Source organism: Pseudomonas versuta (genome assembly GCF_001294575.1).
GTDB lineage: Bacteria > Pseudomonadota > Gammaproteobacteria > Pseudomonadales > Pseudomonadaceae > Aquipseudomonas > Aquipseudomonas versuta.
The window spans coordinates 1,432,951-1,489,887 of record NZ_CP012676.1; the positions used below are offsets into that span (position 1 = coordinate 1,432,951).

Sequence of the window (56,937 nt, forward strand, 5' to 3'; positions counted from 1 at the left end):
GGGCATTACCGGAGTTTGATTTTGCAGGGGGCCGAGGCGCAGACGGCGTAATGCCGGATAGCCCGGTTCGCAGGGGTTGCGATCGCTGCGCAATCGATCGCAGCCTCGCGTAGCTCGTCAGCGACTACGAAGGCTGCGATCGGCGACGCAGTCGTCGTTAAGCCGAGCCTAACCCTGTAGTCGTGCGTATCCTGCCTTCCAGGCGTCGTTTCAGACCCCGCGGTTCGATCATCAGTCTGGAGCCCTTGGCCGCATTGGCCCGGCCCCATTCTTCAAAGAGTTCCAGGCATGAGTGGTCGATATAGCTCAGGTTGTTGAGCGGTACATGCACGGTGCTACCCGCAGGCACCCGCGACAGGATCTGGGTCAGGGCCGGAACTTTGAGGAAGGTTGCCGCGCCAATCAGGCGCAATTCCATTTCGTCTGCTCCGGGCAGGTCAATCAGGCTGATCTTTAACCTCGATGCCTTCCACGCCAGTTTCGCCAGGGTCAAACCAAAACCCACCAGTACTCCGGTCAGCAAGTCGGTAAAAATGATCGCCAGCGCAGTGGCGCCATAGGTAAACATCGGCATACGTCCATAGCGCCCAAGGCCGCGAAACGCCTTGAGATCCACCAGTTTGATCCCGGTATAGACCAGTACGCCGGCCAGGCTCGCGACCGGAATGCTCTGCAGCACACTGGACAGCAGCAGCACAAATGCCAGCAGCCAGACACCATGGAATATCGCCGAAAGCCGCGTGGTGGCGCCGGCCTGTACATTGGCCGAACTGCGTACGATGACGCCGGTCATCGGCAGGGCACCGACCAGGCCGCACAGCATGTTGCCAACACCCTGTGCCGACAGTTCCTTGTCAAAATCCGAGCGCTGGCCATTGTGCATGCGGTCAACCGCTGCCGCCGACAGCAGGGTTTCAGCGCTGGCGATAAATGCGACGGCAAATGCCGCAATCAGCAGGTTGGGGTCGGCCAGGTTCAACAGGTCGGCAGGGCGCAACCAGTCGATGGCATCTGCCAGGTTTTCGGGGACTTGCACACGTTTGACCTGCAAGGCCAGCAGCAGGCTGGCGCCTGTGGTCAGACCCACGCCCAGCAAGGCGCCGGGTATAAAGCGCAATTTGTGCGGGCGTAATTTGTCCCAGGACCACATCACCAGCATTGTGGCCAGGCCCAACAGGCCAGCTTGCCAGCCAAGACCTGGAATGGCCTTGGCTACGGCGGCGGGGAAGCCTGTGAGGTTGTCCAGCCCCGAAGGCTGGGGCGCGCCATCCAGCATTACATGCACTTGGGACAGTACGATCAGCACCCCGATCCCGGCGAGCATGCCGTAGACCACTGCCGGGGCCGTCACGCGAAACCAGCACCCCAGGCGCAGGCGACCGGCCAGCAGCTGTAAAAAACCCGCCAATAGCAGGATAGGGCCCAGCATGGCTATGCCGTGCTGGCGCACCAGTTCGAAGACCAGAACGGCCAGCCCGGCAGCCGGGCCACTGACTTGCAGCGGTGAACCGGCCATCCAGCCCACGACCAGACCACCGATGATGCCGGTGATCAAGCCTTTGGCCGGCGGCATTCCGGAGGCAATGGCGATACCCATGCACAAGGGCAGGGCGACTAGGAACACAACCACCGAGGCCAGCAGCTCCCGTGGCAATACAGCTTTTAATTGCGCAGCACGCATGATGATTCTCCCTGAGTTTTGTTGAGGCGCATCCAGGCCTGGCTGCACCGGGTTATCCGGTGACAAGCTTTCAGAAGCGCGCTCTGGGAGTCGCGCAGGGGATTGACTGCAGGTTATCCAGCGGCAGGAAGCATCCGCGTTCTGCATCGTAGGCTTTGATTTGGCTGGTTTCGATGTTGTAGACCCAGCCATGGATAAACAATTGTCCGTTGGCCATGCGCGAGGCCACGGACGGGTGAGTGCGCAGGTGCTGCAACTGGGCAATCACGTTTTCTTCGGTGAGGACGTGCATGCCTTCGGCTTCATTGGCGCAGGCACAGTTCTCCTGAACCATGGTTTTGGCCACTTCGGCATGGCGCAACCAGGCCTTGACCGTCGGCATTTTGTCCAGGCTGCGGGGGTTTAGAACCGCACGCATGGCGCCACAGTCGGAGTGTCCGCAAACGATGATGTGTTGCACGCCCAGCGCCAGGTTCGCGTATTCGATGGCTGTTGAAACGCCGCCATTCATCTCGCCGTAAGGGGGCACGACATTGCCGACGTTGCGGGTCACAAATAAATCCCCGGGGGCACTCTGGGTGATGAGTTCGGGGACGATACGGGAGTCGGCGCAGGCAATGAACATCGCCCTTGGGCGTTGGGCCGTGGCCAGTTTTTTGAACAGGTCTTTCTGTTGCGGAAAGACCTCACGATGGAAATGTAAAAAACCTTCAACGATTAGCTGCAATGCTGCGTCGGCATGTTCCGATTCGGGCGGGGTACATGCTGCAGCCAACGACTTTGTGAGTTTATGATCCATCATTCAACCTCTGTGGCGTAGCAGTTTATGCGAGCCATTTGTGACTCGCCGGTCACACTAGCGTGCGAAACTTAACTAAACCTTAATGGACCGCTCTAGCACAGGGGTTTGGTGATGTTAAAAGGCAACTACCGAGGCTGTTTTTTGTAGGAGCGAGCTTGCTCGCGAGCTGTTTAAAGAGCTCGCGAGCAAGCTCGCTCCTACAGGGGGGGACAGGTGTTAGAGCAACCACATTCCCGCCAGGCCACTGATCACACCGACCAGCATGGTCATCAATGCCACGCTGACCAGGACCCGGGTGTCGAAGTCTTTGCGCAGCATTAACAACGACGGCAGGCTCACGCTCGGCAAGGTCATCAGCAGCGCGACTGCTGGGGCTGTGCCCATACCCAGGGCCATCATGGTTTGCACAATCGGAATTTCAGCGGCTGTCGGGATGACGAACAGGGTGCCGACGATGGCCAGCGGTACCAGCCACATCAGGCTGTCGCCCATGGCGCCGTCTACATGAGGGAACAGCCACACACGTGCCGCCCCCAGCAACAGTACCGCCAGCAGATAGACCGGGATGGTGTTCCAGAACAGTTGCCACAGGGTGCGGCCCCAACGGCTGAAGAAGTTTTGCTGATCGACCGTGCTGGCTTCGGACACGGCGTCCAGTGCTGCGTCAGGGATGCTTTGCGGGCGAGAGATGCGTTGCGCTATCAGTGATACGCCGATCACCAGTACCAGCCCCGCCACCAGACGCAGCGCGGTGAAGCCCCAGCCCAGGACAAAGCCCATGAACACCAGGGTGGCCGGGTTGAGGACCGGGTTGGCGATCCAGAAGGCCAGCGCCGCACCCACCGAGACGTTTTGGCGACGCATGCCTGCCGCTACGGGGGCCGCGCAGCAGGTACACATCATGCCGGGCAGAGCGAACAGACCGCCGCGCAGGGTCGAACCCAGACCGGCCTTGCCAAACAGGCGCAGCAACCAGTCGCGGGGGATCAGTACTTGAATCAGTGAGCCGAGAATGACCGCCAGGACCGCAGCTTTCCAGATCGCCAGGAAGTACACCTTGGCGTAGGCCAGTGCAGCAGCGAGGGGTTCTCCCTGATTGTCATTAAGGATCGACGCACCGATGCTGTGGTTGTCGGCAGCGACAAATGCCTTTAAGTAGTAGGGCGACCACTTGACGTAGTACAGACCGATCCCTGCGACAAGCAGAAACAGTAGAGGCTTCCACCAGAATGACCAGCCTCGGGTGGGCCTGGCTGAGGAAATACTGGACATAAAGAGTTACCGAACGCTGGGAAATAGCGCGGCATCATACCTGAGCGCACCGCCCGCAGGTTGGATGCTTGCTGAGCCCCCCGGACCGTTACAGGGTGCAGATCGAGCGGCTGATGGAGCGGGCGCACTGGACCACGGCCGGGGCAAGTTTCAGTTCCGCGTCGGCCATGGTCCAGCGGCTGGCGGGTACCACTGCATGCACGGCGGCAACGGGGAGGCCGTTGTTGTTGAGAATGGGCGCGGCAATGCTCAAGTCTCCGAGGACCATTTCTTCATGACTGGTTGCATAGCCCTGTGTACGACAGGCCTGGATGCGCTCAAAAATGGCGGCAACTTCGGTCAGGGTGTATTGCGTGAGTGCTGTGGGTTCGCTGTTTTGCAGCATGCTGTGAATCTCTTCGTCCGGCAAACCGCTCAGGTATGCCCGGCCGGCCCCCGTGCAGTACATGGGGATACGACTGCCAATGGGCATATGGATCGGGATGAAATGGGGGGCGACGAAGCGTGCGACACAAATCATGTCCGGGCCATCAGGCTCCGTCAGATTGATGGTCTCACCGGTGATTTGATTGAGTTCGGCCAGATAGGGCGTTGCTAGACCGACCAGGATGTCGGCAGCCAAATAGCCGTAGCCGATTTCCATGACTTTTGGGGTTAGCTGAAAGCGTCGGCTCTGTGCCTGCTTGCGCACGTAGCCGAGCGCTTCAAGGGTATGAATCATTCGTTGCGCAGAACTTTTGGCGATGCCTGCCGCCTGGGCAACTTCAGCCAGGTTCATGCTGCTTCGGGACGGCCCGAAGCTGCGTAATACAGCAAGGCCCTTTTCAAGTGACTGGTTGAAAAGAGGATTGTTGCTATCGCTCATGGCCCTTCCTTGGCATTAATAAGTGAATAAATATCGATATTCGATAGCCATGAAACTCTCTTCGATTTGATTAAATCGGCTATAGCACATAGTTGGTTTTTTGCACCCCATGGCCTGATGGGTGGCTAAGTGATGTCACCATAAAGACAGATTAAAAGCGACCGGGAACACGCCTTTTGTTCAAAATTTTGCACGCGCGGGTGCCCGCGTTTACTACAGGTGATCATTGATTGGGGGAGGGGTTATCGAGTATTGCGCTGTCGGACGAGCAAGGATGAACCCGTTCGCGCTGCAGCATGAGCCAGAGCGGGATGGTTGACTGCGTCGGGTTGGCGCGCCATGGACATGTCGTCCATGGCGGTGAGGTCTATTGCGCGGTCATTTGGGCGGGGCGTTGAAGTGATGAGTGGTTCTAATGTGCTTTAGCAGCAAAAACAGTAGCGCTCGCTTCAGTCCGCTTTAACGGTTGCGACGTCATCGGCCTTGACCTTGATGTGCTTGCCGGCAATGTCCACGAATTCGTAAAAGCCGTCCTTGTTGGTGGTTTTTGGCAGGTCTTTGGTCAGGTATTGCGTGCCGTTTTGCAGGGTCACGACTGTAGGTGATGCACAGCCCGCCAGGCCCAGAAGGGCGGCCAGGACTAAAGGCAAACCGATAACGTTGATCTTCATGCAAATACCTTGGTTTTTTCGCAAATAAGTTGTTGAGCGTGCCGGGTTGAATCAATGTCCAGCGCTGAAAGTGGTTGCATCATGTGACTGCATTTTGCGCCGAGAGTGCGTCTGGCGCAGTGATAAATTTTTTATCGGCGGCCACATCGTTCCGGGCGTGGAGTGCGCATTTGCCGGGGATGTAGCGGGTTGAAGCGACCGGGCGATTGCATCCTGGGGCGCATTAAACGCCAGCCGCCGCAGGAAAAGCCAGAGGCTGCGCTGCGCCAGCGGGCCCGGTCACGGCTTGATCAGGGGCAGCCGATCAGCTCGGGCAGCCTTTTTCGCCGTTGTTCAGCCCTTGTTTGTCGATGCGGCTCAGGAGGGTGGCTTTGCCGTCTTTCCAGGTCAGTGTCAGTACATAGAGGGAGTCAAAGTCACTGCCGGACCAATCTTCAGTCAGCGTGGTCTTTTCCCCCAAGGCCTTGCTTGCGACGCTGTTGATCAACTCGGGCAGGTAGCCATGGGACCACGCGGTGTAAATGGTTGAGCTGTGATACTTGTCGTCGGTCAGCTCATTGGCCAAGGCGCGCGTGTCGTTGGCCGAGTATTCCAGATTGATCGGCAACCCCAGTTTGATAGCGCTGGGATTAATGGTCATCAGCGGCCGGACATAGCTGTAGGCGTCATCGTCGGCGCCTTCTTCAACCTGGCGCGACGGGTCGGCAGCAAACACGTAGTCGGCCTTGCCATAGCGCTGTGGCAGCAGGGTGGCCAGATCTATGGCGCGGTTCAGTCCCTGGCAGTTGAGTTGCCCGAGACCGTCGGCAGGTTTTTCGGCATGGCGCATGAAGACCAGTGTTTGCACACCGTCTATGGGCCGGGCAAAGACTTTGTCGGCGTGGACTGCCAGACTGATGGCGCCGGCGATTAGCAGCGCAGAGATTGTGCCGAGCAGGTAAGGCTTGAGATGAGGTTTATTGCTGACAGCGTTGGTCATGGGGCTCTTCTGGTTAGATCCATTAAGGCTGACCTGCCTGGACGCAGCGAGTGGGGGGCTCGAGCGTTGATCCGTGTCGTGTGTAAACGTCCTGTGATTCTCCTCCATGAGTCAAAGTGTCTATTAGACGCCTTTTTCGATATTGGTTCGGTTTTACATGGGCTATATGGGAATTTTCTTACAATTTAAGCCGAGGGCTCGATCAATGCTTCCTGTGCCACTTAGAAGGTCCGGCAACCCCCTTCACCTGCGTGTGCGTGTGTGGCGCGGCCGGGTGGGGCTGGGGCTGGTTGCCAGTTTGTCAGTGCTGGCGGGCATGACCGACGCCATCGGTTTTCTGGCTACCGGCGATTTTGTCTCGTTCATGAGCGGCAACACGACCCGAATGGCGGTAGCGATAGGCGAGGGTGATATGTCCATGGCGATACGCCTGGTCTTCGCCGTGCTGGCGTTTATTGCGGGCAACGCATTGGGTGTTTTACTGGGGCGTTTGAGCGGGCGGCGAGCGTTGCCTTTATTGCTGGTGATTGCAGGATTGTTGTGCACGGCGGCGCTGCTGCCGTTTGATACCCGGGTCCCGGCGTTGCTGGCGGCGATTCTGGCAATGGGCATGCTTAATGCGGCCGTGGAGCAGGTTAACGGTTTGCCGGTGGGGCTGACCTATGTGACCGGGGCGTTGTCGCGTTTTGGCCGCGGGCTGGGGCGCTGGATGCTAGGTGAGCGGCACAGTGGCTGGCGGGTGCAGCTGGTGCCCTGGACGGGAATGTTGCTGGGCGCGGTGATGGGGGCTCTGCTGGAGGCGCACTTCGGGCTCAAAGCCATGCTGTTCAGCGCGGGTTTTGCCACCGTTCTGGGGCTGCTGTCGTTGAAGATACCCCGGCGCTGGCAGCGCGACTACATGCCGCGCTAGGCACCATGGTCTAACCCGAATGGTCGATACGCGCGCTCATGCCTGCACGGTAAGCTGGCGTACCAATACCCATCGGGGGAGAAATAATGAAGGTGCTGGCCTGTATCAAACGAGTGGTCGATTACAACGTCAAGGTTCGCGTCAAAGCGGACAACTCCGGCGTTGATCTGGCCAACGTCAAGATGTCGATGAACCCCTTCTGCGAAATCGCTGTGGAAGAAGCCGTACGCCTGAAAGAAAAAGGTGTTGCGACTGAAATCGTCGTCGTCTCCATCGGCCCGACCACGGCTCAGGAACAGCTGCGTACCGCGCTGGCTCTGGGTGCCGATCGCGCCATCCTCGTCGAATCCGCCGAAGACCTGACCTCGCTGGCCGTGGCCAAGCTGCTCAAGGCCGTGGTCGACAAGGAACAGCCGCAACTGGTGATCCTGGGCAAACAGGCCATCGACAGCGACAACAACCAGACTGGCCAGATGCTGGCTGCGCTGACCGGTTACGGTCAGGGCACCTTCGCTTCGAAAGTTATCGTTGCGGGCGACAAGGTTGCCGTGACCCGTGAAGTCGACGGCGGCGCGCAAACTGTTTCGCTGCGCTTGCCGGCCATCATCACCACCGACCTGCGTTTGAACGAGCCGCGTTATGCGTCCCTGCCAAACATCATGAAGGCCAAGAAGAAGCCGCTTGAAGTGCTGACGCCAGACGCGTTGGGTATTTCGACCGCTTCGACCAACAAGACCCTGAAAGTTGAAGCGCCGGCTGCACGCAGCGCCGGCATCAAGGTCAAGTCGGTGGCTGAACTGGTCGAGAAACTGAAAAACGAAGCGAAGGTGCTCTGAATTGGAGAGCTTAAAGATGACTATCTTGGTAATCGCCGACTTCTTAGAAGGAAAGGACGGCAAGACGCTGGCAGCGGCTACGCTGAACACCGTAGCCGCTGCCGCAAAAATCGGTGGCGAGATCAACGTTCTGGTTGCAGGCCAGGGCATTGGTGCTGTGGCTGAAGCGGCCGCGCAAATCGCCGGTGTGGCTAAAGTACTGGTTGCTGACAACGCGGCTTACGCCCACCAGTTGCCGGAAAACGTTGCGCCGCTGGTGGCAGAGTTGGGCAAGGGCTATAGCCACATCCTGGCTGCCGCCACCTCCAACGGTAAAAACATCCTGCCGCGTGTTGCTGCGCAGTTGGACGTCGACCAGATCTCCGAGATCATCTCGGTTGAAAGCGCTGACACCTTCACGCGTCCGATCTATGCCGGTAACGCCATTGCTACCGTACAGTCCACTGCGCCAGTCAAAGTGATCACCGTTCGCGCCACCGGTTTCGACCCGGTTGCCGCACAAGGTGGTTCGGCAGCGGTTGAAGCGGTTGCAGCGGTTCACGATGCAGGCACTTCGTCGTTCGTTGGCGAAGAACTGGCCAAGTCGGACCGTCCCGAGCTGACCGCTGCCAAAATCGTCGTATCCGGCGGTCGCGGCATGCAGAACGGTGACAATTTCAAATACCTGTACGCCCTGGCCGACAAGTTGGGTGCAGGTGTCGGCGCCTCTCGTGCGGCGGTTGACGCAGGTTTTGTGGCGAACGACATGCAGGTCGGCCAGACCGGCAAAATCGTTGCGCCACAGTTGTACATCGCGGTGGGTATTTCCGGCGCGATCCAGCATCTGGCCGGCATGAAAGACTCCAAAGTGATCGTTGCAATCAACAAGGACGAAGAAGCACCGATTTTTCAGGTGGCCGATTACGGTCTGGTGGCGGACTTGTTCGAAGCAGTGCCCGAGCTGGAAGCCGCGGTCTAAACATCGACAATAAAAAAGCCCCGGAGATTATCCGGGGCTTTTTACATTACCGAAGGTTATCAGCTGTAGCTGTTAACCTTGACCAGTGCAGGGGCTGTTTGAGCCTTCTCCCAGGTCAGGGTCAGGGTTTGCAGAACGCGCGCCATGTAGTCGGTATCGGCGGCGGCCTTTTTGCCCACGTAGCCCTGGCCACGGCGGTACATTTTGAGATGGGCACGCATTTGTGGGCGGTCCTTCTCGAATTCGGTTTCTTCCTTGCAGGCAGCGACAGGGTCGATGCGTACATCACCGGCTTCGCTGATCCACAGAATGTGGTCGTTCAGCGTGTCTTTCTGGGCGGCGAACAGTCGAGCCAGCTCATTAACAGTCGGTTGATTATTCAGGTTCATAGCTAACTCCTTGACCACTTGTTGATCTGTCTAATTGATTCGCGCAACTGCACCTGCAGCGCTACGTAGTGTCCATCTAAAGCAGATCCGGTCTTGAGTTCGTCCTGTGTAGTCGTAATTCAAAGCACTACACAAACAGCGTACAGCGAGGGAGAGCAGCGTTAACCAGGATGCAAGGGTGATATGACACATCATCCACAAGCGCCTTGAAGTCGTTTCGCTAGCAACTCACGCCCTGAACATGGACGATCAAGCCAGGTCAGCTTCATCAATTCTGCCTTGTGGGCAGTACCTATCCCGGAACAGCTCGACAGCTCGTCGAACATGCTTACAACAACCCTTTCCAGCGCTTCCGGTGGGGAAGACGTCTGCATCATGCTGGGGGAAAACCGCGTCGTCAATACATATGTAGTGTTTATTTTAAGGCACTACATATGTGACTCGCCGGTCTGTTTTCAGCATGCCGGTCATCAGTACTGACCTGAAAACAGGCAGGCGCGAGCGGGCCCCGCGATGCCGTTAACCGGCTGAAAGTGCCCTGGTCCGCGAGCCCGTCGGGCATTGTGAACACCTGCCGGTGCCCGCTCTGCTAGTATCTGGCGCTTTGACATTGACCAGAGGTACCCATGAGCGAGCCGATTCGTCTGACCCAGTACAGCCACGGTGCGGGCTGTGGCTGCAAGATTTCGCCTCAGGTACTGGAAGTAATCCTTGCCGGCAGCGGAGCGCAAAATCTTGACCCCAAGCTCTGGGTAGGCAATGCCTCCCGCGACGATGCAGCGGTCTATGCACTGGATGATGAGCGCGGCGTGGTTTCGACCACCGACTTTTTTATGCCCATCGTTGATGACCCTTATGATTTCGGGCGGATTGCAGCCACCAATGCCATCAGTGACATCTACGCGATGGGCGGCGATCCCTTAATGGCGATTGCGATTTTAGGCTGGCCGGTTCATTTGTTGCCGCCAGAAGTGGCCCGCGAAGTGATTCGCGGTGGCCGCGCGGTATGCGATGAAGCGGGTATTCCGCTGGCTGGCGGTCACTCCATTGACACCCCGGAACCGATTTTCGGGCTGGCGGTGACCGGTGTGGTCAACAAGCGCCACATGAAGCGCAACGACACGGCCGTCGCCGGTTGCCTGTTGTACCTCACCAAGCCCCTGGGGATCGGCATCCTTACCACTGCCGAGAAAAAGGGCAAGCTGCGCAGCGAAGACGTCGGCGTGGCACGGGACTGGATGTGCACCCTTAACAGGATCGGCAGCCAGTTCGCCAAACTCGAAGGGGTCAAGGCGATGACCGATGTCACCGGTTTCGGCCTGCTCGGGCATTTGGTGGAAATGGCCGATGGCAGCAACCTGACAGCGAAAATCCAGTACGCCAAAGTGCCGCAACTGGCCTCGGTCGAGTACTACCTGGAACAAGGCTGTGTGCCCGGCGGCACCTTGCGCAATTTCGACAGTTACGCGAGCAAGCTTGCGCCGCTGCAACAACTGCACAAGCTGGTACTGTGTGATCCGCAAACCAGCGGTGGACTGCTGGTGGCCGTCAGCCCGCAGGGCGATCAGGCGTTCCTGGAGATGGCTCGCGAGCACGGGCTGGAGCTGGAGTCCATCGGCCAACTGGTTGAGCGACAGACGTACGCGGTTGAGGTGTCATGATGGCTCATGACGTAACCGACTTCCGCGATCTGTTCCTTAATGACCGGCCGATGATGGACACCCGCGCGCCGATCGAATTCAACAAAGGCGCCTTCCCTGGCGTGGTCAACCTGCCATTGATGACCGATCACGAGCGTGAGCGCGTTGGCACCTGCTACAAGCAGCAGGGTCAGCAGGCCGCCGTGCTGTTGGGCCACCAACTGGTGTCGGGCCAGACCAAAGCCGAGCGTCTTCAGGCCTGGGCCGACTTTGCCCGCGCCAATCCCGACGGTTGCCTGTATTGCTTTCGCGGCGGCATGCGCTCGCAAATCGTCCAGCAATGGCTCAAACAGGATGCAGGGATCGACTATCCGCGCGTTACCGGCGGCTACAAGGCATTGCGTGCGTTCCTGATCCAGACCGTCGACGACGCTGTGCAGCAGTGCGACCTGATCGTGCTGGGCGGGATGACCGGCACCGGTAAAACCGACGTGCTGGTGCAGCTCGACAATGCCCTGGATCTGGAAGGGCACGCCAATCACCGTGGTTCAAGCTTCGGCAAGCGTGCTACTGGCCAGCCCTCCAATATCGACTTCGAAAACCGTCTGGCAATCGATGTGTTGAAAAAACGCGCCAGCGGACACGAGTGCTTCGTGCTGGAAGACGAAAGCCGCACGGTGGGCAGTTGCGCGTTGCCCTTGCCCTTGTATCAGCGCATGCAAGATGCCCCGATGGTCTGGCTTGAAGACAGCCTTGAAAGCCGCGTCGAGCGCATTTTGCGTGATTACGTGGTGGAACTGAGCGCCGAATTCACTGCGAAAAACGGTGACCACGGCTTCACCCTGTTTTCGCAACGCCTGCTCGAAAGCCTGGCCAATATTCAGCGCCGTCTGGGCGGTGAGCGGCATCAGCGTTTGCGGGCAGTGATGGAGGCTGCGCTGCAAGAGCAGGCGAGTTGCGGGGCGGTGGACCTGCACCGGGTCTGGATCGAAGCGTTGCTGCGCGAATATTACGACCCGATGTATGCCTTTCAGCGCGAGAAAAAAGGTTCGCGCATTGTCTTCGCCGGCGATCAGGCGGCAGTGCAGGAGTACCTGCGAACCCGGTAACGCATTGGCCAAAGCAGTCACTCAGCTTGAGCGGTTTGACTATTGTTGCGCAGCCCTCGCAAGGCGATGATCAGCAGGATTTTTCACGGTTCCCATCCTAAAAATAAAGACCGAGGGATTCTGCTGATGCGCGACTATCAGACCACGATGGCTGATTTTGATTACCAGCGTACGGTGACGCACGCACTGGCCGGCCATTTAACGGCACTCAATGCATGTGTCGAGTGCTGCGACCGCCATGCCTTGGCGGGTCGTATTGCCCTGTTCTGGGAGGGTCGCGACGCCACCGACGCGACCTATACCTTCAGCCGGTTACAGGAGCAGGCAGCACGCTTTGCCAACTTTTTGCTGGCTCAGGGCGTCAAGCGCGGCGACAAAATAGCGGGCTTGCTGCCACGTAATGTCGAACTTCTGGTCGTGGCCTTCGCCGCCTGGCGAATCGGCGCCATCTACCAGCCCCTGTTTACTGCGTTCGGCCCCAAGGCCATCGAACACCGCCTCAACAGTTCGGGGGCGGCGCTGGTGGTGACCGATGCGGTGAACCGTCCCAAACTCAACGAAGTCAATGCTTGCCCGCCGATTGTCACGGTGGCCGGGGCCAAAGGGCAGGGCCTGGTTCGCGGTGATTTCAGTTTCTGGGCCGAGCTGGATAACTACCCGCCGGTTTGTGAACCGCTAATGCTGACTGGCGAAGACCCGTTTTTGCTGATGTTCACCTCGGGTACAACCGGGCCGGCGAAACCGCTTCTGGTACCGCTCAAGGCGATCGTCGCGTTCCAGAGCTATACCCGCGACGCGGTGGATCTGCGCCCTGAAGATTCGTTCTGGAACCTGGCCGATCCGGGGTGGGCCTACGGCATTTACTTCGGGATTGCCGGGCCCCTGTCGATGGGCCATCCCATCACTTTCTACGATGGCCCGTTCACGGTTGAAAGCACCTGTCGGGTGATCAAAAAATACGGCATCACCAACCTCACCGGCTCGCCCACGGCATATCGCATGCTGATTGCCGCCGGCAGTGCATTCTCGAGCAAGGTCAAAGGCCAGTTGCGTGCCGTCAGCAGCGCCGGTGAACCGCTGAACCCGGAAGTGATTCGCTGGTTTGCCGATGAGCTCAACGTCACCATCCATGATCACTACGGCCAGACCGAAGTCGGCATGGTGCTGTGCAATCACCACGGCCTGGATCATCCGGTACACCTGGGCGCCGCCGGCTTCGCTTCGCCGGGTCACCGGATTGTGGTGCTCGATGACAACCATCAGGAGCTACCGGTCGGCCAGCCTGGAATTCTGGCCGTGGACCGCAGCCAGTCGCCAATGTGCTGGTTCGCCGGGTACCAGGGGTTCAGTACCAAGGCGTTTGTCGGCAACTACTACTTGAGCGGCGACACCGTGGAGCTGAACCCGGATGGCAGCATCAGTTTTGTCGGCCGCAGCGACGATGTGATCACCACTTCCGGTTATCGGGTCGGGCCTTTCGATGTCGAAAGCGCCCTGATCGAACACCCTGCGGTGGTCGAAGCCGCCGTGGTGGGCAAACCGGACCCGGAGCGTACCGAACTGGTTAAAGCCTTCGTGGTGCTCAACCCGCAATATCTGGGCGACGCCCAACTGGCTGAGACCCTGCGCCTGCATGTACGCCAGCGTCTGGCGGCGCATGCCTATCCCCGTGAAATCGAATTTGTCAGCGAGTTACCGAAAACCCCGAGCGGCAAACTGCAGCGCTTTATTTTGCGCAATCAGGAAATCGCCAAGGCTGAACTGGCCGCAAGCGCCAGGGTCACGGCTTAATCGTCAGGCTTGAATTTCAGGACATATCATGCAAATCGAGAACAAGGTTTTTATCGTCACCGGTGGTGCATCGGGGCTGGGCGCGGCAACGGCCGAGATGCTGGTCAAGGCCGGTGCCCGGGTGATGCTGGTGGACATGAACGCCGATGCCGTGGCCGCCCAGGCGACCAGGCTGGGCAGCCAGGCGCGTAGCGCAGTAGCCGATATCAGCCAGGAAGGCGCAGCACAGGCGGCGGTTGAGGCCACGGTTGCGGCCTTCGGCGCAGTTAACGGGCTGATCAATTGTGCGGGCATTGTGCGCGGCGAAAAGATCCTCGGCAAAAATGGCCCCCATGCCCTGGAAAGCTTCAGCCAGGTCATCAACGTCAACCTGATCGGCAGTTTCAATATGTTGCGCCTGGCAGCCGAGGCGATTGCTCAAGCCACTGCCGATGCACAGGGTGAACGCGGCGTGATCATCAATACTGCGTCAGTAGCGGCCTTTGATGGCCAGATTGGCCAGGCAGCCTATGCCGCTTCCAAAGGTGCAATCGCCAGTTTGACCTTGCCTGCCGCCCGCGAATTGGCGCGTTTCGGCATTCGGGTGATGACCATCGCCCCGGGCATTTTTGAAACCCCGATGATGGCTGGCCTGACACCCGAAGTGCGTGCATCGCTCGCGGCTGGCGTGCCGTTCCCGCCGCGGTTGGGCAAACCGGACGAATACGCCTCGCTGGTGCGCCACATCATTGAAAACAGCATGCTCAATGGCGAGGTGATCCGTCTCGACGGTGCCTTGCGCATGGCCGCCAAATAAGAGGTATGAAATGACAATTACCAACGATCCAGTCGTCATTGTGAGTGTCGCGCGTACGCCCATGGGCGGCTTTCAGGGCGACTTTAAAGGTCTGACGGCACCGCAACTGGGTGCCGCCGCCATACGGGCAGCGGTCGAACGCGCAGGTGTGGCGCCCGATGGCGTGGAAGAAGTGTTGTTCGGTTGCGTGCTGTCGGCCGGTCTCGGTCAGGCGCCTGCCCGCCAGGCCGCCCTGGGGGCAGGCCTGGACAAGGGCACGCGTTGCACCACCCTGAACAAGATGTGTGGCTCGGGTATGGAGGCCGCCATTCTGGGGCACGACCGGCTGCTGGCCGGCAGCGTCGATGTGGTGGTGGCGGGCGGCATGGAGAGCATGTCCAACGCGCCTTATTTGCTCGACCGTGCCCGCAGCGGTTACCGCATGGGTCACGGCCGGGTGCTGGACCACATGTTTCTCGATGGACTGGAAGACGCTTACGATCGTGGTCGCCTGATGGGCACTTTTGCCGAAGATTGCGCCCAGGCTCATGGCTTCACCCGTGAAGCCCAGGACGCATTTGCCGTGGCTTCGCTGACCCGCGCGCAGCAAGCGATCAAGGATGGCCGTTTTAGTGCCGAGATCGTGCCGGTGGCGGTGACTGTCGCCAAAGAGCAGCGCCTGATCAGTGATGACGAGCAGCCGCCCAAAGCCAATCCGGCAAAAATCCCGACCTTGAAGCCGGCCTTCCGTGACGGCGGAACGGTGACTGCGGCCAACTCCAGTTCTATTTCCGACGGTGCGGCGGCCCTGGTATTGATGCGCAGCTCGCAAGCGCAAAAACGCGGTCTCAAACCATTGGCGGTCATCCACGGCCATGCGGCCTTTGCCGACGAGCCCGGACTATTCCCCACGGCACCTGTGGGCGCGATCAAACGGCTGATGACCAAGACCGGCTGGAACCTGGGTGATGTCGACCTGTTTGAAATCAACGAAGCCTTTGCGGTGGTCAGTCTGGTGACCATGAGTGAGCTGCAGATCCCCCACAGCAAGGTCAATATCTACGGCGGCGCCTGTGCCCTGGGCCACCCGATTGGTGCTTCAGGGGCGCGGATTCTGGTGACTCTGATTTCTGCCCTGCGCCAGCAGCACCTCAAGTGTGGCGTCGCAGCGATCTGCATTGGCGGCGGTGAAGCGACGGCCATTGCCGTTGAATGTGTGTACTAAGGAATTCCTATGCTTGCCACATCAGAACAATTACAGATTCGCGACGCGGCGCAGCAGTTTGCCCAAGAGCGTTTGAAACCGTTCGCGGCCGAGTGGGACAAGCAGCATCGCTTCCCGCGCGAGGCCATTAACGAGATGGCCGAGCTGGGTTTCTTCGGCATGTTGGTGCCGGAAGAGTGGGGCGGTTGTGATACGGGCTATCAGGCTTACGCCATGGCCCTGGAAGAAATTGCCGCTGGCGATGGCTCCTGTTCGACGATCATGAGCGTGCACAACTCGGTGGGTTGTGTGCCGATTCTCAAGTACGGCACCGAGCAGCACAAACGCGAGTTTCTTGTGCCGCTGGCCAGTGGTGCAATGCTGGGTGCCTTTGCCCTGACCGAGCCGCAAGCCGGCTCTGATGCCAGCGACCTGAAAACCCGGGCTCGCCGTGAAGGCGACCATTACGTGCTCAACGGCTGCAAACAGTTCATCACCTCGGGGCAAAATGCCGGTGTAGTGATTGTGTTTGCCGTCACAGATCCTGCAGCCGGTAAACGCGGAATCACGGCCTTTATCGTGCCCACGGATTCCCCGGGCTACAGCGTGGCGCGGGTTGAAGACAAACTGGGTCAGCACGCATCGGACACCTGTCAGATTCTGTTCACTGACCTGAAAGTTCCGCTGGCCAACCGCCTGGGGGAAGAAGGGCAGGGCTACAAGATTGCCCTGGGCAACCTGGAGGGCGGTCGCATCGGGATTGCCTCACAAGCCGTCGGCATGGCTCGCGCAGCCTTTGAGGCTGCCCGCGACTATGCCCGCGAGCGCGTGACATTCGGTCAGCCGCTAATTGAGCATCAGGCGGTCGCTTTTCGCCTGGCAGACATGGCCACCGAAATCGCCGTGGCCCGGCAAATGGTGCGCTACGCCGCTGCTCTGCGTGACAGCGGGCAATCGGCGTTGGTCGAGGCATCACAGGCCAAACTGTTCGCCTCGGAAATGGCCGAGCGCGTGTGTTCCCGGGCGTTGCAAACCCTGGGCGGTTATGGCTACCTGAACGACTTCCCGCTGGAGCGGATCTATCGCGATGTGCGGGTATGCCAGATCTACGAAGGCACCAGCGATATCCAGCGCATGGTTATTGCACGCAATCTTTGAATTGAGGACCTGAACGATGAGCTACGAAACCATTCTGCTGGACATACACGGGCATGTTGGCCTGATTACACTGAACCGGCCGCAGGCACTCAACGCCCTGAATGCGCAACTGATCAATGAAGTGAACCATGCGCTGGACAAGCTGGAAGCCGATAACGCAATTGGCTGCATCGTTATCACCGGTTCAAGAAAATCCTTTGCTGCGGGCGCAGACATCAAAGAAATGGCCGACCTGACCTACCCGCAAATCTATCTGGAAGACCTGTTCTCGGACAGTGATCGAGTGGCAACACGACGCAAGCCGATCATTGCGGCAGTCGCCGGTTTTGCTTTGGGCGGCGGCTGTGAACTGGCGATGATGTGCGACTTTATACTGGCGGGCGACAACGCCAAATTCGGGCAGCCGGAAATCAATCTCGGGGTGCTGCCGGGCATGGGCGGAACCCAGCGCCTTACCCGTGCAGTGGGCAAGGCCAAGGCGATGGAAATGTGCCTCAGCGGGCGTTTGATCGGTGCTGAAGAAGCTGAGCGTTCAGGTCTGGTGGCCCGCGTAGTGCCGGTGGATGAACTGCTGGAAGAAGCCTTGAAAGTTGCAGCAACCATTGCCAAAAAATCGCTGCCGGTGCTGATGCTGACCAAAGAAAGCGTCAACCGTGCATTCGAAGTCAGCTTGTCGGAAGGCGTGCGCTTTGAGCGCCGGGTATTCCACTCGCTGTTTGCCACCCACGACCAGAAAGAAGGCATGGCAGCGTTCGTCGGCAAGCGCGAAGCGCAGTTTAAAAACCAGTAACCCCCCCCCGGCTGTAGGAGCGAGCTTGCCTCGCGAGCTTTAAAGGCTCGCGAGGCAAGTTCGCGCCTACGGGTTTTTGTCAGATCAGATAGTTCTTCAGCTCCCGCGCGATGACCATGCGTTGAATCTCGCTCGATCCTTCATAGATCTGGGTGATTCGCGCGTCGCGGTAGTAGCGCTCTACCGGATAGTCTTCGAGGTAGCCATAGCCACCATGGATCTGTATGGCTTTGGAACACACAAATTCGGCTATTTCCGAGGCAAACAGCTTGGCTTGCGAGGCCTCTGACAGGCACGGTTTACCCGCGCTGCGCAGTCGGGCTGCATGCAGGATCAGCAGCCGGGCCGCGTTGAGCCGGGTTTGCATGTCGGCCAGCATGTTGGCGACGCTCTGGTGTTCGATGATCGCTTTGTCGAACTGCACCCGGTCACGGGCGTACCCCAGTGCTGCTTCAAACGCTGCACGGGCAATACCCAGTGCTTGCGCTGCAATGCCTATGCGGCCGCCTTCAAGGTTGGACAGGGCGATTGCCAGCCCTTTGCCGCGCTCACCCAGCAAGTTGGCCTCAGGGACCGTGCAGTTGCTTAACGTTACGGCACAGGTGTCCGAGGCGCGGATGCCCATTTTGTGTTCAGTACGGTCGACGATAAAACCGGGAGTGTCGGTGGGCACCAGGAATGCCGAGAGGCCTTTTTTGCCCAGTTGCGGATCGGTGACGGCAAACACAATGGCCAGTTTTGCGCGTCTGCCATTGCTGACGAATTGTTTGGCGCCGTTGATTACCCATTGACCGTCACGCAACTCGGCGCGGGTGCGCAGGTTGTGCGCTTCCGATCCGGCCTGGGGTTCGGTCAGGCAGAAACAGCCGATGGTCTGGCCGCTTGCAAGGTCCGCCAGCCAGGTTTCTTTCTGCGCCTGACTGCCATATTTGAGGATGGGGCCGCAGCCAACCGAGTTGTGGATGCTCATCAGTGCGCCCGTCGCACCATCACCGGCAGAAATCTCTTCGACAGCCAGGGCGTAAGCCACGTAGTCGACGTAGGTGCCGCCCCATTCTTCGGGCACCACCATGCCCAGAAGGCCGAGTTCGCCCATCTTGGAGACCAGTGCGTCGTCGATCCAGCCGGCCTTTTCCCAGGCCTGGGCGTGGGGGGCTATTTCGCGACGGGCAAAGTCTCGGGCCATGTCGCGGATCATCACTTGTTCTTCTGTCAGTTCGAGGTCTTGCATGGCTCAGACTCCTTGCTGTTTGAAGTGGGTGAAGAAGCTGGCCACATGGGCCGGATCAAGTTCGTCGAGGGTGGCCGGGTTCCAGTGCGGGGTCTTGTCCTTGTCGATAATCAGCGCGCGTACGCCTTCGATCAGATCGCCGCGATCAAACCACTGGCGGTCAAGATGCAGTTCAAGGGCAAAGCACTGTTCAAGTTTGAGTTCGCGGCCATAGCGCAGCATCTGCAGGGTCACAGCCATGCCCAATGGCGAGCGCGTCTGTAGCAGGTCGGCGGTTTCAAGTGCCCATGCCCGGCTTTCGGGAGCTGTTACCGCGCGCAGGCCGGCGACGATGGCGGGCACGCTGTCGAGGGCGAAAACCTGATCAATCAAGGGGCGTAATTTGGCCAGCGGAGCGTCGGGCAACGTTTGCATGGCGAAAGTGGCCAGCAGCTGCTGGAGGTCTTCAAGCGGGGTTTGGTGCCATTGCAGCGAGTCGAGGCTTTGATCCAGCTCAGGCAGTCTGGCGCTTTCGGTGTACCAGTCGGCAAGGCCGCAATACAGTGCATCACTGGCGCGGATCTGGACACCGCTGACCCCCAGGTAGGTGCCCAGCTGGCCAGGGGCTCGGGTCAGGAAGTAGCTGCCACCGACGTCCGGAAAATAACCGATCGCGACTTCGGGCATTGCCAGGCGGCTGCGCTCTGTTACCAGCCGCAGATCTGCGCCCTGGGCCAGGCCCATGCCGCCGCCCAGGACGTAGCCGTCCATCAGCGCGAGTACCGGTTTGGCGTAGTGATGCAGGGTCAGGTCGAGGGCGTACTCTTCTTCAAAAAAGGTGGTATGCAGGCTGCCACCGCTCTTGTAGCTGTCATACAACGAGCGAATGTCGCCGCCGGCGCAGAAGGCTTTTTCACCTGCTCCACGCAACACGACAGCCTTGATTGTTGAATCCTGAGCCCATGCATCGAGATGCTGCTGAAGGCTGCGCACCATATCCAGGTCAATGGCGTTGAGGCCGCCGGGGCGGTTCAGGGTCAGGTGGCCAATATGGTTACGTACCTGGGCCAGGACCGTGTTTTGAGCCGGCTCGATATCCTGTGTCGGTGAGGATGAAACCTGAGCAGTCATCACTAACTCCCTGCTTTGTCTTGTTATTAGGGGGTGTTCGCGGGCGAACGATAGACGATGCTAACAGTGCAAATTTGCACTGTACAACCCTGATAAGTGCAGGGCTGGTGTGCATTTTTGCATGTCGGGAGTGCAGTAATGTGCAGGGTTACTGCGCCAACCAGCCACCGTCGACATTCCACGCCGCGCCGCGTACCTGACTGCCGGCCTCGCTGCACAAAAACAGCACCAGCTCACCCAGTTGCGGCGGGGTGACGAACTCCAGCGAGGGTTGCTTCTCTGCCAGCAGGTCATGTTGCGCCTGATAGGGGTCGATACCCTGGCTGATACGTTGATCAATCTGTTTCTGGACCAGCGGGGTCAGCACCCAGCCAGGGCAAATCGCGTTGCAGGTGATGTTGCTGGTGGCGGTTTCAAGGCCCACGACTTTGGTCAGGCCGATCACGCCATGTTTGGCTGCTACATAAGCGGCTTTGCCGACCGAGCCAACCAGGCCATGCACCGAGGCAATATTGACGATGCGGCCCCAGCCGCGTTTGCGCATGCCCGGCAAGGCAAGGCGGGTGCTGTGAAATACCGCAGACAGGTTGATCGCGATGATTGAGTCCCAGCGTTCTACCGGGAACTCTTCAACGCTTGAGACATGTTGAATGCCAGCGTTATTGACCAGAATGTCGATGCCGCCGAATTCGCGTTCGGCATAGCTGAGCATGTCGGCGATTTGCGCGGGGTCACTGACATCTGCCGGATGATGGCCAACCTTGCCACCGAATTGTTCCAGCTCGGCAACGACTTTGCTGGCGTCGCCAAAACCGTTGAGTATCAGGTCGGCGCCAGCCCGGGCCAGACTCTGTGCGATGCCCAGGCCGATGCCGCTGGTGGAACCGGTAACCAGTGCAGTTTTACCCTCAAGGCTCATGATCAATTCCTCAGGTGAGACACGATGGATTCGTGGATGAGGAAACGTAGCACGAGGTTTGCAATCGCGGATACGAAACGGCCCGCCAAAAGGCGGGCCGTTTTCACGCAGGGCCGGGATCAGTCCTGGCGGCTGGTGACTTCCAGCAGGTGATAGCCGAACTGGGTTTTAACTGGGCCTTGCACCACGTTGATTGGCGCGCTGAAAACGACAGTGTCGAATTCCTTGACCATTTGGCCTGGGCCGAAAGAACCCAGATCGCCGCCTTGACGGCTGGACGGGCAAGTGGAGTTGGCTTTTGCGACTTCGGCGAAATCAGCGCCGCCTTCGATTTGTGCTTTCAGTTCGTTGCACTTGTCTTCGCTGGCAACGAGGATGTGACGGGCTGTGGCTTTGGCCATGGGGGAGTACTCCTTTCAAGAAAGTGCTGAGCCTACCGGATTCAACAGGTTTTTTCCTGGCAAAAGTTGATGGGGGAGGCATTTTCGCAGCCGCCCCCCGGTCTCTTAAGCGATAGCCAGGGCGGATTGGCGCTGTGCCTGCAATTTCCCGGCTGCGCCGCGCAGCAATTGTTCGGTCGCATCCCAGCCCAGGCAACCGTCGGTCACGGAGACGCCGTAACGCATGGTTGCGCTCAAGGGCTGGCAGCCTTCGAACAGGTGGCTTTCGAGCATCATGCCGATCAGCGAACGGTCGCCCTCCAGGCGCTGAGCGAGCACGTCATTAAACACCTCGGGCTGGCGCAGTGGGTCCTTGCCGCTGTTGGCGTGGCTGCAGTCGACCATCAACCGGGCGGGTATGGCATTTTTCTCAAGCCCGGCCCGGGCCTTGGCCACGCTGGTGCGGTCGTAGTTCGGGCCGCTGTGGCCTCCGCGCAGAACCAGATGGGTGTCGGGGTTGCCGGGTGTCTGGACGATTGCCGGATGGCCCTGGCTGTCGACCCCGAAGTGGCGATGGCCATGGGCGGCAGAACGCATGGCATCACTGGCAATTGCCACGCCACCGTCAGTACCGTTTTTGAACCCTACGGGCAGAGCAAGGCCGCTGGCCATTTCGCGGTGAATTTGCGATTCGGTGGTGCGTGCGCCAATGGCCACCCAGCCCAGCAGGTCGTCGAAGTAGCCGGCGGCTATGGGTTGCAATAGTTCTGTAGCAATCGGCAGGCCCATGCCCAGCATTTCGAGCATCAGTTCACGCGACAGGGTGAGGCCGTGGGCCATGTCATCGCTGCCATCCAGGTGCGGGTCGTAGGCCAGGCCTTTCCAGCCAACGGTCGTGCGTGGTTTTTCGATGTAGGCGCGCATCACCAGCAGCATGTCATCGCGCAGATCGTGGGCAAGAGCTGCAAGGTTACTGGCGTATTCGAGTGCGGCGAGCGGGTCATGGATAGAGCAGGGGCCGACCACTATCAGCAAACGGGAGTCGTCACCGTTCAAGATGGCGCGTATGGCCTGGCGTTGCTGGCTGACCTGACGTGCAAGAGCGTTGCTGAGGGGCAACTGCTGCTTGAGTTGCGCTGCGCTGGGCAGGCGTTGGGTCAATACCGTTGCAGGGGCGAGATGGACCGGCAGAGCAGAGATGGAGGTGTTCATGGTGTGCTTCCTGGGCAGGCGGCGGATTGATCCGCGCGCGCAGCCCTACTGGGGTGTTCGACAATTGGCCAGACTGGCTGTGAGTGCATGCGTGCCACCAATGTGGGTCCGTTCGGAGGCGGCAGACTGTCCCGAACGGCGGCTGATAAATCGCCATGCAGTGCAAAGGTCGAAGCGGTAATAAGTGATGTAGTTCATGGGGTAATTCCTTCAATAAATAATGTGTGGGGCCTGAAAAAACAAAACCCCCGGTCGGGAAGCCGACCGGGGGTGAGAATTCTCTGGTAGGCGACCCCTAAAGTAGTGGGCGCCGTGTGGGTATCAGGCGCGCCAGTGGCTAAACCAATACCCAAAATAAAATCGTGCAGCGTTCGCGCACACAGATTCGGCCACGCGTGTTTCGCGGGTGGTCTTACAAATGGCTGTGGGGGCGTTATGCAACATGTGCTGTCTCCGATGAGTGGGGGGAGCTTACTCGAGTCCGGCTCACGGGTTCAATCAAAAATTGCTATGGATGCGGGTGGTCAAGGCTATTGATGCAGCGGTGCCGCCTGGTCGATGAATGGTTTGCAACCATTGGCGCTCAGCGCCTTTGAAGCCTGCAAGGCGTCGGGTTTACAGGTTTTTACGGTTTGGCTATGGATTGCAGGCTCATGATAGGTAGGTTGGCCCAACAGTTTTTTGCTAAGGTGTCGACAATCAGCCAAGACCAAAAATTTGCGAGGTATCGACTTGATTCGGGTTCTAGTGGTCGATGACCACGATCTTGTGCGTACAGGGATCACCAGAATGCTGGCCGATATCGAGGGCCTGCAGGTGGTCGGTCAAGCCGAGTCTGGAGAGGAGTCGCTGCTCAAGGCACGTGAGCTGAAACCGGATGTGGTCTTGATGGATGTCAAAATGCCCGGCATTGGCGGCCTCGAAGCTACCCGCAAAATGATGCGCAGCCACCCTGACATCAAAGTGGTTGCCGTCACCGTGTGTGAAGAAGACCCGTTCCCGACACGCCTGCTGCAGGCCGGTGCTGCTGGCTACATAACCAAGGGTGCAGGGCTGGCAGAGATGGTCCAGGCCATTCGCCTGGTATTCGCCGGTCAACGCTATATCAGCCCGCAAGTGGCTCAGCAGCTCGCGCTCAAATCTTTCCAGCCTGCCAGCGACTCTCCGTTTGACGCCTTGTCAGAGCGGGAAATCCAGATTGCCTTGATGATTGTCGGCTGTCAGAAGGTTCAAGTCATTTCCGACAAGCTTTGCTTGTCCCCCAAAACGGTAAACACCTATCGCTATCGGATTTTCGAGAAGCTTTCAGTCAAAAGTGATGTTGAACTGGCCCTCCTGGCTGTTCGTCACGGCATGGTAGATGCTGGTTAACGATGACTGACAAGTTCGATGCAAGTGCATTTCTTTCGACCTGCAGTGGTCGGCCCGGTGTGTATCGCATGTTTGATGCCGATGCCCGTCTGCTTTACGTGGGTAAAGCCAAGAACCTTAAAAAGCGCCTGGCCAGCTACTTTCGTAAAACCGGCCTGGCGCCTAAAACTGCGGCGCTGGTGGGGCGTATCGCGCAAATTGAAACCACTATTACCGCCAACGAAACCGAGGCGCTGCTACTTGAGCAGACACTGATCAAAGAGTGGCGCCCGCCGTATAACATTCTGTTGCGCGATGACAAATCCTATCCCTATGTGTTTCTGTCGGACGGCCAGTACCCGCGCCTGAGCATTCATCGTGGCGCCAAAAAACTGAAGGGCAAGTATTTCGGACCTTACCCCAGTGCCGGCGCCATTCGCGAAAGCCTGAGCATCCTGCAAAAGACCTTCATGGTGCGCCAGTGCGAAGACAGCTACTTCAAGAACCGCACGCGTCCTTGCTTGCAGTATCAGATCAAGCGCTGCAAAGGCCCTTGCGTCGGGCTGGTTGATCCCGACGTGTATGCCGAAGATGTGCGCCACTCAGTGATGTTCCTTGAAGGCCGCAGCAGTGCGCTGACCGACGAGTTGAACAGCGCCATGGAGCAGGCCGCCAGCACCCTGGACTTTGAGCGCGCAGCCGAAGTGCGTGACCAGATATCGCTGCTGCGCCGGGTTCAGGATCAGCAAAGCATGGAAGGCGGCAACGGGGATGTCGATGTCATCGCCGCGTTCGTCAACCCGGGCGGCGCCTGTGTTCATTTAATCAATGTGCGTGGCGGACGAGTGCTGGGCAGCAAGAACTTCTTCCCCAGGTGGGTATTGAGGAGGATGTTGGCGAAGTGATGGCGGCTTTCCTCGGGCAGTACTACATCAGTAGCCCTGAGCGCGATCTGCCGAGCGAGCTGATTGTTAACGTCGAGCATGAAAGTTTCGATGCGATCATTGATGCAATTGAGGCCTTGCGCGGCCGTGAGCTGGCCATCAGTTACCGTGTGCGCGGCACCCGTGCCCGCTGGCAGCAACTGGCCGTGACCAATGCCGAACAGGCCCTGGGGGCCCGTCTGGCCAATCGCTTGCATGTGGCAGCACGTTTTGAAGCGCTGGCAAAAGTACTCAAGCTCGATGAGATCCCGCAGCGGCTCGAGTGCTATGACATCAGTCACTCCAGTGGCGAAGCAACGGTCGCTTCCTGCGTGGTATTCGGTCCCGAAGGCCCGATCAAGTCGGATTACCGGCGTTTTAACATCGAGGGTGTGACACCCGGTGATGACTATGGCGCGATGCATCAGGCACTGATGCGCCGTTTCAGCCGGCTGAAGGAGGGTGAGGGCAAGTTGCCAGACATCCTGTTGGTCGATGGCGGCAAGGGGCAGTTGTCGATGGCTCGCGATGTCATCAATGAATTGGCAATTCCAGACCTGATTCTGCTCGGTGTGGCCAAGGGCACAACCCGCAAGGCTGGCTTCGAAACCCTCTATTTGAATGACGCGGCCCATGAATTCACCTTGAAGGGTGATGATCCGGCCTTGCATTTGATCCAGCAAATCCGTGACGAAGCACACCGCTTCGCCATTACCGGGCACCGTGCGCGACGTGGCAAAACCCGCCGCACCTCAACCCTGGAAGGCATAGCCGGAGTAGGGCCGACCCGTCGCCGCGACTTGTTGAAGCATTTCGGCGGGCTGCAGGAACTGACTCGCGCCAGCATCGAGGAGATCGCCAAGGCCCCCGGGATCAGTAAAAAGCTCGCAGAGCTGATTTATGCGAATCTGCACAGTGAATAAATAACCCCTTGGCCCCCGGTTCTCTTCACAAGACCTCAACCGTGCCCTTGTCGCTCAAACTGGCTGCTCAGCAGGGCAGCCGATTCTGGTATGGTTGGGGTCTGTCACATAATCAGACTCGTGTTGGAACTCCGTTAGACATGCACCGGGAATGGTCCTAGAATTTGTCTTTCAGACCGCAACACCGAGTAGACTGCCCCCTCACCTCGTAGCCAGTTGTGCCGATGAATATCCCTAATTTGATCACCGTTCTACGCGTTCTGCTGATTCCTTTCTTCATTCTGTTGTTCTATCTGCCCTACAGCTGGAGCTATGTGGCCTCCAGTTCTGTCTTCGCATTTGCGGCGGCGACGGACTGGCTCGATGGTTACCTGGCGAGACGGCTGGAGCAAAGTACGCCGTTTGGCGCCTTCCTCGACCCTGTAGCTGACAAGCTGATGGTGGCTGTGGCCTTGGTCTTGCTGGTGCAGGAACATCACAATGTGTGGCTGACCCTGCCTGCTGCAGTGATCATCGGCCGCGAAATCGTGATTTCTGCGCTGCGTGAATGGATGGCAGAGCTGGGTGCACGGGCACAGGTTGCCGTGTCCAACATGGGGAAATGGAAGACTGCGGCGCAAATGCTGGCGTTGATCATCCTGCTGGCCAATCCGTCCGGCTTCAGCTTCTGGGTGGTGGTGGGTTATGCACTGCTGCTGGTTGCGGCAGGGCTGACGTTGTGGTCGATGGTTCAATATTTGCGAGCCGCCTGGCCGCATTTGAAGACCACCTCGACCAAATAAATAAAACTTTTTGAATCAATGGCTTGACGCATTCTTCGATCCCTGTAGAATGCCCGGCACCAAGACGCGGGAATAGCTCAGTTGGTAGAGCACGACCTTGCCAAGGTCGGGGTCGCGAGTTCGAGTCTCGTTTCCCGCTCCAAACATAGCTCTACGAATTCATGGCAATTCGATAGAGCAAGAAAACAGGACCTTCGGGTCCTTTTTTCGTTGCGGCAAAAAGCACTGACGTCCTGCAGTGTCCGGTGTGTCCAAGTCCTGGATCCGGTCCGGGAGGCTGGCGCGCAGTGAGCAGTTTGTTGCTGGAGCCATTCGGCTAGCAAAAATAGCCTCAGGCTCTGGCTCTGATCGAGTCTTCGCGCGGGCACTCTCAGAAATGTCTATTGGGTGCGTCCGCATCACGGGTATGGACTTCATACTCGTAAACTAACCTCAAAAAAGCGCGCGTGCCCTGGTTGCCCGAAGCATCAATTTTTGTGCGCTTCATACACAACAGGGTCATGTTATGTGTAGTGTGCCCCGGCTTTAATCTGTTGGCAGGGCAGTAACGCTTGCGAACAGATGCCAGACTTTATTGCGCGCATTGCAGTGTTATTCTTTTTAATATGATGAGCTTTGTAGTTTGCTTGATGTGTACTTATATCTTCGATCAATCTGTTGTTTGTTGCGTTTAAAATAGGTGGGCCGGGTTTAGCAGGGTGCATCGTTTAAATTAATAGTGTGTTTTATATCTAAGTAGTCGTCCCGGAAATCGTATTGATAAATCATGGAGTTAGGGGAGGCTAGGCGCTGCATGCAGGCGCCATGATAGAGCGGTGCGTAATTGATGAGATTTTTAAGAGTGTTCCGATTGTTATATTTTTCTGCTTGTAGTGTTACTGCCAGGTAGTAATGTGGAGTTACATAAATCAACGTTGCTTAGGTGTTTTTAATGTTGGGCGAGTCGTGCACTGCTTTAGACTTTTCGCCGTTAATTCTAACGCTGCGTTATCAGCTGATAATGGCCAGGGTAATTAACGTGCGATGTTTTTAAAACGATAAGGGTCTATATAAATGGCAACTCCGAATACGCCTGCTTTCATTACGCAAATAGTTGATCAAGACATTGACTACACTGGCGATATTTATGACCGCGACATCACGGTCGACCCAACTCCCCAATTGAGCGGCAGTGCGCCTGTCAACAGCCATGTCTACATATATGACGATGGAAAACTGATCGGTAGTGTCCAGGCGGACGGTGAAGGAAACTGGAGCTTCACTCCTGATCGCGATCTCGGCACTGGCTCTCATGCTCTGACCGTTATGGCTCACGGCAAAATGAGCGAACCGGTAGTTATTACGGTGCAGGCAAGCGGGGCTTCCACTGGTCGTCCAGTCATTACCAGTGTTGTCGACAATGAAGGTGAACCGGGTCAGGTGGAGCACGGCGCGACCATCAGCGACAAACCGCCAACCCTGTCCGGTACTGCCGCCCCCAACGCCTATGTCGAGATTTTTTCCAGCGGTCGTTCCGTTGGCTTTACCCAGGCCAATGCAGAGGGGCACTGGACCATCACCCCAACTCTTCCAGAAGGGCTGAATATCCTTAGCGTCAAATCCCAGGGACAACACAGCGACATCTTCACACTTACTGTTGAGTCGGCGACATCGGTCAAGCCGATCATCGAAAGCGTCCACGATAATCATGGTGAATCGGCCATGGTGGGCGATGGCGGCAGCACAGACGACAACACCCCTACGGTCTCGGGTACTGCGCGGCCGGGTGCAATCGTTCAGCTGTACGCCAACGGTCGTGAAGTAGGGCGGGCCCAGGCCGACAGTAACGGCAACTGGAGCATCACCAGTTCCGCTCTGGACAATGGCGAGCAGGTGCTGAAAGTTACCTCCGACGGGAAGTTCAGCGACGGCTTCACCATTAATGTAGAGGCCTCCACAACTCCCGAGCTTCCTGAACTGAGTATCCAGACTGTCTACGACGATCAGGGTGAGTCGGGCATGGTGGGCGATGGCGGCAGCACTGACGACAACACCCCTACGGTCTCGGGTACTGCGCGGCCGGGTGCAATCGTTCAGCTGTATGCCAACGGTCGTGAAGTAGGCCGCGCCCAGGCTGACAGCAACGGTAACTGGAGCATCACCACGTCCGCCCTGGACAATGGCCAGCAGGTATTGAAGGTCTCCTCAGAAGGGAAATTCAGCGACGGCTTCACCATCAATGTCGAGGCCTCCACAACCCCTCAACTGAGTATCCAGACTGTCTACGACGATCAGGGTGAGTCGGGCATGGTGGGCGATGGCGGCAGCACTGACGACAACACCCCTACGGTCTCGGGTACTGCGCGGCCGGGTGCAATCGTTCAGCTGTATGCCAACGGTCGTGAAGTAGGCCGCGCCCAGGCCGACAGCAACGGCAACTGGAGCATCACCACGTCCGCCCTGGACAATGGCCAGCAGGTATTGAAGGTCTCCTCAGAAGGGAAATTCAGCGACGGCTTCACCATCAATGTCGAGGCCTCCACAACCCCTCAACTGAGTATCCAGACTGTCTACGACGATCAGGGTGAGTCGGGCATGGTGGGCGATGGCGGCAGCACTGACGACAACACCCCTACGGTCACGGGCACCGCGCGGCCGGGTGCAATCGTTCAACTGTATGCCAACGGTCGCGAAGTAGGTCGCGCCCAGGCTGACAGCAACGGTAACTGGAGCATCACCACGTCCGCCCTGGACAATGGCCAGCAGGTATTGAAGGTCTCCTCAGAAGGGAAATTCAGCGACGGCTTCACCATCAATGTCGAGGCCTCCACAACCCCTCAACTGAGTATCCAGACTGTCTACGACGATCAGGGTGAGTCGGGCATGGTGGGCGATGGCGCCAGCACTGACGACAACACCCCTACGGTCTCGGGTACTGCGCGGCCGGGTGCAATTGTTCAGCTGTATGCCAACGGTCGCGAAGTAGGTCGCGCCCAGGCCGACAGCAACGGCAACTGGAGCATCACCACGTCCGCCCTGGACAGTGGCGAGCAGGTGCTGAAAGTGTCCTCCGAGGGTAAATTCAGCGACGGCTTCACCATCAATGTCGAGGCCTCCACAACCCCTCAACTGAGTATCCAGACTGTCTACGACGATCAGGGTGAGTCGGGCATGGTGGGCGATGGCGCCAGCACTGACGACAACACCCCTACGGTCTCGGGTACTGCGCGGCCGGGTGCAATTGTTCAGCTGTATGCCAACGGTCGCGAAGTAGGTCGCGCCCAGGCCGACAGCAACGGCAACTGGAGCATCACCACGTCCGCCCTGGACAGTGGCGAGCAGGTGCTGAAAGTGTCCTCCGAGGGTAAATTCAGCGACGGCTTCACCATCAATGTCGAGGCCCCAACAACTCCGGAGCTTCCTGAGCTGAGTATCCAGAGCGTCTACGACGATCAGGGTGAATCGGGCATGGTGGGCGAGGGCGGCAGCACTGACGACAACACCCCTACGGTCTCGGGTACCGCGCGGCCGGGTGCAATCGTTCAGCTGTATGCCAACGGTCGTGAAGTAGGTCGCGCCCAGGCCGACAGCAACGGCAACTGGAGCATCACGCCATCCGCCCTGGACAATGGCCAGCAGGTATTGAAGGTCTCCTCAGAAGGCAAATTCAGCGACAGCTACTTGATTGATGTTCAAGTACCAGCCGAAGGGGGAGAGCCTGTTCGCCCTGCTATCGAATACGTCTATGACGATTTCGGCAGTGATGTCGGTCAACGCTTCAGTGGCAATACCACCGACGATCGCTCGCCCTTGTTGGCCGGCACCGCAGGCCCGCATGCAATCGTTGAGATTTATTCTAACGGCCAGTTGATTTACACCCTGCAGGCCAGTGAAACAGGGCATTGGGTCTACACGGCTTGGTTGCCTTATGGTGAACATACGCTCACAGCGGTGGTCGGCGGCGTCAGCAGTGAGCCGTTCGACCTTATTGTTGTCGACCCATCGCAAGCGCCCGTAGCGGGCGAACTCAACAACGCGCTGTCACTCGACAGCTTATTGGCCGATAGCCATCTCGATGTGTTTGGCGAAATCACTGAGCCTGTGGCCGAGCTGGATCCTGCCCAGACCCTGCAATTGATGGAGGCCTTTATGTCCGAACCTGCAAATGCGCTGGGCGGTAACGTTGCAGACCTCGGCTGCATGCCATTGACAGCGGAGCTGGTACTGCCGGTTGAGGAGTTGCTGCAACCGCCGCTGTAATGGTTAGAGCGTGAAAACATGCTGCAGGTCGGCCAGTCTTTGAACGCCGACTCAGTTGCATAAACGGGCTGAATTGCGCGATGCCGGTTGCCGGCATCGCGGTTTTTTTGCCTTGAGGTTCTCCAGGCTCAACTGCCAGCCGCCCATGCCGTTCAGCGCTAGGGATCACCGCTTGTTTAACCACTGCCAGCATGTCTTCACACCTTATTGAACACCATTCCCAACGGACCCAAGGTCCCCCGGGAAGTGATCCCCCGACAGTTGCGGGCGATCGACCAATACCCATTTCGCCGTCTGGCGAGCCCTCTTCAGGAAGCATGTGATGGCCAGAGACATGCCTGTCAATTCAAGCATGGAGGCTCGGGCGGTGCCTGAGTCTTCAACCATTGTCCAGGATTCGCTCTTGCAGAGCGTGTCATGGATGTGTGACCACTATGGTTTGGGCAAATCGCCCCAGGCTCTCACCGCCGGCCTGCCCAAGGGCAGCTTGCTCTCGCCGTCGCTGGCCTTGGCAGCGCTGGCCAATGCCGGGCTCACGGCCGGTCTGGTGGACCGGCGTCTGCATGCCCTGCCCAAGCAGTTGATGCCAATGATCCTGCTACGCAAAGAGCAGGGTGGCTGCATTTTGCTGGATCGACGCATTGAAACCGATAGCGAAAAAAAAACCTGTTACCGCTACCAGCTGGTTTTGCCGGAGCTCGGTTACGAGCCTGTCGAACTCGGCCAGGCAGAGATGGACGCGATGTATGCCGGCCATGCCGTTCTGGTCAAGCCAACAGCCAGGATCGATACCCGCGCCGGCGATCAAACGCCGCGGGCTGCCGGCCACTGGTTGTTCAGCACTCTGTGGCGCTACCGTCGCTACTACCGCAGTGCGGCCATCGGCGCGGTACTGGTCAACGTGCTGGCGCTGGCCAGCATCTTTTTCACCATGAACGTCTATGACCGGGTGGTGCCCAACCAGGCCTTTGTCACCTTGTGGTCGCTGGGCATCGGTGTGGCCATCGCGATGATCTTTGAGGCAGTTGCACGCTACGTGCGGGCCTACCTGCTGGACGTCGCCGGGAAAAAGGCGGACCTGGTGCTGGGCAGCCTGTTGTTTCGCCAGGCGCTGTCAGTGCAGATGGAACATAAACCGGCGTCATCCGGCTCATTTGCCAACCAGCTGCGTGAATTCGAATCGGTGCGTGATTTCGCGACCTCGGCAACCCTCGCGACTATTTCTGATTTGCCGTTCGTGTTGATGTTCGTAGCGGTGATTTTTGCCATCGGCGGCCCAATGGGCTGGATTCCTCTGATGTTGATTCCGTTGATTCTGATCATCAGCATTGCCATTCAATGGCCGCTCGCGCGCACCATGAAAGAAAACCTGCGTGAGTCGTCGCTCAAGCAAGGTGTGCTGATCGAATCGGTAGAAGGCCTGGAAACCCTGAAAGCCGTAGGCGGTGAAGCCTACATGCAGCGGCGCTGGGAACATTTCAGCGCACTGGCAGCCAATACCTCGCTTAAATCGCGCCAGATGAACAACTCAGCCACCGGCATGGTCGCGTTTTTCCAGCAGTTTCAAACCGTGCTGCTGATCATCACCGGGGTTTACCTGATTGATGCCGGTGACCTGAGTATGGGGGCGTTGATTGCTACCGTGATGCTGGCTGGTCGCGCGACTGCACCGCTGGGTCAGGTAGTAGGGCTGGCCATACGTTTTCAGCAGGCCAAGGCAGCCATGCAGTCGCTGAACAGATTGATGGACATGCCCGTGGACCGGGACCCAAAGACCGAGTACCTGGCCAAGCCGCACCTGACTGGTCAGTTGACCCTCAAAGGTGTCGGTTTTTCTTATCCGGCGCCGCCGATGCAACCCAACCCGCCGATACTCGAAGGCATCAACCTGAAGATCCGGGCCGGTGAGCGTGTGGCGATTCTGGGACGCATCGGCAGCGGTAAATCGACGCTGTTGCGGGTCATGGCGCGCCTTTACCAACCGGTCAGCGGGCAGATGTTCAGCGATGGTTTAGACGTTAGCCAGATCGACCCGGCCGACTGGCGCCAAGCGGTAGGCTATGTGGGGCAAGACGCCCGATTGTTCTATGGCACCTTGCGTGAAAACGTGATGATTGGCCGTCCCCAGGCCAGCGCCGGAGAGTTTATGCGAGTGCTGCGCCTGACCGGCCTGGACCATGTTGCATCCCGGCATCCCAACGGTATCAACCTGCCGATCGGCGAGATGGGCGAAGGCCTTTCCGGCGGGCAGCGCCAGCTGGTTTCGCTGGCACGCAGCCTGATTGCCCGTCCGCAATTGCTGTTGCTGGATGAGCCGACCAGCGCGATGGATTCCCAGACTGAAGTGCTGTTCCTCGAGCACCTCAAGCGGGCCACCGAAGGCCAGTCCATGGTGGTCGTTACTCACCGGCCATCACTGTTGGCCCTGGTCACACGCATCATCGTGGTCGACGACGGCAAGGTGGTCGCCGACGGTCCCAAAGACAAAGTCCTCGCGACCTTGTCGGGCAACGCCCACGGGCAGTGCGCAGCCAGCGGCGAGGCACAAGGGGTGCCTGCTAAAGCCAAGGCCGGCCCGCAACGGCCAGTCACTGCGCCAGCCCCTGATGCGGCCAGTCATCCAGGCCGCGTACCAGCGGCTGGCGAGCCCGTGCGTACAGCGCCTGCTCAACAGGATACGGAGCAATGATCAGCAAAATTTTCCGCCGCAAGGGGGGCGAGGCAGCGCTGGCACCCGGCGATGCGGCGTTCATGAATGACATCCAGGAATCGTTGCTGGCCCAGACGACGCCTGGTTCCAAACTGGTGCTGTACCTGATCCTGGGGGTAGTGATCAGCGGGCTTGTCTGGGCCAGCTATGCGCGGGTTGAAGAAATCACCCAGGCAGAAGCGAGAGTTATTTCCATGAGCCGTGAACAGATGATTCAGAGCCTGGAAGGCGGGATCCTGGCACACATGTATGTTCGCGAAGGCGCGGTGGTCGAGAAGGGTGAAGTGCTGCTCAAAATTGACCCGACCCGTGCCCGGTCGAGTTACCGCGAGGCCTTGTCCAAAGTCATCGGCCTGCGGGCCAGCATCACTCGTTTACGCGCTGAGGCGTATCAGACTCCTCTGGATTTCGATGACATGGTCAAGCAGGACCCAAGCATCGTGGCCCAGGAAACCCAAGCGTTCAATGCGCGCCAGCGAGCGCTGAATGAAAGCGTGTCCGCGCTGGAGCGCAGCCATACCTTGACCCTGCGTGAGATCCGCATGGCAGAACCGCTGGCAGCCAAAGGCCTGATGTCGGAGGTCGAGTTGTTGCGTATGAAGCGTCAGGCCAATGACATCCAGTCGCAAATCGTCGAGCGCACCAACAAGTTCCGTGCAGACGCCAACTCCGAGCTGAGCAAAATGGAAATGGAGCTGGGTCAAACCAATGAAAACCTGGTCGGTAGAGCGGATATTGTTGATCGCACCACGGTCACTGCACCGGTGCGCGGCACGGTAAAAAACGTGCGGGTCAATACCATCGGCGGGGTTATCCAGCCAGGGGAAAATATCCTCGAAATCGTACCGCTGGAGGAGCAGTTGCTGGTCGAGGGCAAGATTCGTCCCGGCGACGTGGCGTTCCTGCACCCAGGTTTGCCGGCAACCGTAAAGATCACGGCCTACGACTACGCCATCTATGGTGGCTTGAAGGGCGTTGTCCAGTACATCAGCCCGGACACGCTCAAAGACGATCAAAAAGCCGCCGCAGGACGTGCCGACGACACCTATTACCGGGTGCTGGTACTGACCGACAGCAGCACACTTGAAGCCGGTGGCAAGAGACTGCCGATCATTGCGGGCATGCTGGCGTCGGTGGAAATCCGTACGGGTGAAAAAACTATCCTCGATTACCTGCTCAAACCCGTATTCAAGGCTCGCGAAGCCTTCCGGGAGCGCTGATCATGATGTTCAATTTCGCCCGTGCCGGGCAGTCTCGACACACGGCTCCAGGCCGCTTGGCGAGCAAGTGTCGCGCTCCCCTGAGATGGTCCTTCTCGATCTGCCTGTCGGCCAGTTTGTACTCGATCACCTTGCACGCTGATGACCAATCCCCGGGGTTTGACACGGTGGTGCCAGTGGCCGCTATCGGGGCGCTCAAAGGGTCGGCTGCTACGGGCTTGAAGGCACTGCCGGTTGAGGATCAAACGCTGGCGGGCGTATCCGCCGTCGCGCTGGCAGCGTTACCGCAACGTCTGGCTGCGCGTTCGGGCAGTCCTGTAGCGGGCCCGTCGGAACATGAATTGCGGGCAATATTTTGGCGCGCCGTACAGGCCGCGGCCGAGCGCAGCCCGCTGGTCCGTCGCATGCAGGCCGAACAGCAGGCCGCAGTGGACGATATCGATGAAGCCAAAGGGCAGCGCTGGCCGCAGCTGGGTATTGCCATGCAGTCTCAGACGGCCAGGCTCGGCCCGGGGAAGGACAACGTCAGCACCAGCACACAGGGGATCAATTTCAATGTAACCACGCCAGTGTATGACTGGGGCCGTATTGGCAAGACCATCGAGAGTCGCGAGCATCTGGCGCAGGCCGCTAATGCGAGTATTGAGGCGGAGCTGGAAAACTCGGCATTCGAAGTGCTGGCTACGATGGTCGAATTGGGCAAGCAGCGCATCATCATCGATCTTGGCCAGCAGTACGAAAATCGCATGAGTGATCTGGTAACGATGCTCGCCGGGATCGTTGCGGTCGACAAAGGCCGTTCCAGCGAACTGACTCAGGCCAAGGCGCGTTTGCTCCAGGCGCAGTCGGCGCGCGATAACGCGCAAACCCAGGCCACGGGCGCCGAGATACAGTTGCGCAAACTGGTCGGTGAACGGCCGCTCATGATCCCTCGCACCCGCGAATGGAACATCCGCCTGGCCAGCCTGGACGGGTTGTTGCAACGCGTGGATGACCATCCCAATATCCAGCGGGCTCAATCCAGCGCCGAGGCTGCGCAATTGCAGGCGCAAGTCGTACGTTCAACCTCGTTGCCACAACTGAACTGGGTGATCAGCAAGACCACTGCCGAAGATGGCATGGGCCGCAACCAGCCATTACAAACCTCGCTGGCGGTGAGTTGGGCAGCATTCCGTGGCGGGTCGACACGGGCCGCCGAGCGCGCAGCATTGCAGCGTGCCGAGGCCGGCCGCCAGGAAGCCGGGCAGCAGCGTATGGATCTTGAGTACTACATCCGCAATGCCAGTCACGATGCCCGAACTTTGCTTGAACGCGCCGAGCTATACCGGGACTTGACGGCTGAAACCGATCAGATACGCAAGGCGTTCTACGAACAGTGGTACCACTTGGGTAAACGTACGCTTCTGGATGTACTGAGTGCTGAGAGCGATCACTTCAGCAACCAGGTCAGTGAGATCAGCAGCCGTTTCGACGGCTACCAGGCAATTGTGCGGCAATACGCAAGTGCCGGCATCCTGGTGCAATGGTTGAGCGCGCAGCACTGAACCGCGTTCTGAGCTGGCTGATTCAACCTGTTGCGCGCCAGGCATTGGCAAAAACAATGCCGCTGACTTAAACGACTGCTATCTCAACGGTAGGAGCGAGCTCTGTGGGTCTTGAAAAGCTCGCTCCTGCTAGGGGGCGTGGTACGAGCGTCTACCTGCCGGTTGAGGCTGCAACCTCAGGCTGAACATGTACCGGGGCTGGCGTTGCAGCATGGGCGATTTCCCAGGCATCACGGGGCTCGTCCAGATCGCGGTTCAGGGTTTCCGGGGTCTTGTATGTGGTGTAAAGGGTGATCAACGTGAGCAGGGTCAGGTAGCACGCTATCGGCAGCCAGGCGCCGACACCGGCGTTGGCATCGCCGTCGTGGCTGGCCACCACCAGGGCGATAAGGCCGGCACCGATCAGCGGCGCAATGCCGCCCGCGATCACTGCCGAGGCTTCCCGGGCAATCGATACCCCCATATAGCGGTGGCGCGAGCCGAACAGCTCGGGCATCAGCGCCGCCTGGGTGCCGAACATGCCCCAGGTACCGATGCCCAGTGCGATGGAGATGGCAATGATGCTCGCCATTACGTTGCCCAGGCTGAGCACCCACCAGACCGGGAAGGCCAGGGCCAGTTGCAGAAATGCGAAGGAGCGGTACACCACGACGCGGCCAAAGCGGTCGCTGAGCTTGCCGGCAATCGGTACGGTTATTGCGCCCAGGCAGGCTGCGCAGATCAGGGTCAGCACGCCCACAGGCCCTTGCAACCCCACCACCCCAACGATGTAGCTCACCGCCAGCGCCTGGTAAATCGACGAGCCACCGTTTTCCCCCAAACGCAGGCCGATGCCGATCAGCAAGGTGGCCCTGGAGTGTTTCATCGCACTTTTCAGCGGGTTGACGCTGACGCGCTTGAGCGCCTTGAGGCGCAGGAAGGTCGGCGATTCCTTGAGCGACAGACGCATGTACAGGCCCAGCCCGACGATCACCACGCTGCTGAAAAACGGCACGCGCCACAGCCCGCTCTCGATCACGTTGTCATTGCCGCTGACCACCAGGAAATACACCACCGCTGCCAGGATAGTGCCCAGCTGGATGCCGAGAAACGGCAGGGCGGCGTAGAACCCGCGTCGCCCCTGGGGGGCATACTCGGTCATCATCACCGCTGCACCCGCCTGTTCGGCACCGGCACCCAGACCCTGCAGCAGGCGCAGAACCACCAGCAATACCGGGGCCAGATAGCCGACCTGATGGAAGGTGGGCAGGGCACCGATCAGGGTGCTGGAAACCCCCATCAGCAGCACCGTCGACGCCAGCACGAATTTGCGCCCGACGCGGTCACCGATCATGCCGAACAGCACGCCGCCCAGCGGCCGTATCGCAAAGCCCAGGAAGTAGGTGCCGAAACTGGCGATCAGGCTCATGGCGCGGGTTTGTTCGGGGAAGAACAGCGGCCCGAAAATCAGCGCCGCGGCCAGGGTATACAGCGCAAAGTCGTAATATTCCAGAGCGCTGCCCAGGGAGCAGGCCCAGGCGGCACGGTGCAAATCTTTCTTGCGCTCTTGCCCGTCAGGGATCTGGGCGGTGTCGGATGCAGCATGATCGTGAGTCATCTTGGTAACTCCAGGTGCCTTTACGGCATCTTGTTATTGACAGGTAGTCGGGGGCTTACAATTTCAACCGCTGTATTTCCTCAAGCATGGCCTGCTCCATGATGTCGATGGGTGCAGTTTTGCCGGTATAGAGCTCGATTTGTCGACACGCCTGATGCACCAGCATGCGAGTGCCGGCCACGGTGCAGCAACCCAGGGCTTTGGCTTGCTGCAACAACGCGGTCTGCACCGGCATGAACGCCACATCCATGACAACCAGATGGCTGGCCAGGCGGCCATCGAGCGGGTTGTTGTCCGGCTGCTTGAAGCCCACCGAGGTGGCGTTGATGACAATATCGAAGTGGCTGGCCGTGAAGGCCTCGACGCTACCACCCCAGCCGGCACCCAGATCCTTGGCCAGGGCCGCACCGCGTTCGGCACTGCGGTTGAACACCGTGACCCGAGCCGCTGCTTGCACGCAACCGAAGACCACCGCGCGGGCTGCGCCGCCGGCACCGATCACAGCAATCCGCTTGCCATCCAGAGCAGTGACTTCCTGCAGGGCGCGAATGGCGCCCAGGTAGTCGGTGTTGTAGCCGGTCAGTACGCCGTCCACGTTATTGATGGTGTTGACCGCGCCAATCACCAGTGCTGATTCGTCGATTGCATCCAGGTGAGGCATTACCGCCGTTTTGTAGGGCATGGAAACATTCATGCCACGCACGCCCAGCGTGCGGATGGCCGCCACCGCGGCTACCGGATCTTCGACGCCAAAACAGACAAAGGTGTAGTCCAGGCCCAGGGCCGCGTAAGCCGCGTTGTGGATCCTGGCCGAAAGCGAAAATGCTGAGCCCATGATTGAGCCGCAGAGGGTTGGCAGGGAGTGAGGCATATTGGAGTCCTTGGCGTGAGAGTCGGGCGGCGCGGGTAAGGCCGCCACCGGGGAACAAGGGCGGGGCGCTGACCAAACCGGACGCTGGGCAGGCGCGGCAAGCTGCTGCGCCGCGCAGTGACTCAACGTTGCCCCGGCGCACGTTCGGGTGAATGTGGTTGATCATGCCTGTCTCCTTCCTTGGATTCATGAATGGTTCAATGGCGCCACTTTCAACTGCTATCTCCCTGGCGTGCCAATCGTTTATGGTGATGCCGTGATCACCGCTGGTGATCACCAAAGACGCATTAGCGAATCGGAGGATCAGTGGAACTCAAACATTTGCGGGCTTTTGCGGCCTTGGCCGAAGAACTGCACTTTGGTCGTGCGGCGGTGCGTCTGCACATTGTCCAGCCGGCCTTGAGTGCGCAAATACGAGCCCTGGAGGAGGATGTAGGGGCGCAATTGTTCGAGCGTGACCGGCACGGGGTCGAGCTGACCGAGGAGGGCGCACTATTTCTGCCTGAGGCCCTGGCGACCCTGCGCCAGGCCGGGCGCGCCCGTGAGGTGTTGCAGCAGGCCGCGGCCGGAGAGGTGGGGGTGCTGCGTCTGGCATTTGTATCTTCAACCCTGTCGCACCTGTTGCCGGTGCTGATACGCACTCTGGAGGCGCGTTACCCGCGCATCGAACTTGACCTCAAGGACATGCCTTCGCAGCTGCAGATCCGCGGCCTGCTGGACAATGCTCTGGATTTTGGCCTGGTACGCCTGCCCTTGAATGTGTCCGGCGTGCACACCCGCATGCTGTTTGAGGAGTCGCTGGTGGTGGCGCTGGCTCAGGACCACCCGCTGTGTGCCAAGCGTCGAATACAGCCGCAGGATCTGCTCGGGTGTCCGCTACTGGTGCTGGGGCGAAAGTTTGCCCCCGGTTTGTATGACCAGATGCTGGTGGGGTTTCACCGGCGCAAGATAACGCTGACGATTGCCCGGGAGATGGGCGAGTTTCCCACCCTGTTAGCGTTGGTGGCCGCCGGTCTGGGAATTGGCATCCTGCCAGATGGTGCTGCCTCGGCGCTGCCGGCCGGGGTGGTGATCCGCCCGCTGACACTGGCCATGAGCGGCGCGGGCATAGGGGTTGCCTGGACGGGCCTTGAGAACCCGCGCAAGCGGGCCCTGATGCAGGTGCTCGACGAGCTCTATCGCGCGTCGGGCCCGGCGTCCGTTTAGGGCGCCAGGCACGCCAGGGTCAAGCCCGCGCAGTTATCTGCGCAGCTGTTCTTCTTCGCGTAACTGAGCGCTCATGTCGTCGCAACTTTTCGCCCAGGCTTGCAGCCATTCGGGCATCGCTGGCGATACCTCCGCCAATCCCAGTTCACGGACAAAATCTGCGGACGGGATGGTGCCCTTGGCCGAACGAAACAACCCGCGCATCACCACAACCCCGACCACTCGGCCCCGGCTGATGAAACGATGCTCCATCACGCTCCATTTTTGATCCCAGCCCAGTAGGCGGGTGTGGATTTCAAAGGCTTCGAACAGCTTCAGTTCGCGGCGGAACTTGCCCCAGGTATCACCCACAATCGGCAGTGCCTTATTGCGCATGGCCACGCGAAATGCGCCGCTGCGCAGCACGAAATCCATGCGCCCGACATCGGCCAGGGTGAAATACCTGCCATTGGTGACGTGGCGGTTGAAGTCCAGGTCCAGCGGCCAGACACGCATCCGTACCACGGTACTGTCCAGACCATCGACAGGCTTGCGCCAGGGGCGCCGAAACAGCATGAGCAGTAACCGAAACCAGAGATTCATAAGTACGCCGGGCAGTGATTGAAGGCTGCACTGTAGCGGGGAGGAATCAGGTCAGGTAGGTGCGCAAATGACTTATTACATGCGAAAAGCGCAACCTGGATCTTTCATGCACATTACCTTGCTCCTGGCCGACCAATGCTCGGCTGCAAGCGCCACGCTCGCCCTTGAAATGCTCGGTGCGGCCAATCTGTTTGCCGGCAGTGCGCAGGCGCCTTTTACCGTGGTGGTCGCTTCGCTTGATGGCCAGGTCGTCACTGCCTGGGGCGGGCAACAGTTGCAAGTTGACCGGTCGACGGCCCAGGTCGGGCAGACCGATCTGGTGCTGATACCGGGGTTTCTGTTCACCTTGAAAGAGGCTTTGCCGGGGTTTTCGGCCTATGGCCCGTGGCTGCGCAGCCAGCACACGCAGGGGGCGGTGATCGCATCGATGTGCACCGGTGCATTCATGCTGGCCGAGAGCGGTTTGCTGAAGGGTTTGCGCGCCACCACGCACTGGGCTTTTGCCGAGCTTTTTGCCCGGCGCTACCCCGCAGTGATATTGGAGGAGGCGCAGATCCTCTGCGAAGAACACCGGCTAATCACCAGCGGTGGTGCGAGCGCCGCGATGGATTTGATTTTGCACCTGATACGCCGCTTCGGTTCTGCGGAACTGGCGCACACCTGCAGCAAGTACTTGCTGATTGATAACGTGCGCAGCGAGCAGTCGGTATACGCCATGTGGTCGTTGCCCAAGAGCCATGGCGACGCAGAGGTCCTGCGGGTCCAGCATTGGCTGGAGCAACACTTCGCCGGGCCGGTGCTGATCGACGATCTGGCCCGGCGTTTCGGTTTTGGCATCCGCAATTTCAAGCGTCGCTTCAAGGAGGCCACCGGGCATACCCCCATTGCCTATCTGCAAACCCTGCGTCTGGAGCGGGCCAAGCAACTGCTGGAGTCCACCCGCATGACCCTGGACAGCATCACCTATGCCGTGGGCTACGAAGACAGCAACTCCTTGCGCCGCTTGTTTGTGCAGCGGGTGGGTCTGTTGCCGGTGGCTTATCGCAAGAAATTCCAGCCAGCCCAGAGCGATTCAGCGCCGTAAGTGCGGTTCGCCCTTAATGCGCTTACCAGAAACGCCATCGCGAGCCAGCGGGACCTGACCCTGTCAGCGGTGCCCCCCGGCATCGCCAAAGTTCGCGCCCGGTGCCGGCGCGAGTCTCAATGCGCCGCCAGCGGCTGGCACTCGGCTGCCTCGGGCCGGGGGCGAATGATCAGCAGGCCTGCCGTTGCAATCACCAACGGCACCACCAGCGCGCTGTAATAACCGGCGGGGCCGCCGTGTTCGAGAAACCAGCCTCCGCTCGCAGAGCCGATGATCGCTCCCACACGCCCCAGCGCAATGGCCCAGCCTGTCGCGGTTGCGCGTAATGCGGTGGGGTATGCCTGGGCAACCATGTAGTTCAAGACGATTTGCTGACCGCCAATGCCCAGGCCTGCGCAACCGGCGAGGGTAAATACCAGTGCCCAGTGGTTGCCACTGTTAGCCAGGCCCAGGCAGAGGGCAATACCAAATACAAATAGGATCAGCAGCAATAGCCGGGTATTGATTTTCGGCAGGATGATCGACAGCGGGATCGCGCAAACCACAAACACCGTATTGACCGCCACCGTGCCCATGGGGGCCTGCTCTGCCGGCAGGCCGGTGGCTTTGAGGACGGTAGGTAACCAGGACAAAAGCATGAACCACGCAACCCAGTTGAACAGGTAGACGGTCCAGATCCCGAGCGTGTTGCGGCCCAGCCCTGCGCTGAACAAAGAGCTCACCCCGGTTTTTACCTCCAGTTCCGGAACACTGTAGGTACTGTCCGGGGAAATCCGGGTTTTGCTGATGGCACCGAGGATTTTCCCGATCTTGTTGCGGCTGACATTGCCTTGGCGTCTGGTTAAAAAATACAAGGATTCCGGAAGGGCGAAGATCAATACCGCCAGCAGCAACAGCGGCACGATGCCGCCCACCGCAAAGATGCCTTGCCAGCCAATGGACGGCAGCATCCAGGCGGCCAGCAAACCGCCCAGAATGGCGCCGGCAGGCAAACCCAGCAGTACCGTGGTCATGATCGTGCCGCGTTGTCTGGCGCTGCCGTACTCGGCCGCCAGCGACAGCACCACGGGGGTCGCGCCGCCCATGCCGATGCCTGCGATAAACCGCAAGACCAGAATCTGCTCCGTGGTCCGGGCAAAGGCTGTCGCCAGGGATGCAACGGCAAACAGTGCGACTGCCGCGATAATAATCGGCCGGCGACCGAACTTGTCGGCCAGTAAACCCAGAGCCATCGCCCCGAGCACCATGCCGACAATCCCGGCGGTCAGGATCGGCGCCAGCGCACCTGCTCCCAGTCCGAAGGCCTGAATGATCGAAGGACCGGTGAAGGCAATCGCCTGGGTATCGAAACCGTCGAGGATGGCAACCAAAAAACACAGTGCGAAGACCCGCCATTGAAAGGCGCTGATTTGCCTGCTGTCGATCAACTCGGGAATGGAATAGTGCGTGCTCATGGCGGCTCCGGCGGCTCCAGATTTTTTATAGTTATGTGCAGGCGCAGCCTGCCGGAGCAGAGGCTAAAGGCGGGGGGTGTCAGCGTCTAATATCATTTGGGTGCCGTGCAATACCCCCAGGGTATGGCTGGCGGGGGAGGAACTCTAGATACCGGCCATTGAGCCCGGTTCAGGTGCAGTGAGGCCGCGGGCGACCTCGTGGGGGTGGGCGGGCTGTGGCTTATTGAAGCAATGGCACGCCGCTGAGTTCCTGCAAGGCTTCGAAGCTGATGTCCGCGAGGATCTCACGCACTCGCAGGCCCTGGGGGGTAACGTCCAGAATCGCCAGGTCGGTATAGATGCGGCTGACGCAGGCGATGCCCGTCAGCGGGTAGGTACACTCCGGCACCAGTTTGCTTTCGCCGCTCTTGGTCAGGTGATCCATCATCACGAATACCTGGCGTGCGCCGGTGGCCAGGTCCATCGCGCCGCCCACCGCCGGTATCGAACCCTCGGCTCCGGTATGCCAGTTGGCCAGATCGCCTTTGACCGAAACCTGGAAAGCACCCAGTACGGCAATGTCGATGTGCCCGCCGCGCATCATCGAGAACGAGTCGGCGTGATGGAAATAGGCGCCACCGGCCAGCAACGTCACATGCTGCTTGCCGGCGTTGATCAGGTCATCATCTTCCTCTCCAGGGGCCGGGCTCGGGCCCATGCCCAGCACGCCGTTTTCGCTGTGCAGGAACACCTCCTTGTCCCCCAGGTAGTTCGCCACCAGCGTCGGTACGCCAATGCCCAGGTTCACATAAGCGCCCTCGAGAATATCCTTGGCCACGCGCTGGGCCATTTCGTTGCGCGAAAGTTTGTTAATGACGGTCATGGTGGGCCTCAGTTGACGTTGGCGATCGGAGAGCGGGCGGATGGCACCGCAACCACGCGCTGGACAAAAATCCCCGGGGTGATGATGTGTTCGGGGTCCAGTTCGCCCAGCTCGACGATCCGGTTGACCTGCGCAATGGCCGTGGTCGCCGCCATGGCCATGATCGGTCCAAAATTGCGCGCGGCTTTACGGTAGGTCAGGTTGCCCCAACGATCACCTTTTTCGGCTTTGATCAGGGCAATGTCTGCGCGCAACGGCATTTCCAGTACAAAGTTGCGGCCCTCGATTACCCGGGTTTCCTTGCCCTCGGCCAACAATGTGCCGTACCCGGTCGGCGTATAGAACGCACCGATTCCCGAGCCGGCCGCCCGGATGCGTTCGGCCAGGTTGCCCTGGGGCACCACCTCCAGCTGCACTTTTCCAGCCCGGTACAGTTCGTCAAACACATAGGAGTCGGACTGGCGCGGGAACGAGCAAATGACCTTGGCGACACGCCCGGCCTTGAGCAGTGCAGCCAGGCCGATTTCACCGTTGCCGGCGTTGTTGCTGATGATGGTGAGGTCGCGAGCGCCCGATGCAATCACACCGTCCACCAGTTCCGAGGGCATGCCGGCGGTGCCGAAGCCCCCCACCATGATGATCGAGCCATCGGCAATGCCATCCACTGCGGCAGCGATGGATTCGAAGGTTTTGTTGATCAAGGCGTGCTCCTGATTTTAGGTTGAATGAACAGATCAATGTGCTGGCCGACCGTTCGTGCAACGGTCCGGCATGTGCATAGGGTGCCAAACATCGAACCCGAGAGGGCGACGCCACATGCGATGTCGTGCGATTAACGAACGCTTGGTGAAATTGCCCTCTGTGCACCTGCGCCCTGAGGCGCGATCTGTTGCCCGCACCCGATAACGCACGCCCTCACTGTGTACAGCTAGGCCACCGTGGCGTTTTGCACAAAGCGGATAACGGTCTGCACGCAACGGATATTGCCGCACGCACAGGTCGGTGACACTGCCACAACCACATAACAACAATGGAGTCTCAGGCCATGTCCATAGGCGTCGAGTACCTCAATTCCTTGCTCGAAGAAAACCGCGATGAAGGCCTCTACCGCTGCAAGCGTGAGATGTTTACCGACCCCCGCCTGTTCGACCTCGAAATGAAGCACATTTTCGAAGGCAACTGGCTGTACCTCGCGCATGAGAGCCAGATCCCGCAGAAAAACGATTACATCACCCTGCAAATGGGCCGCCAGCCGGTGTTTATTGCGCGTAACAAGGACGGGGTACTCAACGCCTTCCTCAACGCCTGCAGTCACCGCGGAGCGATGCTGTGCCGGCACAAAAGCGGCAACAAGTCGTCCTATACCTGCCCGTTCCACGGCTGGACGTTCAACAACTCGGGCAAGCTGCTCAAGGTCAAGGATCCTGGCAACGCAGGTTATCCCGCCAGCTTCAACTGCGAAGGCTCCCATGACCTGACCAAAGTCGCCCGCTTTGAGTCGTACCGTGGTTTTCTGTTCGGCAGTCTGAATGCCGATGTGGTGCCGCTGGCCGAACATCTGGGTGAGTCGGCAAAGATCATCGACATGATCGTCGATCAGTCCCCCGATGGCCTGGAAGTCCTGCGCGGCTCCTCCAGCTACATCTATGAGGGCAACTGGAAACTGACCGCCGAAAACGGTGCCGACGGTTACCACGTCAGTTCGGTGCACTGGAACTATGCCGCCACCCAGAACCAGCGCAAGGAGCGCCAGTGCGGTGATACCAACCCGACCATGAGTGCCGGTGGCTGGGCTAAAAGTGGCGGCGGCTTCTACTCGTTCGACAAAGGTCACATGCTGCTCTGGACGCGCTGGGCGAACCCGCAGGACCGACCGTTGTACGAGCGCCGTGATGAGCTGGTCAATGACTTCGGTCAGGCCCGCGCCGACTGGATGATCGGTAATTCGCGCAATCTGTGCCTGTATCCCAACGTCTATTTGATGGACCAGTTCAGCTCGCAGATCCGGATTGCCCGGCCGATCTCGGTCAACCAGACCGAGATCACCATCTACTGCATCGCCCCGGTGGGCGAGAGCGCAGAAGCCCGTTCGCGGCGCATTCGCCAGTACGAGGACTTCTTCAACGTCAGCGGCATGGCCACCCCCGATGACCTGGAGGAATTCCGCTCCTGCCAGATGGGTTATCAAGGCAGCGCTACGGCCTGGAACGATATGTCGCGTGGTGCCGAACACTGGGTCGAAGGGCCGGATGAAGCGGCGCTGGAGATTGATTTGCAGCCGTTGCTCAGCGGCGTGCGCACCGAAGACGAAGGGTTGTTTGTGGAGCAGCACAAGTACTGGAAAGACACCATGTTGCAAGCCGTGGCCACTGAACAGGCAGGAAAAATTCCTGCGTGGGAGGTCCAATGAGCCTGTCATACGATACCGTGCGCGATTTTCTGTTCCGCGAAGCCCGGTACCTGGACGACAAACAGTGGGACCAGTGGCTGGAACTCTACGCCGCCGATGCGACGTTCTGGATGCCGTCCTGGGATGACGATGACGAGTTGACCGAAGACCCGCAAAGCGAAATCTCGCTGATCTGGTACGGCAGCCGGGAAGGTCTGGAAGACCGTATTTTCCGGATCAAGACCGAGCGTTCCAGTGCCAGCATCCCGGACACCCGCACCTCCCATAACTTGAGCAATATCGAGATCATCGAGCAGCGCGGCGACCAGTGCGTAGTGCGCTTCAACTGGCACACCCTGAGCTTTCGCTACAAGACGGTCGACAGCTATTTCGGCAGCAGTTTCTACACCCTCGATACCCGCGGCGAGCAGCCGTTGATCAAGGCCAAGAAAGTCGTGCTGAAAAACGATTATGTCCGCCAGGTCATCGATATTTACCACCTGTAAATCGGGCTGCATTCCAGCGCCCGCCCAGTATGCGGGGGGAGTGCAGTCATGCGAGGTATGCCATGAGCCACAAGATTGCCCTGAATTTTGAAGACGGCGTGACCCGTTTTATCGACGCCAACGCCAGTGAAACCGTTGCCGACGCGGCGTACCGCCAAGGGATAAACATTCCCCTGGACTGCCGCGACGGCGCCTGCGGTACCTGCAAATGCTTCGCCGAATCCGGTGAATATGATCTGGGCGAGGAATACATCGACGATGCCCTGACCGCTGAAGAGGCTGGCGAAGGTTTTGTCCTGACCTGCCAGATGCGCGCCAAGGGTGACTGCGTGGTGCATATCCCGACGTCTTCTGAGGTTTGCAAGACCGGCCAGTCCTCCTATGAAGGTGCCATCCAGGAAGTGCGTCGCCTGTCCGACAGCACCCTGTCGTTGTCGATTCAGGGGCAGGGGCTGGCTGACCTGACGTTCCTGCCGGGTCAGTACGTAAACCTGAATGTGCCGGGCAGTGATCAGACCCGTGCCTATTCTTTCAGCTCGGTACAGAAGGACGGGCGTGTCAGCTTCCTGATTCGCAATGTACCCGGCGGCCTGATGAGCCACTTTCTCACCGAGCTGGCCAAGGTCGGCGACACCATGAGCCTGGCCGGTCCACTGGGCAGCTTTTACCTGCGCCCGATCAAGCGGCCCTTGCTGTTGTTGGCCGGCGGTACCGGTCTGGCGCCGTTTACGGCGATGCTTGAGACCATCGCGCAAAAGGGCAGTGATCATCCTCTGCACCTGATTTATGGCGTGACCAACGATTTTGATCTGGTGGAAATCGACCGTTTGAAAGCGCTGGCGGCGAGCATTCCCAATTTCACCTTCAGTGCCTGCGTGGCCAACCCGCAGAGCGAGTGGCCGCAAAAGGGCTATGTCACCCAGCACATTGCCCCTGAGCATTTGAATGGCGGTGATGTGGATATTTATCTGTGCGGACCGCCGCCTATGGTTGAAGCCGTGAGCCAGTACATCCGCGAGCAGGGCATTTCCCCTGCCAACTTCTACTACGAAAAATTCGCCGCCAGCGCTGCTTGAACACGCGGCTACGATAAAGGTCTGGAGATCATCATGAGCATGAGATTCAACGATAAAGTCGCGTTGGTCACCGGCGCGGCGCAAGGCATAGGCCGCGGGGTTGTGGAGCGCTTGCTGCTGGAAGGGGCCAGGGTCGTTGCGGTCGATCGCAGCGAACTGGTGCATGAACTGGCACCCGAAGTGTTGGCGCTGACCGCAGACCTGGAACGCTATGAAGATTGCCAGCGGGTGGTTGCCCGGGCCGTCGAGCACTTCGGCAGGCTGGATATCCTGATCAACAACGTCGGCGGCACTATCTGGGCCAAACCCTTTGAACATTATCTGCCTGCGGAGATCGAGGCGGAGGTGCGTCGTTCGCTGTTCCCGACCCTTTGGTGCTGTCACAGCGCGCTGCCGCATATGCTGGAACAAGGCAGCGGGGTGATCGTCAATGTGTCCTCCATCGCCACGCGCGGGGTCAACCGTGCGCCCTATGGCGCAGCCAAGGGCGGGGTGAACGCCCTCACGGCCTGCCTGGCATTTGAAACCGCCGGGCGTGGTGTGCGCGTCAATGCCACTGCCCCCGGGGGCACTGATGCACCGCCGCGCCGGATACCGCGCAACAGCGCTGCCGCCACCGAGCAAGAGCAGCAGTGGTACGCGCAGATCGTCGAGCAGACCAAGGACAGCAGCTTGATGAAACGCTACGGATCGATCGACGAACAGGTAGGGGCCATTCTGTTCCTGGCGTCCGATGACGCGTCCTATATCACCGGCGTTACCTTGCCCGTAGGCGGTGGCGACCTGGGCTGAGCCCGATACACAGTGGTACCCGAAACATAGGCGCCCCATAACAACAAGAGAATAAAAGCGATGGGAACTCTGGATGTTCACGCAATTGTCGACAATGCCCGGTTTGGCCGATTCCACTGGATGGTCATGCTGTGGTGCGCTCTGCTGCTGATTTTTGATGGTTATGACCTGTTCATCTACGGCGTAGTACTGACGGTGATCATGCGGGAGTGGGGGGACGCCACTACAGGCCGGGGCGCTGGGCAGTTATGCCTTGTTCGGCATGATGTTCGGGGCACTGGTGTTCGGCAGCTTTGCTGTCAGCACCAGGCGGCGCGCGTTTCCCGCGGCGTTGCCTGCTCAGGCCTGAGTGCGGCGTGACAGGCCCGGGCAAAATAAATCAATAAAAGAGGTAGTCAGAATGACCGTGAAAATTTCCCAGACCCCCGAGCTCCAGGCCTTTTTCAAGGAGGTCAGCGGTGCGAACAGCGATCAGGGCAGCCCGCGGGCCAAACAGTTGCTGCTGCGTCTGGTCAATGAGGTGGCGCGCATCGTCGAAGACCTGGAGGTGACGGACGATGAGTTCTGGGCTGCGGTGGATTATCTCAATCGCCTGGGTGCCCGCAACGAGGCAGGGCTGTTGGTCGCAGGTCTTGGCATCGAGCATTTTCTCGATCTGTTGCAAGACGCCAGGGACGCCGATGCGGGATACGTGGGCGGAACCCCGCGCACCATTGAAGGCCCGCTGTACGTGGCCGGGGCACCGCTCAGTCAGGGCGAGGCGAGGCTTGACGATGGCAGTGAAGAGGGGGGTGCGACGGCACTGTTTCTGGAAGGTGTGGTGCGCGATACCGACGGTAACCCGGTCCCGGGGGCGATTGTCGATCTCTGGCATGCCAACACCCGGGGTACCTATTCGTACTTCGACTCCAGCCAGTCGGAGTACAACCTGCGCCGACGCATTGTCACCGATGCCGAGGGCCGCTATCGCGCGCGTTCCATCGTGCCGTCCGGCTACGGCTGCAACCCGGCCGGCCCGACCCAGGAGTGTCTGGACCTGCTCGGACGCCACGGCCAGCGGCCGGCGCATATCCACTACTTCATCTCGGCTGCGGGCTACCGGCACTTGACCACCCAGATCAATCTGTCAGGGGACAAGTACCTGTGGGATGACTTTGCTTTCGCGACCCGCGACGGCCTGGTGGGTCAGGTGGTGTTTGTCGACGACCAGGCGGCTGCCCGCGCCCGGGGAGTGGACGGCCGTCATGCAGCGCTTGAGTTCGACTTTCAGTTGCAGCCGGCTGCCAGTCAGGCAGGCGAGCAGCGCAGCCAGCGCCCGCGGGTATTGCAGGAAAGCTGAGGCCACGCCAAATGTTTTACCCGGCCGGGTGAGGGTGCGCCGGCACTCAAATCCCGGCGACGTTGAGGTACACATGCCAACTCTGTTTCGCGACCTGTCATTGTCGGCTGTGATTGCCGGGTTCATCGCTACATTGATTTCCTACGCGGGCCCGCTGGTCATCATTTTCCATGCGGCTGAACAGGCGCACCTGTCAGCCATTGAGCTGTCGTCCTGGGTATGGGCGATTTCCATCGGTTCTGCCGTGCTCGGTGCCTTCCTGTCCCTCAAGTACAGGGTTCCGGTGGTGGTGGCCTGGTCGATTCCGGGTTCCGCGCTGCTGGTAACGGCGCTGCCCGAGATCGGCCTGAATCAGGCCGTGGGTGCCTACCTGGTGGCGAACCTGTTGCTGTGGGTGATCGGCTATAGCGCAGTGTTCGATAAATTGCTGGCCCATTTGCCGGGGTCGATTGCTGCAGGGATGCAGGCCGGCATTCTGTTCAGCTTCGGTATTCAAACCTTTCGCTCGGCACCCGAGGCGCCGGTGATGATCGGCGCGATGTTTGTGACCTACATCGGTTTTCGCAAGTTGTGGCCGCGCTATGCGGTGGCGGCTGTGCTGGTGGTGGGGGCGGGCATTGCCCTGGTCAGCGGTGAATTTCGCCGCGAAGCCCTGGTGTTTGCGTGGGCGACCCCGCAATGGATCGTGCCCGAGTTCAGTCTGTCCGCCACCTTGAGTCTGGCGTTGCCAATGCTGCTGGTGGCCCTGACCGGGCAGTTCATGCCCGGGATAGCCGTCTTGCGCGGCGCGGGCTATACCACGCCTGCCAGCCCGATGATCACAGCCAGTGCGCTGGTCGGAGCACTACTGGCCCCTTTCGGCTGTCACGGGCTCAACCTTGCCGCCGTGACAGCCAGCCTGTGTACCGGGCGTGAAGCCCATGAGAATCCCCGGCGCCGTTACGTCGCAGCGCTGTCGGGCAGTTTGCTGTACCTGTTGCTGGGTATGGCCGGGGCCACGGTGGTGTCGGTATTCGCAGCCTTTCCCCACGCGTTGATCGCGGGCCTGGCCGGTCTGGCGCTGTATGGCGCGATCAATGATGCGCTGGTGCGCAGCGTGTCTGATGCCAAGGACCGTGATGCCGGCCTGTTCACATTTCTGGTGACCGTGTCGGGGGTTTCTTTTCTGGGCTTGTCAGCACCGTTCTGGGGCTTGCTGCTGGGGTTGACGGTGCATGTAGTGATGCTCAAGCGTCGCCCGGTCAGTGTGTGCGCAACATCGACCGAGGGTTAGCCCTTGCGTTTTTTGCAGCGCATCCGGGCTGTCCGAATACCTTACAGGTATGGTGCCTAACCTTATTTGTATTGGTATTGCAACGGATCGTGGTCGAGAATCGCAAGGCCTGCCTGTACCTGTCACAGTTGTACTGCGCCTGATTGATAAAAATAATATAAGAGTGACCGCCATGAATATGCCCCTGCTAAGCGAGCGCAGTGAGGTGTTCAAGAACGCCGACCCGCATGCCGTATCCGGCTATGTGAATCAGCATGTCGGCAGCCATTGTATTCACCTGCCGCGCAAAGCCAGTGCCCAGGCGCAACTGAACCACCGCAAGTTTGCCAGCCTGGACCTTTGCCGGATCAGCTACGGCTCCAGTGTGCGTGTGGTATCCGATGCGCTGGAGGACATCTTCCACTTGCAGGTTCTGCTGCGCGGCGACTGCCTGTGGCGTAGCCCCACCGGAGTGCACCATCTGGTGCCCGGGGAGCTGCTGCTGATCAACCCCGATGATCCGGTAGACCTGACGTATTCCCATGACTGCGAAAAATTCATTCTGAAAGTGCCGACCAGGCTGCTGGAGTCGATCTGCCAGGAGCAGCGCTGGCTTTATCCGCGCGAAGGCATCCGTTTTCTGCAACAGCGCTATGCGCTGGATCAACTGCAAGCGTTTGTACCGTTACTGGCCACCATCTGCACCGAGGCCGAGGACGGTGCTGCACTGGCCCGGGTCCAGGAGCACTACGCGCATATAGTCGCCAGCAAGATGTTGACCCTGATGCGCAATAACGTGCGGCGCGAACACCTGGCCTGTTCCAGCAGCACCTTCGAGCGTCTGCTGGATTACATTACTTGCAACCTTCAGCACGACATCAGTGTCCAGAGCCTGGCCGATCAGGCGCAGCTGAGTGTGCGCTCGTTGTACGCCCTGTTCGAGAAGCACATGTGCACGACCCCGCAACGTTTTATCCGTGAGCAGAAGCTGTCACGGATCCAGGCGTGCCTGGCCGATCCCAGCTGCAACGTGCGCAATGTTACCGAACTGGCCCTTGATTATGGTTTTGTCCACTTGGGGCGATTTGCCGAACAATATCGCAAGCAATTCACCGAGTTGCCTTCCGACACCTTGAAGCGCCGCGCGCAACGGATGGCCATCGGTTGAGGCCGGGGCTGGACTGAAAGCCCGGCGCCCGGACAGTGCTTGAAACGCTGCCCGCGCTCTGGACGTTCGCGGCCTGGTGGATCCATCATCCCGAGCCCATGATTGATGGCGCTGACTCACTTCAGGCATTGTGCCCCGGCGCTGGCGACCTGGGCGTCATGCTCGGCCTTGACCCCCGATACGCCGACTGCGCCGATCACCTGGCCGTCAACAATGATTGGCACGCCGCCTTCCAGCGAGGTCAGCAGTGGCGCCGACAGAAAGGCATGGCGACCCCCATTGACCATGTCCTCATAACCCTTTGATTCACGGCGGCCTAAAGCTGAAGTGCGGGCCTTTTCCATGGCGATATAGGCGCTGATCGGGGCACAGCCGTCGAGACGCTCGAGGGCCAGCGGATGGCCGCCGTCGTCGACGATGGCGATGCTTACCGCCCACTGATTGTTCCGCGCTTCTGTGCGTGCAGCGCCAAGGATCTGACTGACTTCGGTCTGGCTCAATACGGCTTTGGTTTTCATGGGGCTCTCCAATGGGCGCTGTTGGTTCGGTTAAATCAGGGCCTCTTCGACCAGTTCGATCCAGTGCCTGACCGGGGTGCGACCGGCGCCGTCGAGGTGGATCTGGCAGCCGATGTTGGCGGTGACGATAAGTTGCGGCTGGCCGCTTTCCAGAGCATTGAGCCGGTTGTCGCGCAGTTGGCGCGATAGCTCGGGCTGGGTCAGCGACCAGGTGCCCGCCGAGCCGCAGCACAAATGGCTGTCCGGGACCGGCGTGAGGTTGAAGCCCAGACGGTTCAGCAAGGCTTCTACCGCGCCGCCAAGTTTTTGGGCGTGCTGCAGGGTACAGGGGCAATGGAAGGCGATGCGCGTTGCAGCGTTGACCTTGAATTGCTCAAGGGGCTCGTCACGCAGCACCTCCACCAGATCCCTGGCCAGGGCACTGACCCGGCCAGCCCTCAAGGCATAGGCCGGATCGTGGCTTAGCAGATGCCCGTAATCCTTGATGAAGGCGCCACAACCGCTGGCTGTCTGCACGATGGCTTCGGCCCCGTTTTCGATGCTCGGCCACCAGGCGTCGATATTGCGTCGGGCGCGATTGAGGCCGGCCTCCTGGGCATCCAGGTGATAGTCCACGGCACCGCAGCAGCCGGCCTGGCTGACCGGTATCACGCCGATTTGCAGGCGGTCCAGTACCCGCGCCGTGGCCGCATTGGTGTTGGGCGACAGGCTCGGCTGCACGCAACCTTCGAGTATCAGTACCTGTCGCGGATGCCGCGCCGTCGTTCGTTCCCCGGCAGGACGCACGTTGCGCGGCAACTTGGCCTGGAGCGCTTCGGGCAACAGGGCGCGCAAGCGTTCGCCGGTGTTGATCAGACGCTTGAACAGTCCGGGGTTCGGCACGACTGCGCGCAGGCTCTGGCGCAGCAAGCGCTGGCCCGCAGGGCGCGGCACGGCGGCGTCGACCACCGCGCGGCCGATATCCAGCAGGTTGTGGTAATCGACCCCGGACGGGCAGGTGGTTTCACAGTTGCGACAAGACAGGCAGCGGTCCAGGTGCAGTTGCGTCTTCGCCGTGGGTGCATGGCCTTCGAGTACTTGCTTGATCAGGTAAATCCGCCCGCGCGGGCCGTCCAGTTCGTCGCCGAGCAATTGATAGGTGGGGCAGGTGGCGTTGCAGAAGCCGCAATGCACGCAGCTGCGCAGAATGCTTTCGGCCTCTGCTGCGCGGGGCAGAAGTCTGGCCTGTTCACTCAAGAGGGTCTGCATGGTTCAAAGCTCCGCGTACATACGGCCCGGGTTGAAGATCCCTTGCGGGTCCAGTTGCGCCTTGAGCTGGCGGTGATAGCGCAGCAGCGCAGCGGGCAAGGGTTGAAAGGGGCTGTCGATGAGGCCGTGGCTATAACAGGTGGCATGGCCGCCCACCGTTCGGGCCAGGGCGCGAATGACCTCTGCATCGGCGTCGGATTTGAGCCAGCGCTGGGCGCCGGACCAATCGATCAACTGCTCGCCGGGCAGGTCGAGCACGCCCGTATTATTGGGCACTGAAAGGCGCCACAGCGGCTGGCCGACGTCGAAAAAGGCCAGTTGCTGTTCATTCAGTTCGGCCCAGAAGCCGGGGTCGAGCGCTTCGCCGCCGAGACGGTCATGGGCCCCGGTCACCGAGCCTTCGCCACCTTCCAGGCGCAAATGCAAACGCTGGCCGTCATGGCAGGCGGCGCTGATGGGCAGCGGCTGCTGGCCCCATTGGGCGAGATTGCTCAATGCCCGGGCGCGGTCCATCTCCAGGGAAATGCTCAAACAGCGACGGGGCACTGGCAGCACCTTCAATGACACTTCCGTCAGCAGCCCAAGGCAGCCGTAACTGCCTGCCAGCAAGCGCGACAGATCGTAACCGGCGACATTCTTCATCACTTCGCCGCCAAAGCGCAGGTGCTTGCCCAGACCGCTGATTACCCGGGTACCGAGCACGAAGTCGCGCACTGAACCGGACCAGGGCCGACGCGGGCCGGACAGCCCGGCCGCGACCATGCCGCCGACTGTTGCTGCCGGGCTGAAGGAGGGTGGCTCGCAGGGCAGCATTTGCCCGGCTGCGGCCAGGGTTGCGGACAATTCAGCCAGCGGGGTGCCGGCGCGGGCGGTGATCACCAGCTCGGTGGGGTCGTAACTGACGATGCCACGGTGCCCCCGGGTGTCGAGGACTTCCCCGGCCACCGCACGCCCGAGAAAGGCCTTGCTGTTGGACCCCTGGATCAGCAGCGGGGTGGCATTGGCCAGCGCCCGGTTGACCTGCTCCAGCAGCGCCTGGCTGTCATCGACATTGTGTTCAGTCTCCATTAAAAACGCTCCAGTTCAGGGAAGGGCAACTGGCCCATGTGCACATGCATGGCTCCGAACTCGGCGCAGCGATGCAGGGTAGGGATATTTTTGCCGGGGTTGAGCAGCCCGCCCGGGTCGAATGCGGCCTTGACCCCATGGAACAGGGTCAACTCATCGCTGTTGAACTGGGCACACATCTGGTTGATTTTTTCGCGCCCGACCCCGTGTTCGCCGGTGATGCTGCCACCCACCTTGACGCACAGCTCGAGGATCTTGCCGCCCAGGGCTTCGGCGCGGTCCAGTTCGCCGGGCTGATTGGCATCGAACAGAATCAGCGGGTGCATGTTGCCGTCACCGGCGTGAAACACGTTGGCGACCCGCAGCCCGTATTCGTCGGCCAACTCGGCGATCCTCTTGAGCACGCCGGGTAACGCGCGGCGGGGGATGGTGCCGTCCATGCAGTAATAGTCCGGCGACAACCGGCCCACGGCCGGAAAGGCGTTTTTGCGTCCGGCCCAGAAGCGCACCCGTTCGGCCTCGTCCCGGGCCTGGCGTACTTCGGTAGCACCGGCCAGTTCCAGGACCCGCCGCACCCGTACGCAATCGTCATGCACATCGGCTTCGACGCCGTCCAGCTCGCACAACAGAATGGCCTCGGCGTCTACCGGGTAGCCGGCATGAATGAAATCCTCAGCGGCTCGGATCGCCAGGTTGTCCATCATCTCAAGGCCGCCGGGAATGATGCCCTCGGCAATGATGTCGGCCACTGCACGCCCGGCTTTTTCCACGCAGTCGAAAGCTGCCAGCAGTACTTTGGCAACTTGCGGTTTGGGCAGCAGTTTGACCGTGACCTCAGTGATGATCCCGAGCATGCCTTCGGAGCCGGTGAAGAGCGCCAGCAGGTCGAAACCCGGTGAGTCGAGGGCATCCGAACCCAGGGTCAGGTGTTCTCCCTCGACGGTCAGAATCTCGACCTTGAGCAGGTTGTGCACGGTCAGTCCGTATTTCAGGCAATGCACGCCACCGGCGTTCTCGGCCACATTGCCGCCGATGGAGCAGGCGATCTGGGAAGAAGGGTCCGGCGCGTAATACAAACCAAAAGGGGCGGCCGCCTGGGAGATTGCCAGGTTGCGCACACCGGGCTGAACCCGTGCGCTGCGGGCGGCAGGGTCGATATGCAGAATGCGGTTCAAGCGCGCCATCACCAGTAGCACGCCTTTCTCCAGCGGCAATGCCCCCCCGGAAAGCCCGGTACCGGCACCCCGTGCGACCACCGGCACCCGGCGTTCATGGCAGAGTTGGAGCAGGCCTTGTACCTGTTCGAGGGTGCTGGGTAACGCCACCAGCATCGGTGTGGTGCGGTAGGCCGACAGGCCGTCGCACTCGTAAGGCTTCAGATCTTCTTCCTGATGGAGGATGTCCAGATCGGGCAAGCGTTGTTGCAGAGCCTGTAGCAGCGAACCTTTATCGACGGCAGGCAGATAACCGTCAACGCGTTCGTCGTAGAGAATATTCATCGGCGACCAAGGACCCCAGGTTGTTTTTATTAGAGGTCTGTTCACGGGAACAG

49 protein-coding genes, 1 tRNA gene and 2 pseudogenes (1 of these 52 only partly in view) are annotated in these 56,937 nt (G+C 59.6%); 30 read left to right on the top strand and 22 right to left on the bottom strand.

Translation table 11 applies throughout. The annotated features are described in order from the left end of the window. Positions 1-51, top strand: the 3' end of a protein-coding gene (locus AOC04_RS06445; protein WP_060691676.1) for an AraC family transcriptional regulator. 978 nt of this gene lie to the left of the window's left edge; 51 of the gene's 1,029 nt are visible here — the last part of the coding sequence; its start codon lies off the left edge, out of view; the stop codon is at positions 49-51. Positions 52-157: 106 nt separating this feature from the next. On the opposite strand, the gene AOC04_RS06450 is transcribed toward AOC04_RS06445, so the two are convergent. From AOC04_RS06450 to AOC04_RS06475, 6 genes are all read right to left on the bottom strand, one after another. Beyond that, positions 158-1,681, bottom strand: coding sequence for a SulP family inorganic anion transporter (locus tag AOC04_RS06450; RefSeq protein WP_060691677.1), 1,524 nt, complete (start codon positions 1,679-1,681; stop codon positions 158-160). Between the two features lie 70 nt (positions 1,682-1,751). Further along, positions 1,752-2,480 carry a carbonic anhydrase gene (locus AOC04_RS06455; protein WP_060691678.1) on the bottom strand — a complete coding sequence of 243 codons (729 nt, stop codon included), beginning with the start codon at positions 2,478-2,480 and terminating at the stop codon, positions 1,752-1,754. Positions 2,481-2,699: 219 nt separating this feature from the next. Further along, a complete protein-coding gene (locus AOC04_RS06460) occupies positions 2,700-3,755 on the bottom strand; it encodes a permease (RefSeq protein WP_060691679.1) in 1,056 nt (351 codons plus the stop codon). A gap of 88 nt (positions 3,756-3,843) precedes the next feature. Next, positions 3,844-4,620 (bottom strand): IclR family transcriptional regulator, encoded by a 777-nt coding sequence (locus AOC04_RS06465; protein ID WP_060691680.1) that lies wholly within the window; start codon positions 4,618-4,620, stop codon positions 3,844-3,846. A 449-nt stretch (positions 4,621-5,069) separates the two neighbouring features. Next, complete coding sequence (locus AOC04_RS06470; protein WP_060691681.1) at positions 5,070-5,291, bottom strand: YgdI/YgdR family lipoprotein; 222 nt, start codon at positions 5,289-5,291, stop codon at positions 5,070-5,072. A gap of 304 nt (positions 5,292-5,595) precedes the next feature. Further along, positions 5,596-6,270: a histidine phosphatase family protein gene (locus tag AOC04_RS06475; RefSeq protein ID WP_060691682.1), complete on the bottom strand. Its 675-nt coding sequence runs from the start codon at positions 6,268-6,270 to the stop codon at positions 5,596-5,598. A 205-nt stretch (positions 6,271-6,475) separates the two neighbouring features. Here AOC04_RS06475 and AOC04_RS06480 point away from each other — a divergent pair, with 205 nt between their 5' ends. From AOC04_RS06480 to AOC04_RS06490, 3 genes are all read left to right on the top strand, one after another. After that, on the top strand, positions 6,476-7,180 hold the full coding sequence (locus tag AOC04_RS06480; protein ID WP_060691683.1) for a YoaK family protein: 705 nt from the start codon (positions 6,476-6,478) through the stop codon (positions 7,178-7,180). An 86-nt stretch (positions 7,181-7,266) separates the two neighbouring features. After that, entirely contained in the window at positions 7,267-8,016 is a 750-nt protein-coding gene (locus tag AOC04_RS06485; RefSeq protein WP_060691684.1) for an electron transfer flavoprotein subunit beta/FixA family protein, read from the top strand. A gap of 16 nt (positions 8,017-8,032) precedes the next feature. Continuing rightward, a complete protein-coding gene (locus AOC04_RS06490; protein ID WP_060691685.1) occupies positions 8,033-8,974 on the top strand; it encodes an electron transfer flavoprotein subunit alpha/FixB family protein in 942 nt (313 codons plus the stop codon). A gap of 59 nt (positions 8,975-9,033) precedes the next feature. Here AOC04_RS06490 and AOC04_RS06495 read toward each other — a convergent pair whose 3' ends face one another. Then, the gene (locus tag AOC04_RS06495) at positions 9,034-9,363 is read right to left on the bottom strand and encodes a hypothetical protein (protein ID WP_060691686.1); all 330 of its coding nucleotides are present in this window, start codon (positions 9,361-9,363) and stop codon (positions 9,034-9,036) included. A gap of 626 nt (positions 9,364-9,989) precedes the next feature. On the opposite strand from AOC04_RS06495, the gene selD reads away from it, so the two are divergent. From selD to AOC04_RS06530, 7 genes are all read left to right on the top strand, one after another. Further along, positions 9,990-11,024 carry a selenide, water dikinase SelD gene (gene selD, locus AOC04_RS06500; protein ID WP_060691687.1) on the top strand — a complete coding sequence of 345 codons (1,035 nt, stop codon included), beginning with the start codon at positions 9,990-9,992 and terminating at the stop codon, positions 11,022-11,024. Continuing rightward, complete coding sequence (mnmH, locus tag AOC04_RS06505) at positions 11,024-12,112, top strand: tRNA 2-selenouridine(34) synthase MnmH (RefSeq protein ID WP_060696888.1); 1,089 nt, start codon at positions 11,024-11,026, stop codon at positions 12,110-12,112. Before selD ends, mnmH begins: the two co-directional genes overlap by 1 nt. A 126-nt stretch (positions 12,113-12,238) precedes the next feature. Continuing rightward, the gene (locus AOC04_RS06510; protein ID WP_060696889.1) at positions 12,239-13,903 is read left to right on the top strand and encodes an AMP-binding protein; all 1,665 of its coding nucleotides are present in this window, start codon (positions 12,239-12,241) and stop codon (positions 13,901-13,903) included. Positions 13,904-13,931: 28 nt separating this feature from the next. Further along, a complete protein-coding gene (locus AOC04_RS06515) occupies positions 13,932-14,699 on the top strand; it encodes an SDR family NAD(P)-dependent oxidoreductase (RefSeq protein ID WP_060691688.1) in 768 nt (255 codons plus the stop codon). Positions 14,700-14,709: 10 nt separating this feature from the next. Next, positions 14,710-15,903, top strand: coding sequence for an acetyl-CoA C-acyltransferase (locus tag AOC04_RS06520; protein ID WP_060691689.1), 1,194 nt, complete (start codon positions 14,710-14,712; stop codon positions 15,901-15,903). A 9-nt stretch (positions 15,904-15,912) separates the two neighbouring features. After that, on the top strand, positions 15,913-17,040 hold the full coding sequence (locus AOC04_RS06525; protein ID WP_060691690.1) for an acyl-CoA dehydrogenase: 1,128 nt from the start codon (positions 15,913-15,915) through the stop codon (positions 17,038-17,040). Between the two features lie 16 nt (positions 17,041-17,056). Next, complete coding sequence (locus AOC04_RS06530; protein WP_060691691.1) at positions 17,057-17,830, top strand: enoyl-CoA hydratase; 774 nt, start codon at positions 17,057-17,059, stop codon at positions 17,828-17,830. 79 nt (positions 17,831-17,909) lie between these two features. Here AOC04_RS06530 and AOC04_RS06535 read toward each other — a convergent pair whose 3' ends face one another. The 5 genes from AOC04_RS06535 to AOC04_RS06555 form a co-directional block, all read right to left on the bottom strand. Beyond that, positions 17,910-19,061, bottom strand: coding sequence for an acyl-CoA dehydrogenase family protein (locus AOC04_RS06535; RefSeq protein WP_060691692.1), 1,152 nt, complete (start codon positions 19,059-19,061; stop codon positions 17,910-17,912). A gap of 3 nt (positions 19,062-19,064) precedes the next feature. Beyond that, positions 19,065-20,171: an enoyl-CoA hydratase/isomerase family protein gene (locus tag AOC04_RS06540; RefSeq protein WP_060691693.1), complete on the bottom strand. Its 1,107-nt coding sequence runs from the start codon at positions 20,169-20,171 to the stop codon at positions 19,065-19,067. A 148-nt stretch (positions 20,172-20,319) separates the two neighbouring features. Continuing rightward, the gene (gene hbdH / locus AOC04_RS06545) at positions 20,320-21,090 is read right to left on the bottom strand and encodes a 3-hydroxybutyrate dehydrogenase (RefSeq protein ID WP_082363665.1); all 771 of its coding nucleotides are present in this window, start codon (positions 21,088-21,090) and stop codon (positions 20,320-20,322) included. A gap of 119 nt (positions 21,091-21,209) precedes the next feature. Then, entirely contained in the window at positions 21,210-21,491 is a 282-nt protein-coding gene (locus AOC04_RS06550; protein WP_003445034.1) for a peptidylprolyl isomerase, read from the bottom strand. 105 nt (positions 21,492-21,596) lie between these two features. After that, positions 21,597-22,682 (bottom strand): 3-deoxy-7-phosphoheptulonate synthase, encoded by a 1,086-nt coding sequence (locus tag AOC04_RS06555; RefSeq protein WP_060691694.1) that lies wholly within the window; start codon positions 22,680-22,682, stop codon positions 21,597-21,599. A gap of 732 nt (positions 22,683-23,414) precedes the next feature. On the opposite strand from AOC04_RS06555, the gene gacA reads away from it, so the two are divergent. The 9 genes and pseudogenes from gacA to AOC04_RS06595 all read left to right on the top strand — a co-directional run bounded on the left by gacA (position 23,415) and on the right by AOC04_RS06595 (position 36,373). Further along, entirely contained in the window at positions 23,415-24,053 is a 639-nt protein-coding gene (gene gacA, locus AOC04_RS06560) for a response regulator transcription factor GacA (RefSeq protein WP_082363747.1), read from the top strand. A 68-nt stretch (positions 24,054-24,121) separates the two neighbouring features. Further along, positions 24,122-25,092: pseudogene (gene uvrC, locus AOC04_RS24425) on the top strand (excinuclease ABC subunit UvrC); the annotation flags it as partial. Between the two features lie 81 nt (positions 25,093-25,173). Then, entirely contained in the window at positions 25,174-25,878 is a 705-nt protein-coding gene (locus AOC04_RS24430) for a helix-hairpin-helix domain-containing protein (RefSeq protein WP_397457221.1), read from the top strand. A gap of 224 nt (positions 25,879-26,102) precedes the next feature. Next, positions 26,103-26,660: a CDP-diacylglycerol--glycerol-3-phosphate 3-phosphatidyltransferase gene (gene pgsA, locus AOC04_RS06570; protein ID WP_060691696.1), complete on the top strand. Its 558-nt coding sequence runs from the start codon at positions 26,103-26,105 to the stop codon at positions 26,658-26,660. 66 nt (positions 26,661-26,726) lie between these two features. After that, positions 26,727-26,802, top strand: a tRNA-Gly gene (locus AOC04_RS06575). Between the two features lie 911 nt (positions 26,803-27,713). Then, entirely contained in the window at positions 27,714-30,899 is a 3,186-nt protein-coding gene (locus AOC04_RS06580; protein ID WP_060691697.1) for an Ig-like domain-containing protein, read from the top strand. 322 nt (positions 30,900-31,221) lie between these two features. Continuing rightward, a complete protein-coding gene (locus tag AOC04_RS06585) occupies positions 31,222-33,588 on the top strand; it encodes a type I secretion system permease/ATPase (protein ID WP_060691698.1) in 2,367 nt (788 codons plus the stop codon). Then, complete coding sequence (locus tag AOC04_RS06590; RefSeq protein ID WP_060691699.1) at positions 33,585-34,829, top strand: HlyD family type I secretion periplasmic adaptor subunit; 1,245 nt, start codon at positions 33,585-33,587, stop codon at positions 34,827-34,829. The genes AOC04_RS06585 and AOC04_RS06590 overlap by 4 nt, the downstream gene beginning before the upstream one ends. A 2-nt stretch (positions 34,830-34,831) precedes the next feature. Continuing rightward, positions 34,832-36,373 carry a TolC family protein gene (locus AOC04_RS06595; RefSeq protein ID WP_060691700.1) on the top strand — a complete coding sequence of 514 codons (1,542 nt, stop codon included), beginning with the start codon at positions 34,832-34,834 and terminating at the stop codon, positions 36,371-36,373. 151 nt (positions 36,374-36,524) lie between these two features. On the opposite strand, the gene AOC04_RS06600 is transcribed toward AOC04_RS06595, so the two are convergent. Next, entirely contained in the window at positions 36,525-37,970 is a 1,446-nt protein-coding gene (locus AOC04_RS06600) for an MFS transporter (protein ID WP_060691701.1), read from the bottom strand. 55 nt (positions 37,971-38,025) lie between these two features. Further along, positions 38,026-38,841 (bottom strand): shikimate dehydrogenase, encoded by an 816-nt coding sequence (gene aroE, locus AOC04_RS06605; protein ID WP_060691702.1) that lies wholly within the window; start codon positions 38,839-38,841, stop codon positions 38,026-38,028. Between the two features lie 306 nt (positions 38,842-39,147). On the opposite strand from aroE, the gene AOC04_RS06610 reads away from it, so the two are divergent. Beyond that, on the top strand, positions 39,148-40,047 hold the full coding sequence (locus AOC04_RS06610) for a LysR family transcriptional regulator (protein WP_060691703.1): 900 nt from the start codon (positions 39,148-39,150) through the stop codon (positions 40,045-40,047). 33 nt (positions 40,048-40,080) lie between these two features. Here AOC04_RS06610 and AOC04_RS06615 read toward each other — a convergent pair whose 3' ends face one another. After that, positions 40,081-40,629 carry an acyl-CoA thioesterase gene (locus tag AOC04_RS06615; RefSeq protein WP_060691705.1) on the bottom strand — a complete coding sequence of 183 codons (549 nt, stop codon included), beginning with the start codon at positions 40,627-40,629 and terminating at the stop codon, positions 40,081-40,083. Between the two features lie 106 nt (positions 40,630-40,735). On the opposite strand from AOC04_RS06615, the gene AOC04_RS06620 reads away from it, so the two are divergent. Further along, the gene (locus AOC04_RS06620) at positions 40,736-41,713 is read left to right on the top strand and encodes a GlxA family transcriptional regulator (RefSeq protein WP_060691707.1); all 978 of its coding nucleotides are present in this window, start codon (positions 40,736-40,738) and stop codon (positions 41,711-41,713) included. 116 nt (positions 41,714-41,829) lie between these two features. Here the strand turns inward: AOC04_RS06620 and AOC04_RS06625 are convergent, their stop codons facing one another. From AOC04_RS06625 to AOC04_RS06635, 3 genes are all read right to left on the bottom strand, one after another. Further along, a complete protein-coding gene (locus AOC04_RS06625) occupies positions 41,830-43,167 on the bottom strand; it encodes an MFS transporter (protein ID WP_060691709.1) in 1,338 nt (445 codons plus the stop codon). A 220-nt stretch (positions 43,168-43,387) separates the two neighbouring features. Beyond that, complete coding sequence (locus tag AOC04_RS06630) at positions 43,388-44,029, bottom strand: 3-oxoacid CoA-transferase subunit B (protein WP_060691711.1); 642 nt, start codon at positions 44,027-44,029, stop codon at positions 43,388-43,390. Between the two features lie 8 nt (positions 44,030-44,037). Beyond that, positions 44,038-44,730, bottom strand: coding sequence for a 3-oxoacid CoA-transferase subunit A (locus tag AOC04_RS06635; RefSeq protein WP_060691713.1), 693 nt, complete (start codon positions 44,728-44,730; stop codon positions 44,038-44,040). Between the two features lie 344 nt (positions 44,731-45,074). Between AOC04_RS06635 and benA the strand changes: the two genes are divergently transcribed. The 8 genes and pseudogenes from benA (at position 45,075) to AOC04_RS06675 (ending at position 52,551) form a co-directional block, all read left to right on the top strand. Further along, positions 45,075-46,439: a benzoate 1,2-dioxygenase large subunit gene (gene benA, locus AOC04_RS06640; RefSeq protein ID WP_060691715.1), complete on the top strand. Its 1,365-nt coding sequence runs from the start codon at positions 45,075-45,077 to the stop codon at positions 46,437-46,439. After that, positions 46,436-46,924, top strand: coding sequence for a benzoate 1,2-dioxygenase small subunit (benB, locus tag AOC04_RS06645; RefSeq protein ID WP_060691717.1), 489 nt, complete (start codon positions 46,436-46,438; stop codon positions 46,922-46,924). The genes benA and benB overlap by 4 nt, the downstream gene beginning before the upstream one ends. A 62-nt stretch (positions 46,925-46,986) precedes the next feature. After that, positions 46,987-48,000 (top strand): benzoate 1,2-dioxygenase electron transfer component BenC, encoded by a 1,014-nt coding sequence (gene benC / locus AOC04_RS06650; protein WP_060691720.1) that lies wholly within the window; start codon positions 46,987-46,989, stop codon positions 47,998-48,000. 33 nt (positions 48,001-48,033) lie between these two features. Beyond that, on the top strand, positions 48,034-48,792 hold the full coding sequence (locus tag AOC04_RS06655; RefSeq protein WP_060691722.1) for a 1,6-dihydroxycyclohexa-2,4-diene-1-carboxylate dehydrogenase: 759 nt from the start codon (positions 48,034-48,036) through the stop codon (positions 48,790-48,792). A 60-nt stretch (positions 48,793-48,852) separates the two neighbouring features. Then, a pseudogene (locus AOC04_RS06660) lies at positions 48,853-49,090 on the top strand (aromatic acid/H+ symport family MFS transporter); the annotation flags it as partial. A 102-nt stretch (positions 49,091-49,192) separates the two neighbouring features. Then, on the top strand, positions 49,193-50,131 hold the full coding sequence (gene catA, locus AOC04_RS06665; RefSeq protein ID WP_060691725.1) for a catechol 1,2-dioxygenase: 939 nt from the start codon (positions 49,193-49,195) through the stop codon (positions 50,129-50,131). 73 nt (positions 50,132-50,204) lie between these two features. Continuing rightward, positions 50,205-51,404, top strand: coding sequence for a benzoate/H(+) symporter BenE family transporter (locus tag AOC04_RS06670; RefSeq protein ID WP_060691727.1), 1,200 nt, complete (start codon positions 50,205-50,207; stop codon positions 51,402-51,404). A gap of 172 nt (positions 51,405-51,576) precedes the next feature. Further along, on the top strand, positions 51,577-52,551 hold the full coding sequence (locus AOC04_RS06675; RefSeq protein ID WP_060691729.1) for an AraC family transcriptional regulator: 975 nt from the start codon (positions 51,577-51,579) through the stop codon (positions 52,549-52,551). 116 nt (positions 52,552-52,667) lie between these two features. Here the strand turns inward: AOC04_RS06675 and AOC04_RS06680 are convergent, their stop codons facing one another. The 4 genes from AOC04_RS06680 to glcD are packed head-to-tail and all read right to left on the bottom strand — an operon-like array spanning position 52,668 to position 56,884. Further along, positions 52,668-53,069, bottom strand: a complete 402-nt coding sequence (locus AOC04_RS06680; RefSeq protein WP_060691731.1) for a heme-binding protein — start codon at positions 53,067-53,069, stop codon at positions 52,668-52,670. A 30-nt stretch (positions 53,070-53,099) separates the two neighbouring features. Then, positions 53,100-54,317: a glycolate oxidase subunit GlcF gene (glcF, locus tag AOC04_RS06685; RefSeq protein WP_060691735.1), complete on the bottom strand. Its 1,218-nt coding sequence runs from the start codon at positions 54,315-54,317 to the stop codon at positions 53,100-53,102. A 3-nt stretch (positions 54,318-54,320) separates the two neighbouring features. Then, positions 54,321-55,385, bottom strand: coding sequence for a glycolate oxidase subunit GlcE (glcE, locus tag AOC04_RS06690; RefSeq protein WP_060691737.1), 1,065 nt, complete (start codon positions 55,383-55,385; stop codon positions 54,321-54,323). After that, positions 55,385-56,884 carry a glycolate oxidase subunit GlcD gene (glcD, locus tag AOC04_RS06695; protein ID WP_060691740.1) on the bottom strand — a complete coding sequence of 500 codons (1,500 nt, stop codon included), beginning with the start codon at positions 56,882-56,884 and terminating at the stop codon, positions 55,385-55,387. The genes glcE and glcD overlap by 1 nt, the downstream gene beginning before the upstream one ends. Positions 56,885-56,937: the final 53 nt, after the last annotated feature.

What these genes read in the sequence shown, in the direction of transcription:
- AOC04_RS06450 (WP_060691677.1), bottom strand. Translation starts at nt 1,681, where the DNA reads ATGCGTGCTGCGCAATTAAAAGCTGTATTGCCACGGGAGCTGCTGGCC.
- AOC04_RS06455 (WP_060691678.1), bottom strand. Translation starts at nt 2,480, where the DNA reads ATGGATCATAAACTCACAAAGTCGTTGGCTGCAGCATGTACCCCGCCC.
- AOC04_RS06460 (WP_060691679.1), bottom strand. Translation starts at nt 3,755, where the DNA reads ATGTCCAGTATTTCCTCAGCCAGGCCCACCCGAGGCTGGTCATTCTGG.
- AOC04_RS06465 (WP_060691680.1), bottom strand. Translation starts at nt 4,620, where the DNA reads ATGAGCGATAGCAACAATCCTCTTTTCAACCAGTCACTTGAAAAGGGC.
- AOC04_RS06470 (WP_060691681.1), bottom strand. Translation starts at nt 5,291, where the DNA reads ATGAAGATCAACGTTATCGGTTTGCCTTTAGTCCTGGCCGCCCTTCTG.
- AOC04_RS06475 (WP_060691682.1), bottom strand. Translation starts at nt 6,270, where the DNA reads ATGACCAACGCTGTCAGCAATAAACCTCATCTCAAGCCTTACCTGCTC.
- AOC04_RS06480 (WP_060691683.1), top strand. Translation starts at nt 6,476, where the DNA reads ATGCTTCCTGTGCCACTTAGAAGGTCCGGCAACCCCCTTCACCTGCGT.
- AOC04_RS06485 (WP_060691684.1), top strand. Translation starts at nt 7,267, where the DNA reads ATGAAGGTGCTGGCCTGTATCAAACGAGTGGTCGATTACAACGTCAAG.
- AOC04_RS06490 (WP_060691685.1), top strand. Translation starts at nt 8,033, where the DNA reads ATGACTATCTTGGTAATCGCCGACTTCTTAGAAGGAAAGGACGGCAAG.
- AOC04_RS06495 (WP_060691686.1), bottom strand. Translation starts at nt 9,363, where the DNA reads ATGAACCTGAATAATCAACCGACTGTTAATGAGCTGGCTCGACTGTTC.
- selD (WP_060691687.1), top strand. Translation starts at nt 9,990, where the DNA reads ATGAGCGAGCCGATTCGTCTGACCCAGTACAGCCACGGTGCGGGCTGT.
- mnmH (WP_060696888.1), top strand. Translation starts at nt 11,024, where the DNA reads ATGGCTCATGACGTAACCGACTTCCGCGATCTGTTCCTTAATGACCGG.
- AOC04_RS06510 (WP_060696889.1), top strand. Translation starts at nt 12,239, where the DNA reads ATGCGCGACTATCAGACCACGATGGCTGATTTTGATTACCAGCGTACG.
- AOC04_RS06515 (WP_060691688.1), top strand. Translation starts at nt 13,932, where the DNA reads ATGCAAATCGAGAACAAGGTTTTTATCGTCACCGGTGGTGCATCGGGG.
- AOC04_RS06520 (WP_060691689.1), top strand. Translation starts at nt 14,710, where the DNA reads ATGACAATTACCAACGATCCAGTCGTCATTGTGAGTGTCGCGCGTACG.
- AOC04_RS06525 (WP_060691690.1), top strand. Translation starts at nt 15,913, where the DNA reads ATGCTTGCCACATCAGAACAATTACAGATTCGCGACGCGGCGCAGCAG.
- AOC04_RS06530 (WP_060691691.1), top strand. Translation starts at nt 17,057, where the DNA reads ATGAGCTACGAAACCATTCTGCTGGACATACACGGGCATGTTGGCCTG.
- AOC04_RS06535 (WP_060691692.1), bottom strand. Translation starts at nt 19,061, where the DNA reads ATGCAAGACCTCGAACTGACAGAAGAACAAGTGATGATCCGCGACATG.
- AOC04_RS06540 (WP_060691693.1), bottom strand. Translation starts at nt 20,171, where the DNA reads ATGACTGCTCAGGTTTCATCCTCACCGACACAGGATATCGAGCCGGCT.
- hbdH (WP_082363665.1), bottom strand. Translation starts at nt 21,090, where the DNA reads ATGAGCCTTGAGGGTAAAACTGCACTGGTTACCGGTTCCACCAGCGGC.
- AOC04_RS06550 (WP_003445034.1), bottom strand. Translation starts at nt 21,491, where the DNA reads ATGGCCAAAGCCACAGCCCGTCACATCCTCGTTGCCAGCGAAGACAAG.
- AOC04_RS06555 (WP_060691694.1), bottom strand. Translation starts at nt 22,682, where the DNA reads ATGAACACCTCCATCTCTGCTCTGCCGGTCCATCTCGCCCCTGCAACG.
- pgsA (WP_060691696.1), top strand. Translation starts at nt 26,103, where the DNA reads ATGAATATCCCTAATTTGATCACCGTTCTACGCGTTCTGCTGATTCCT.
- AOC04_RS06580 (WP_060691697.1), top strand. Translation starts at nt 27,714, where the DNA reads ATGGCAACTCCGAATACGCCTGCTTTCATTACGCAAATAGTTGATCAA.
- AOC04_RS06585 (WP_060691698.1), top strand. Translation starts at nt 31,222, where the DNA reads ATGGCCAGAGACATGCCTGTCAATTCAAGCATGGAGGCTCGGGCGGTG.
- AOC04_RS06590 (WP_060691699.1), top strand. Translation starts at nt 33,585, where the DNA reads ATGATCAGCAAAATTTTCCGCCGCAAGGGGGGCGAGGCAGCGCTGGCA.
- AOC04_RS06595 (WP_060691700.1), top strand. Translation starts at nt 34,832, where the DNA reads ATGATGTTCAATTTCGCCCGTGCCGGGCAGTCTCGACACACGGCTCCA.
- AOC04_RS06600 (WP_060691701.1), bottom strand. Translation starts at nt 37,970, where the DNA reads ATGACTCACGATCATGCTGCATCCGACACCGCCCAGATCCCTGACGGG.
- aroE (WP_060691702.1), bottom strand. Translation starts at nt 38,841, where the DNA reads ATGCCTCACTCCCTGCCAACCCTCTGCGGCTCAATCATGGGCTCAGCA.
- AOC04_RS06615 (WP_060691705.1), bottom strand. Translation starts at nt 40,629, where the DNA reads ATGAATCTCTGGTTTCGGTTACTGCTCATGCTGTTTCGGCGCCCCTGG.
- AOC04_RS06620 (WP_060691707.1), top strand. Translation starts at nt 40,736, where the DNA reads ATGCACATTACCTTGCTCCTGGCCGACCAATGCTCGGCTGCAAGCGCC.
- AOC04_RS06625 (WP_060691709.1), bottom strand. Translation starts at nt 43,167, where the DNA reads ATGAGCACGCACTATTCCATTCCCGAGTTGATCGACAGCAGGCAAATC.
- AOC04_RS06630 (WP_060691711.1), bottom strand. Translation starts at nt 44,029, where the DNA reads ATGACCGTCATTAACAAACTTTCGCGCAACGAAATGGCCCAGCGCGTG.
- benA (WP_060691715.1), top strand. Translation starts at nt 45,075, where the DNA reads ATGTCCATAGGCGTCGAGTACCTCAATTCCTTGCTCGAAGAAAACCGC.
- benB (WP_060691717.1), top strand. Translation starts at nt 46,436, where the DNA reads ATGAGCCTGTCATACGATACCGTGCGCGATTTTCTGTTCCGCGAAGCC.
- benC (WP_060691720.1), top strand. Translation starts at nt 46,987, where the DNA reads ATGAGCCACAAGATTGCCCTGAATTTTGAAGACGGCGTGACCCGTTTT.
- AOC04_RS06655 (WP_060691722.1), top strand. Translation starts at nt 48,034, where the DNA reads ATGAGCATGAGATTCAACGATAAAGTCGCGTTGGTCACCGGCGCGGCG.
- catA (WP_060691725.1), top strand. Translation starts at nt 49,193, where the DNA reads ATGACCGTGAAAATTTCCCAGACCCCCGAGCTCCAGGCCTTTTTCAAG.
- AOC04_RS06670 (WP_060691727.1), top strand. Translation starts at nt 50,205, where the DNA reads ATGCCAACTCTGTTTCGCGACCTGTCATTGTCGGCTGTGATTGCCGGG.
- AOC04_RS06675 (WP_060691729.1), top strand. Translation starts at nt 51,577, where the DNA reads ATGAATATGCCCCTGCTAAGCGAGCGCAGTGAGGTGTTCAAGAACGCC.
- AOC04_RS06680 (WP_060691731.1), bottom strand. Translation starts at nt 53,069, where the DNA reads ATGAAAACCAAAGCCGTATTGAGCCAGACCGAAGTCAGTCAGATCCTT.
- glcF (WP_060691735.1), bottom strand. Translation starts at nt 54,317, where the DNA reads ATGCAGACCCTCTTGAGTGAACAGGCCAGACTTCTGCCCCGCGCAGCA.
- glcE (WP_060691737.1), bottom strand. Translation starts at nt 55,385, where the DNA reads ATGGAGACTGAACACAATGTCGATGACAGCCAGGCGCTGCTGGAGCAG.
- glcD (WP_060691740.1), bottom strand. Translation starts at nt 56,884, where the DNA reads ATGAATATTCTCTACGACGAACGCGTTGACGGTTATCTGCCTGCCGTC.